Source organism: Aquamicrobium lusatiense, from assembly GCF_014201615.1.
GTDB lineage: Bacteria > Pseudomonadota > Alphaproteobacteria > Rhizobiales > Rhizobiaceae > Mesorhizobium > Mesorhizobium lusatiense.
In genome coordinates this window covers 1,344,040-1,400,283 of record NZ_JACHEU010000001.1, presented here as the reverse complement: position 1 = coordinate 1,400,283, position 56,244 = coordinate 1,344,040, and the positions used below count along the sequence as shown (strand labels likewise).

At 62.8% G+C, this 56,244-nt stretch carries 53 protein-coding genes (2 of these 53 cut by a window edge); 22 read left to right on the top strand and 31 right to left on the bottom strand.

The window, feature by feature from the left end; genetic code table 11:
- The 3 genes in view from thiD to HNR59_RS06700 are tightly spaced (at most 15 nt apart) and all read left to right on the top strand, a layout consistent with a single transcriptional unit that may run on beyond the window.
- Positions 1-180, top strand: partial view of a bifunctional hydroxymethylpyrimidine kinase/phosphomethylpyrimidine kinase gene (gene thiD, locus HNR59_RS06710; RefSeq protein WP_183827664.1) — the 3' end only. 618 nt of this gene lie to the left of the window's left edge; the window shows 180 of its 798 coding nt (coding positions 619-798); the start codon falls outside the window, past its left edge; the stop codon is at positions 178-180.
- A 1-nt stretch (position 181) separates the two neighbouring features.
- Positions 182-1,984, top strand: coding sequence for a TRAP transporter large permease subunit (locus tag HNR59_RS06705; RefSeq protein ID WP_183827661.1), 1,803 nt, complete (start codon positions 182-184; stop codon positions 1,982-1,984).
- A gap of 15 nt (positions 1,985-1,999) precedes the next feature.
- The gene (locus HNR59_RS06700) at positions 2,000-2,995 is read left to right on the top strand and encodes a TRAP transporter substrate-binding protein (RefSeq protein ID WP_183827658.1); all 996 of its coding nucleotides are present in this window, start codon (positions 2,000-2,002) and stop codon (positions 2,993-2,995) included.
- Positions 2,996-3,017: 22 nt separating this feature from the next.
- Here the strand turns inward: HNR59_RS06700 and HNR59_RS06695 are convergent, their stop codons facing one another.
- Together HNR59_RS06695 and rnk are read right to left on the bottom strand one after the other, a co-directional pair.
- The gene (locus HNR59_RS06695) at positions 3,018-3,515 is read right to left on the bottom strand and encodes a GreA/GreB family elongation factor (protein WP_183827655.1); all 498 of its coding nucleotides are present in this window, start codon (positions 3,513-3,515) and stop codon (positions 3,018-3,020) included.
- 218 nt (positions 3,516-3,733) lie between these two features.
- Positions 3,734-4,126 carry a nucleoside diphosphate kinase regulator gene (gene rnk, locus HNR59_RS06690; RefSeq protein WP_183827652.1) on the bottom strand — a complete coding sequence of 131 codons (393 nt, stop codon included), beginning with the start codon at positions 4,124-4,126 and terminating at the stop codon, positions 3,734-3,736.
- A gap of 522 nt (positions 4,127-4,648) precedes the next feature.
- Between rnk and HNR59_RS06685 the strand changes: the two genes are divergently transcribed.
- The 3 genes from HNR59_RS06685 to htpG all read left to right on the top strand — a co-directional run bounded on the left by HNR59_RS06685 (position 4,649) and on the right by htpG (position 9,070).
- A complete protein-coding gene (locus HNR59_RS06685) occupies positions 4,649-5,749 on the top strand; it encodes a carboxynorspermidine decarboxylase (protein WP_183827650.1) in 1,101 nt (366 codons plus the stop codon).
- Between the two features lie 42 nt (positions 5,750-5,791).
- On the top strand, positions 5,792-7,024 hold the full coding sequence (locus HNR59_RS06680; protein WP_183827647.1) for a saccharopine dehydrogenase family protein: 1,233 nt from the start codon (positions 5,792-5,794) through the stop codon (positions 7,022-7,024).
- Between the two features lie 156 nt (positions 7,025-7,180).
- Positions 7,181-9,070, top strand: coding sequence for a molecular chaperone HtpG (gene htpG / locus HNR59_RS06675; RefSeq protein WP_183827644.1), 1,890 nt, complete (start codon positions 7,181-7,183; stop codon positions 9,068-9,070).
- A gap of 70 nt (positions 9,071-9,140) precedes the next feature.
- On the opposite strand, the gene pcaF is transcribed toward htpG, so the two are convergent.
- From pcaF to HNR59_RS06660, 3 genes are read right to left on the bottom strand one after another with little or no spacing between them, the layout of a single operon-like run.
- Positions 9,141-10,349: a 3-oxoadipyl-CoA thiolase gene (gene pcaF, locus HNR59_RS06670; protein ID WP_183827642.1), complete on the bottom strand. Its 1,209-nt coding sequence runs from the start codon at positions 10,347-10,349 to the stop codon at positions 9,141-9,143.
- A gap of 1 nt (position 10,350) precedes the next feature.
- Positions 10,351-11,022, bottom strand: coding sequence for a 3-oxoacid CoA-transferase subunit B (locus HNR59_RS06665; protein WP_183827639.1), 672 nt, complete (start codon positions 11,020-11,022; stop codon positions 10,351-10,353).
- Positions 11,019-11,741 (bottom strand): 3-oxoacid CoA-transferase subunit A, encoded by a 723-nt coding sequence (locus HNR59_RS06660; protein WP_183827636.1) that lies wholly within the window; start codon positions 11,739-11,741, stop codon positions 11,019-11,021. The genes HNR59_RS06665 and HNR59_RS06660 overlap by 4 nt, the downstream gene beginning before the upstream one ends.
- 140 nt (positions 11,742-11,881) lie before the next feature.
- On the opposite strand from HNR59_RS06660, the gene HNR59_RS06655 reads away from it, so the two are divergent.
- The gene (locus tag HNR59_RS06655; RefSeq protein ID WP_183831403.1) at positions 11,882-12,643 is read left to right on the top strand and encodes an IclR family transcriptional regulator domain-containing protein; all 762 of its coding nucleotides are present in this window, start codon (positions 11,882-11,884) and stop codon (positions 12,641-12,643) included.
- 66 nt (positions 12,644-12,709) lie between these two features.
- On the opposite strand, the gene HNR59_RS06650 is transcribed toward HNR59_RS06655, so the two are convergent.
- Positions 12,710-14,275 (bottom strand): 4-hydroxyphenylacetate 3-hydroxylase N-terminal domain-containing protein, encoded by a 1,566-nt coding sequence (locus HNR59_RS06650; RefSeq protein WP_183827633.1) that lies wholly within the window; start codon positions 14,273-14,275, stop codon positions 12,710-12,712.
- Between the two features lie 160 nt (positions 14,276-14,435).
- Here HNR59_RS06650 and HNR59_RS06645 point away from each other — a divergent pair, with 160 nt between their 5' ends.
- From HNR59_RS06645 to HNR59_RS06630, 4 genes are all read left to right on the top strand, one after another.
- Positions 14,436-15,062 carry an FAD synthetase family protein gene (locus tag HNR59_RS06645; RefSeq protein WP_183827630.1) on the top strand — a complete coding sequence of 209 codons (627 nt, stop codon included), beginning with the start codon at positions 14,436-14,438 and terminating at the stop codon, positions 15,060-15,062.
- Positions 15,059-15,565, top strand: a complete 507-nt coding sequence (locus HNR59_RS06640) for a flavin reductase family protein (RefSeq protein ID WP_343060700.1) — start codon at positions 15,059-15,061, stop codon at positions 15,563-15,565. The genes HNR59_RS06645 and HNR59_RS06640 overlap by 4 nt, the downstream gene beginning before the upstream one ends.
- Before the next feature lie 16 nt (positions 15,566-15,581).
- A complete protein-coding gene (locus HNR59_RS06635) occupies positions 15,582-16,526 on the top strand; it encodes a LysR family transcriptional regulator (RefSeq protein WP_183827627.1) in 945 nt (314 codons plus the stop codon).
- A gap of 113 nt (positions 16,527-16,639) precedes the next feature.
- A complete protein-coding gene (locus HNR59_RS06630) occupies positions 16,640-17,788 on the top strand; it encodes a muconate/chloromuconate family cycloisomerase (protein ID WP_183827624.1) in 1,149 nt (382 codons plus the stop codon).
- Here the strand turns inward: HNR59_RS06630 and HNR59_RS06625 are convergent, their stop codons facing one another.
- Both HNR59_RS06625 and HNR59_RS06620 read right to left on the bottom strand, forming a co-directional pair.
- On the bottom strand, positions 17,789-18,676 hold the full coding sequence (locus HNR59_RS06625) for a LysR family transcriptional regulator (protein ID WP_183827621.1): 888 nt from the start codon (positions 18,674-18,676) through the stop codon (positions 17,789-17,791).
- Between the two features lie 129 nt (positions 18,677-18,805).
- Positions 18,806-19,681, bottom strand: coding sequence for a dioxygenase family protein (locus HNR59_RS06620; RefSeq protein WP_183827618.1), 876 nt, complete (start codon positions 19,679-19,681; stop codon positions 18,806-18,808).
- 256 nt (positions 19,682-19,937) lie between these two features.
- Between HNR59_RS06620 and HNR59_RS06615 the strand changes: the two genes are divergently transcribed.
- Complete coding sequence (locus tag HNR59_RS06615) at positions 19,938-20,324, top strand: hypothetical protein (protein ID WP_183827615.1); 387 nt, start codon at positions 19,938-19,940, stop codon at positions 20,322-20,324.
- Complete coding sequence (locus tag HNR59_RS06610) at positions 20,321-21,157, top strand: alpha/beta fold hydrolase (RefSeq protein ID WP_183827612.1); 837 nt, start codon at positions 20,321-20,323, stop codon at positions 21,155-21,157. Before HNR59_RS06615 ends, HNR59_RS06610 begins: the two co-directional genes overlap by 4 nt.
- 28 nt (positions 21,158-21,185) lie before the next feature.
- On the opposite strand, the gene HNR59_RS06605 is transcribed toward HNR59_RS06610, so the two are convergent.
- The 7 genes from HNR59_RS06605 to HNR59_RS06575 all read right to left on the bottom strand — a co-directional run bounded on the left by HNR59_RS06605 (position 21,186) and on the right by HNR59_RS06575 (position 28,346).
- Entirely contained in the window at positions 21,186-22,391 is a 1,206-nt protein-coding gene (locus HNR59_RS06605; RefSeq protein ID WP_183827609.1) for an NAD(P)/FAD-dependent oxidoreductase, read from the bottom strand.
- 77 nt (positions 22,392-22,468) lie between these two features.
- A complete protein-coding gene (locus HNR59_RS06600; RefSeq protein ID WP_183827606.1) occupies positions 22,469-23,488 on the bottom strand; it encodes an MFS transporter in 1,020 nt (339 codons plus the stop codon).
- A gap of 92 nt (positions 23,489-23,580) precedes the next feature.
- On the bottom strand, positions 23,581-23,895 hold the full coding sequence (locus HNR59_RS06595) for a hypothetical protein (RefSeq protein ID WP_343060698.1): 315 nt from the start codon (positions 23,893-23,895) through the stop codon (positions 23,581-23,583).
- On the bottom strand, positions 23,892-26,186 hold the full coding sequence (locus HNR59_RS06590; protein ID WP_183827602.1) for an FdhF/YdeP family oxidoreductase: 2,295 nt from the start codon (positions 26,184-26,186) through the stop codon (positions 23,892-23,894). The genes HNR59_RS06595 and HNR59_RS06590 overlap by 4 nt, the downstream gene beginning before the upstream one ends.
- 164 nt (positions 26,187-26,350) lie before the next feature.
- Complete coding sequence (locus HNR59_RS06585) at positions 26,351-26,644, bottom strand: DUF6522 family protein (RefSeq protein WP_183827598.1); 294 nt, start codon at positions 26,642-26,644, stop codon at positions 26,351-26,353.
- Positions 26,641-27,882, bottom strand: coding sequence for an NnrS family protein (locus tag HNR59_RS06580; protein ID WP_183827595.1), 1,242 nt, complete (start codon positions 27,880-27,882; stop codon positions 26,641-26,643). The genes HNR59_RS06585 and HNR59_RS06580 overlap by 4 nt, the downstream gene beginning before the upstream one ends.
- On the bottom strand, positions 27,879-28,346 hold the full coding sequence (locus HNR59_RS06575; protein ID WP_183827592.1) for a group III truncated hemoglobin: 468 nt from the start codon (positions 28,344-28,346) through the stop codon (positions 27,879-27,881). Before HNR59_RS06575 ends, HNR59_RS06580 begins: the two co-directional genes overlap by 4 nt.
- A 399-nt stretch (positions 28,347-28,745) precedes the next feature.
- On the opposite strand from HNR59_RS06575, the gene HNR59_RS06570 reads away from it, so the two are divergent.
- Positions 28,746-29,855, top strand: a complete 1,110-nt coding sequence (locus HNR59_RS06570) for a TRAP transporter substrate-binding protein (protein WP_183827589.1) — start codon at positions 28,746-28,748, stop codon at positions 29,853-29,855.
- Between the two features lie 525 nt (positions 29,856-30,380).
- Complete coding sequence (locus tag HNR59_RS06565) at positions 30,381-31,391, top strand: NAD(P)H-dependent flavin oxidoreductase (protein WP_210307224.1); 1,011 nt, start codon at positions 30,381-30,383, stop codon at positions 31,389-31,391.
- Positions 31,392-31,677: 286 nt separating this feature from the next.
- Here HNR59_RS06565 and HNR59_RS06560 read toward each other — a convergent pair whose 3' ends face one another.
- The 13 genes from HNR59_RS06560 to HNR59_RS06505 form a co-directional block, all read right to left on the bottom strand.
- Positions 31,678-32,748, bottom strand: a complete 1,071-nt coding sequence (locus HNR59_RS06560) for an acyl-CoA dehydrogenase family protein (RefSeq protein WP_183827586.1) — start codon at positions 32,746-32,748, stop codon at positions 31,678-31,680.
- A 3-nt stretch (positions 32,749-32,751) separates the two neighbouring features.
- On the bottom strand, positions 32,752-33,939 hold the full coding sequence (locus HNR59_RS06555; protein WP_183827582.1) for an acyl-CoA dehydrogenase family protein: 1,188 nt from the start codon (positions 33,937-33,939) through the stop codon (positions 32,752-32,754).
- Positions 33,940-34,068 (bottom strand): hypothetical protein, encoded by a 129-nt coding sequence (locus HNR59_RS20890; RefSeq protein ID WP_281379399.1) that lies wholly within the window; start codon positions 34,066-34,068, stop codon positions 33,940-33,942. It lies immediately after the preceding gene.
- A 3-nt stretch (positions 34,069-34,071) separates the two neighbouring features.
- Entirely contained in the window at positions 34,072-34,845 is a 774-nt protein-coding gene (locus HNR59_RS06550) for an SDR family NAD(P)-dependent oxidoreductase (RefSeq protein ID WP_183827579.1), read from the bottom strand.
- 696 nt (positions 34,846-35,541) lie between these two features.
- Complete coding sequence (locus HNR59_RS06545) at positions 35,542-36,237, bottom strand: TetR/AcrR family transcriptional regulator (protein WP_183827576.1); 696 nt, start codon at positions 36,235-36,237, stop codon at positions 35,542-35,544.
- Between the two features lie 227 nt (positions 36,238-36,464).
- Positions 36,465-36,908, bottom strand: a complete 444-nt coding sequence (locus tag HNR59_RS06540; RefSeq protein ID WP_210307223.1) for a PaaI family thioesterase — start codon at positions 36,906-36,908, stop codon at positions 36,465-36,467.
- Positions 36,901-37,569, bottom strand: coding sequence for a histidine phosphatase family protein (locus HNR59_RS06535; protein WP_183827573.1), 669 nt, complete (start codon positions 37,567-37,569; stop codon positions 36,901-36,903). Before HNR59_RS06535 ends, HNR59_RS06540 begins: the two co-directional genes overlap by 8 nt.
- A gap of 621 nt (positions 37,570-38,190) precedes the next feature.
- Positions 38,191-39,903 carry a TRAP transporter large permease gene (locus tag HNR59_RS06530; RefSeq protein WP_183827570.1) on the bottom strand — a complete coding sequence of 571 codons (1,713 nt, stop codon included), beginning with the start codon at positions 39,901-39,903 and terminating at the stop codon, positions 38,191-38,193.
- Positions 39,900-40,484, bottom strand: coding sequence for a TRAP transporter small permease subunit (locus tag HNR59_RS06525; protein WP_183827565.1), 585 nt, complete (start codon positions 40,482-40,484; stop codon positions 39,900-39,902). Before HNR59_RS06525 ends, HNR59_RS06530 begins: the two co-directional genes overlap by 4 nt.
- 175 nt (positions 40,485-40,659) lie before the next feature.
- Positions 40,660-43,695, bottom strand: a complete 3,036-nt coding sequence (locus tag HNR59_RS06520) for an aminotransferase class III-fold pyridoxal phosphate-dependent enzyme (protein ID WP_210307222.1) — start codon at positions 43,693-43,695, stop codon at positions 40,660-40,662.
- An 85-nt stretch (positions 43,696-43,780) separates the two neighbouring features.
- Positions 43,781-44,644, bottom strand: a complete 864-nt coding sequence (locus tag HNR59_RS06515; RefSeq protein WP_183827563.1) for a helix-turn-helix transcriptional regulator — start codon at positions 44,642-44,644, stop codon at positions 43,781-43,783.
- A gap of 64 nt (positions 44,645-44,708) precedes the next feature.
- Positions 44,709-45,965, bottom strand: a complete 1,257-nt coding sequence (locus tag HNR59_RS06510; RefSeq protein WP_183827561.1) for a cysteine desulfurase-like protein — start codon at positions 45,963-45,965, stop codon at positions 44,709-44,711.
- 159 nt (positions 45,966-46,124) lie between these two features.
- Positions 46,125-47,312, bottom strand: a complete 1,188-nt coding sequence (locus tag HNR59_RS06505; protein ID WP_210307221.1) for a hydantoinase/carbamoylase family amidase — start codon at positions 47,310-47,312, stop codon at positions 46,125-46,127.
- Positions 47,313-47,488: 176 nt separating this feature from the next.
- On the opposite strand from HNR59_RS06505, the gene HNR59_RS06500 reads away from it, so the two are divergent.
- The 7 genes from HNR59_RS06500 (at position 47,489) to HNR59_RS06470 (ending at position 53,404) form a co-directional block, all read left to right on the top strand.
- A complete protein-coding gene (locus HNR59_RS06500; RefSeq protein WP_183827555.1) occupies positions 47,489-48,397 on the top strand; it encodes a LysR family transcriptional regulator in 909 nt (302 codons plus the stop codon).
- A gap of 123 nt (positions 48,398-48,520) precedes the next feature.
- On the top strand, positions 48,521-49,531 hold the full coding sequence (locus HNR59_RS06495) for a dimethylarginine dimethylaminohydrolase family protein (protein WP_183827552.1): 1,011 nt from the start codon (positions 48,521-48,523) through the stop codon (positions 49,529-49,531).
- Between the two features lie 95 nt (positions 49,532-49,626).
- A complete protein-coding gene (locus HNR59_RS06490) occupies positions 49,627-50,484 on the top strand; it encodes an ABC transporter substrate-binding protein (RefSeq protein ID WP_183827550.1) in 858 nt (285 codons plus the stop codon).
- Between the two features lie 5 nt (positions 50,485-50,489).
- Entirely contained in the window at positions 50,490-51,368 is an 879-nt protein-coding gene (locus HNR59_RS06485) for an amino acid ABC transporter permease (RefSeq protein WP_210307220.1), read from the top strand.
- Positions 51,365-52,144, top strand: a complete 780-nt coding sequence (locus HNR59_RS06480; RefSeq protein ID WP_183827547.1) for an amino acid ABC transporter ATP-binding protein — start codon at positions 51,365-51,367, stop codon at positions 52,142-52,144. The genes HNR59_RS06485 and HNR59_RS06480 overlap by 4 nt, the downstream gene beginning before the upstream one ends.
- A gap of 16 nt (positions 52,145-52,160) precedes the next feature.
- Positions 52,161-53,105: an arginase family protein gene (locus tag HNR59_RS06475; protein WP_183827544.1), complete on the top strand. Its 945-nt coding sequence runs from the start codon at positions 52,161-52,163 to the stop codon at positions 53,103-53,105.
- 158 nt (positions 53,106-53,263) lie between these two features.
- Positions 53,264-53,404, top strand: a complete 141-nt coding sequence (locus tag HNR59_RS06470) for a hypothetical protein (RefSeq protein WP_183827541.1) — start codon at positions 53,264-53,266, stop codon at positions 53,402-53,404.
- On the opposite strand, the gene HNR59_RS06465 is transcribed toward HNR59_RS06470, so the two are convergent.
- The 3 genes from HNR59_RS06465 to HNR59_RS06455 all read right to left on the bottom strand — a co-directional run.
- Positions 53,401-55,374, bottom strand: coding sequence for a sigma-54 interaction domain-containing protein (locus tag HNR59_RS06465; RefSeq protein ID WP_183827537.1), 1,974 nt, complete (start codon positions 55,372-55,374; stop codon positions 53,401-53,403). The genes HNR59_RS06470 and HNR59_RS06465 overlap by 4 nt on opposite strands.
- A gap of 70 nt (positions 55,375-55,444) precedes the next feature.
- On the bottom strand, positions 55,445-56,161 hold the full coding sequence (locus HNR59_RS06460; protein ID WP_183827534.1) for an ABC transporter ATP-binding protein: 717 nt from the start codon (positions 56,159-56,161) through the stop codon (positions 55,445-55,447).
- On the bottom strand, positions 56,158-56,244 hold the 3' portion of the coding sequence (locus tag HNR59_RS06455; protein WP_183831392.1) for an ABC transporter ATP-binding protein. 729 nt of this gene lie beyond the right edge of the window; only the last 87 of its 816 coding nucleotides appear in the window; its start codon lies beyond the right edge, outside the window; its stop codon occupies positions 56,158-56,160. The genes HNR59_RS06460 and HNR59_RS06455 overlap by 4 nt, the downstream gene beginning before the upstream one ends.

The window sequence follows — 56,244 nt, the reverse complement described above, 5'->3', positions numbered from 1 at the left end:
CACGGCACCGGCTGCACGCTCTCGGCGGCAATCGCCGCCGGGCTGGCGCGCGGCCTGCCGCTTGCCGAAGCCGTCGCGCAGGCAAGGGATTACCTGCACCAAGCCCTGCAGGCCGGGGCGGGCCTCGCCATCGGCAAGGGCAGCGGCCCGGTACATCATTTCTATCGCTGGTGGAGATAGGATGACCCGCGCCGGCCATTGGGCAGCCGTTTTGCAGCGCGCGCTGGCGCGCGCCTGCGGCGTGGTGCTTGCCCTGATGCTGGCGGCGGTGACGGCAACGACCCTGCAGCGCTATCTGCTGGGTTCGGGCTTTCTCGGCATCGAGGAAGCCATGGTGTGGCTGCTGCTGCTTCTCGCCTGCCTGGGCTTTCCGATGATCGCCGATGGCGCGCTGGCGATGCGCATCGAGCTTTTCGCCCATGGCCGCAAAAGCAGATGGGCCGCCTTGCGCGAAACACTTGCGGAAGCCTTTACCCTTGCCGCCTGCGGCGTGCTGACCATTGCCGGAACGAAAGCCGCTCTGGACGTGGGCGGGCATTCCGCCCTGCTCGGGCTGGGCGAATGGATGCGCCCGGCAGCGCTGGGGCTTGCCGGTGCTGCCGGTATCGCGATGCGGATGCTGGTTCTGGCCGGCGCGCGGCGCATGGGGCTTCTGCTTGCCGCCGGCACGGTTGCGGCGCTGATGCTCGTGCCGATTGCCGCCGGGCTGTCCTCATCCCTGCTTTCGCCCAGCCTTGCAGCCCTCATGGTGATCGGCATCGGCATCCTTGTCGGCGCGCCGCTTGTCCATGCCTTCGTGCTCGCCGGCTATGCCGCGCTCGCCTTCGGCAGCATGCTGGTCGAACCGGCTCTGGCCCTGTCGTTGCTTGGCGGCATCGGCCGCTATCTGCTGCTCGCCATTCCCTTCTTCCTGCTGGCCGGCGGCTTGCTGACCATCTCGGGCGCTGCCGGCGATCTGGTGCGCTTCGCCGCCGCCATGGTCGGCAGGCGCCGCGCCGGGCTTGGCCAGACCGTGCTTCTCACCAGCGTGCTGTTCTCCGGCGTATCCGGGTCCTCCATCGCCAATGCGGCGTTCAGTTCCAAGACCTTCATGAAACCGCTGACCGCAGCCGGCTATACGCCCGAACGCGCCGGTGCGATCATCGCCTCAACCGCCGTTCTCGACAACATCATCCCGCCCTCCATCGCATTCCTGATCCTGGCCGCGGCCACCAACCTGCCGGTCGGCCCCCTGCTGACAGGGGGCCTTTTCGCCGGGCTTGCGCTGGCGGCGGCGCTGGCCGTGGCCATCCATTTCAGGGCCGTCATCGCGGTCCCCACTGCCAGCGAACCGCAAGCTTCGCGCGCGCGGCTGGCGTTGCGGGCCGTACCGGTTTTCGGGCTGGGGCTGATCGTGGTTGCCGGCATCCGTTTCGGCATTGTCAGCCCCACCGAGGCGGCGGCGCTGGCGGCCGCCTATACACTGGTGCTGGCCCTGTGCGGCCGGCACAGCCGCGCTGGCATCTTCCCTGCCCTTCAACAAGCAGGCGTCGAAACCGCCGCCATCACCATGCTGATCGGGGCCGCCACCCCGCTCGCCTTCCTGCTGGCCATAGACGGCATCGGCCCATGGGCTACCGGCCTTGCCCGGTCCTTCGGCGAAAATCCGTTCATGGTCATGATCGCCGCCAATCTCATCCTGCTCGGCGTCGGCCTCGTGCTCGACATCGGCGCCGCCATATTGCTGTTCTCGCCGATCCTGCTGCCTGTCGCTGCCGCGGTCGGAATCGATCCGGTCGCATTCGGCGTCGTTGTGGTCGTCAACCTGATGATCGGCGGGCTGACGCCGCCGGTCGGCATACTGGTGCAGGTCACAAGTGCCGCCACCGGCGTGCCGGCGACCCGCCTGTTCTCCGCCACCCGGCCCTATCTCGCCGCGCTGCTCCTGGCGCTGCTGTGCATCAGCATGGGCATCGCCGCCCACGCCGCTTTCCTTAGCCCCTGATCAAGGACCAGAACCATGCAAACCAATCGCCGCACCTTCCTTACCGGACTTGCCGCAATGCCGCTTGCCATGCCGACGCTGAGGCGTTCCCACGCCGCAACGCCCGTCGTCGCCGCCTCGCTGCTGGGCGACGACAAACCCGAAACGCTGGTGTGGAGGCACATAGCCGAGACGGTGGAGCGCGAATTGCCGGGGCGCTTCGCCTTCAACATCGTGCCGAACGCAGCACTCGGCGGCGAGAAGGAGGTTGCGGAAGGCATCCGCCTCGGCTCCATTCAGGCCAGCCTGTCGACGCTCTCCAACTTGTCTACATGGGTGCCGGAAACGCAGCTTTTCGACCTGCCGTTCCTCTTCCGCGATGCCGCTCATCTCGAAGCCGCGCTGGAGGGCGCGTGTGGAGATGACCTTGGCGAGAGGCTGGAAAAGGAAGGCATCGTCGCGCCCGCCTTCATCAATTACGGCGCACGCCATCTGCTGGCGCGCGAGCCCCTGCTGTCACCGGAAGATGTGAAGGGCAAGCGCATCCGGGTCATCCAGAGCCCGCTGCATGCGCAATTGTGGGAAAGTTTCGGCGCGCATCCGATCGCGCTGCCGATCACCGAAACCTACAACGCGCTGTCCACGGGCCATGTCGACGCCATGGACCTGACCTTGTCCGCCTATGCCGGCTTTCGCCTTTACGAGGTCGTGCCGCAGGTCACGCTGACCGGCCACATTCACGCGGCGGGCGCCGTGATCTTCTCCGGCCGCTTCTGGTCGGGACAGGACGAAGAAACCCGCTCCGTCCTGCAAAAGGCCGCCGTCGAGGGCGCGCGCCATTTCAACACGCTGATGGCGGCCGACGAAAAGGCGTCGGTGAAGGTTGCCGAAGACGGCGGAGCCGTCCTTCATGACGTCACCGACCAGGCTGCGTGGGAAGCTCCGGCACGGGCGGTGTGGGAAAGCTTCGCCGAACGCGTCGGCGGCATGGAGCGCATCGAGGCCGTGGCCGCCGGACAGTGCAGCGCCTGACCCGCGGGGCCCAGCTTATTTGTCAGGCAGCGCTCGGGCCGGGATCGTCATCCGGATCGAAGGCGACAGGCGTGGCCATGCTCCGGGGCCGGAAGGCCACCACCTTCCTGACGGAGCCGGCCGCCCGCGCCTGCGCCTCCGGCTGCGACAGGATCTCGCGAACCTGAACCAGTTCGACACCGCCGTTTTCGGCCGGAACCCGGAGCGCCGAGCCGACTGAAAGACCAAGCAGCGCGAGACCGTGCAGCGTGCGGATGGAAAGAACACCCGCTCCTTCCTCTGCCTCGCCTGCAACGATTTCGCGTGGACCACGGGTTGTCTGATCAACCACATAGACCAGCCGTGTGCCGATCGTCACCACGTTCGACGGGATATCGTCGCGGAAATAGATGGTGCTTTCGCGCACCTTGCGTTCAAGCAGCGACATGAACGCATCATAGGGGCCGTTGTGCCGTTCCAGAATCGCCTGGAGGGTCGTGTGGTCCCCTGTTGTGAGTTGGAAATGAGGCTCCGTCACCATGGCAAATCTCCCGCAGGAACGGGTAAGCCGTTCCGACGCCAGTCCGTTATGGCTTTATGGATCATTCCCCTGATGCGAGCCGTCGCATCAGGGGTCAGAGGCCTGCGATCAGGCACCCCGCGTGATGGAAAAATCTGTGTGGAGCGCCGGCAACAAGGCTGCCGCGAACAATCATTTCGGGCTGATCAGGCAGGACAGCGCGCGCCGGCACATCCGCCTCACGAAGCTTCGACGACGTCTTCCACCGAGGTGATGGTGAGGCGATGCGTGCGGCCGTCATTGGCGGTCCAGTCGATGGACTGACCGACCTTGAGGCCCAGCAGCGCCGTGCCGATCGGCGTGAGGATCGAGACCTTGCCCTGTGCGATATCGGCATCGGCCGGATAAACCAGCGTGACGCGGCGCTTGTTGCCGTCATCTGATTCGTAATCGACGGTCGCGCCCATCTGCACGGTGTTTTGCAGCGCATTGCCCGAGGCGGCCACCTTGGCGCGCTCCAGCTCGTTGAGCAGGGCGTCGGCCATTTCCGGCTTCCTCTCAAGAAGGCCGTTGGCAAGGGTGGTCAGCCGATCGTGGTCGGCCTTGCTGATGATGATGCTCGGTTTGCGCATGGCGTTTTCTGCTTCGCTCTGCCGCCCGCACGGGCGGTGTGTTGAGCCCGAAGGTGTCGCCTCAGGGCCTTCCGGTTGAAGGTTCTGGTGCTGTCCTGCACCGCTGGATTTCAAAGATGGAATGCCCCCGGACTCGGGGGGACGGCCCGAGCCGGGTCAGCATCCCATCAAGGGATGACACCGAAACATGATATGGGCCCACGAAATACTCATGCTTAATAGCTTGGATCATATTGGCGTTTTGTCAAGCAGGGCCGTGTCGTGAAGATGTCACTTGAACTTAAGGGGGGGGTCCATTAACTTCCGCGGCATGAAGACGACCCTGAGACCCAGACTGGAGCCCGCGAGGTAAGCGGGCGCATTGCCCGGACGCTGATGATCAAGCGTCGCCGGGTCGTCATTTTCCTTTCAAACGAATCTGAAACAATCCGCCTGGAGCCGCGGACAAGGTTTCAAAAAGCGTTTCCCCGAAATCCGAAGTTTGAAATCTCCTTATCCGGGAGAATTTCGCGAGCAGGCCGAATGACCCTTCAGACCCCCTACTACCTGATCGACAAGGCAAATCTTCTCCGCAACATGGAAAAGATCGCCTATGTGCGCGAAAAATCTGGGGCAAAAGCCCTGCTGGCGCTGAAATGCTTCGCCACCTGGTCGGTGTTCGACTTCATGCGCCAGTACATGGACGGCACGACTTCCTCCTCGCTCTACGAAGTACGGCTTGGCCGCGAGAAATTCGGCGGCGAAACGCATGCATATTCCGTAGCCTATGCCGATTACGAGATCGACGATGTCGTCTCCCACGCCGACAAAATCATCTTCAACACCATCGGCCAGCTTGAGCGGTTCGGGGATCGCGCCGGCAACATTGCGCGCGGCCTGCGGCTCAATCCCGGCATTTCGTCATCCTCCTTCGATCTCGCCGATCCGGCCCGCCCGTTCAGCCGGCTGGGCGAATGGGATGCGGCGGAGGTCGAGAAGGTCATAGACCGTATCAGCGGCTTCATGATCCACAACAATTGCGAGAATTCGGACTTTTCCCTGTTCGACAAGATGCTGTCGCAGATCGAGGAGAACTTCGGGTCGCTGCTCGCAAAGGCCGAATGGGTGAGCCTCGGCGGCGGCATTCATTTCACCGGCGACAACTATCCGCTCGACGCCTTCTGCGAACGCCTCCGGGCATTTTCCGAACGCTTCGGGGTGCAGGTCTATCTGGAGCCGGGCGAGGCCGCTATCACCAGAAGCACCACGCTGGAGGTGAGCGTTCTCGACACGCTGTTCAACGGCAAGCAGCTCGCCATCGTGGATTCGTCGATCGAAGCGCATATGCTCGACCTGCTGATCTATCGTGAGACCGCCAAGGTGGCGCCGAATGAAGGTCCGCACCGCTATATGGTCTGCGGCAAATCGTGCCTTGCCGGCGATATATTCGGCGAGTTCGATTTCCCGACAGATCTGAAGCCCGGCGACCGTATCTCCATTCAGGATGCGGCCGGCTACACCATGGTCAAGAAAAACTGGTTCAACGGCGTCAACATGCCGGCAATCGCGATCCGTGAACTGGACGGATCGGTCAGGACCGTCCGCGAATTCGGATTCGCGGATTACGAGCAGAGCCTCTCATAAGGCCTGCACTTTCCCTCCAGCGATAAGGAAACATCCCCCGGAATGAATAAAAACGTGCTCATCATCGGCGCCGGCGGCGTGGCGCAGGTCGTGGCGCATAAGTGCGCGCAGAACAACGATGTGCTCGGCGATCTGCATATCGCCTCGCGCACTCTTGCGAAGTGCCAGTCCATCGTGGACTCCGTCCGGGAAAAGAAGGCCATGAAGGCCGAAGGCGTGTTCGAGGCGCACCAGCTCGACGCTTTCGATGTCGAGGCGACCAAGGCCCTTATCAAAAAGACCGACGCGAAGATCGTCATCAATGTCGGCTCCGCCTTCCTCAACATGTCGGTCATGTCTGCCTGCATCGACACGGGTGCTGCCTATATCGACACCGCCATCCACGAAGATCCGGCCAAGGTGTGCGAGACGCCACCATGGTACGCGAACTACGAGTGGAAGCGTCGCGAGGAGGCCGAGAAGGCCGGCGTAACAGTCATTCTCGGCGCCGGCTTCGATCCGGGGGTGGTCAACGCCTATGCAAAGCTTGCCTATGACGACTATTTCGACCGCATCGATTCGATCGACATCATCGACATCAACGCCGGCAGCCATGGCCGCTGGTTCGCGACCAATTTCGACCCCGAGATCAACTTCCGCGAGTTCACCGGCCGCGTGTGGTCCTGGCAGGACAGCAAGTGGACCGAGAACAAGATGTTCGAGATCGGCAAGGAATGGGACCTGCCCGTCGTCGGCACGCAGAAGGCCTATATGACCGGCCATGACGAAGTGCATTCGATCTCGCAGATCCTGAAGGTGCCGAATGTGCGCTTCTGGATGGGCTTCGGCGATCACTACATCAACGTCTTCACCGTGCTGAACAATCTGGGCCTGCTATCCGAGAAGCCGGTGAAAACGGCGGAAGGGCTCGAAGTGGTGCCGCTCAAAGTGGTCAAGGCGGTGCTGCCTGATCCAGGCTCGCTGGCTCCCGACTACACCGGCAAGACCTGCATCGGCGATCTGGTGAAGGGCGTGAAGGACGGCAAGGAACGCGAAGTCTTCATCTACAACGTCGCCGACCATAAGGAAGCCTACGAGGAAGTCGGTGCGCAGGGCATTTCCTACACCGCCGGTGTTCCGGCAGTTGCAGCCGCACTTCTGGTCGCCTCCGGCGAATGGGACGTGAAGAAGATGGCGAATGTGGAGGAACTGCCGCCGCGCCCGTTCCTCAATCTTCTGGGCAAGATCGGCCTGCCGACCCGCGTGAAGGAAGGCGACGACGACCGCGCCCTGTAAGAACAGCTCGACATATGAGGGGAAGGCGGGCGAATCCATTTTCGCCCGCCTTTTTCATGGAAAGCAGGTCATCGCTTTCAAGGCTTGAAAATGCGTTCCCGTGCCGCCATCTGGGAGCCGGATAATTCAGAGCGGATAATTCAGGGGCAATCCGACATGACGACGACCACACCCGATATGGAAACCAAAAGCTTCGAGGCCGATGTCGCCCGGCTGCTGCACATGATGGTGCACTCGGTCTATTCCGAGCGCGAGGTGTTCCTGCGCGAACTGATCTCCAACGCCGCCGACGCCTGCGAGAAGTTGCGCTATGAGTCCATCGCACGGCCCGAGCTGCTGGGCGACGATCCCAGGCCGCGCATCACCATTGTTGCGGATGCCGACAAAAGGCGCCTCAGCATCGAGGACAACGGCATCGGCATGAATGGCGCGGAGATGACCGAGGCTCTGGGCACCATCGCCCGCTCGGGCACCCGCGCCTTCATGGAACGGCTGGAGGCGGCTAAGGGCGGCGAGAAGGCCGAGCTGGTCGGCCAGTTCGGCGTGGGCTTCTACTCCGCCTTCATGGTGGCCGAGAAAGTCGAGGTCGTATCGCGTCCGGCCGGATCGGACGAGGCATGGCGCTGGGCCTCCGATGGCAAGGGCGCTTACTCGGTAGGCCCGGCATCGCTTGAAGACGCCCCGCAGCGCGGCACCCGCGTCATCCTGCACCTGATGGAAGACGCAGTCACCTTTACCGAGGCCTATCGTTTGGAACAGCTCGTGCGTTCGCATTCCGGCCACGTGCCGGTGCCTGTCTCGCTGGTGGAGAAGCCGGACGCGGAGCCGCGCGAAATCGCCGACGGCACAGCGCTTTGGGTAAAGTCGAAGAACGACATCAGCACGGAAGAATACACCGATTTCTACCGCAGCGTTGCCGGCCAGTATGACGAGCCCGCCGCCACGATCCATTTCCGCGCCGAGGGGCGTCAGGAATACAATGTGCTGGCCTTCATTCCGGGCTCGCGTCCCTTCGACCTGTTCGATCCGGACCGCAGCGGCCACATGAAGCTCTATGTGCGGCGCGTCTTCATCACCGATGACGCCGAACTGGTGCCGCGCTATCTGCGCTTCGTGCGGGGCATCGTCGATTCCGCCGATCTGCCGCTCAACATCTCGCGCGAGATGATCCAGAAAAACCCGCTTCTGGCTGCTATTCGCAAGGGTGTGACCAATCGCGTTCTCAACGATCTCGCCAAAATGGCCGAGAACGATGCCGAGGCTTATGGCAAGATCTGGGAGAATTTCGGCGCGGTCATCAAGGAAGGGCTCTACGAGGACTTCGAGCGCCGCGAGCAGATCCTGAAGCTGGTGCGCTTCACCTCGACCGCATCGGGCGACGAGACCCGCAATCTGGCCGATTATGTCGCGGCCATGAAGGAAGGCCAGAAGGCCATCTACTTCATGACCGGCGACGACCGCGCCCGCCTCGAAGGCTCCCCGCAGCTCGAAGGTTTCACGGCACGCGGCATCGAGGTGCTGCTGCTGACCGATCCGATCGACGCCTTCTGGACCGCCAACGCACCGGATTTCGACGGCAAGCCATTCAAATCGGTCACGCAGGGCGGTGCCGATCTGGCGGAGATTCCGCTGACCGAAGCGGAAGCGAAGGACAAGCCGGAAACGCCCGCCGAAGTCGATGGTTTCCTCGCTTTCGTGAAGGAAACGCTGGGTGATGACGTGTCGGATGTGCGCGCCTCCGAGCGCCTGACGGAGAGCGCCGTCTGCCTCGTCGCGCCGGAGAATGCGCTCGACCGGCAATTCGAGCGGCTGCTCAGCGCGGCGGGCCGTCTGGACAAAGCCTCGAAGCCGATCCTTGAGGTCAATCCGCGCCATCCGCGCATTGCGGCACTTGCGAAACTCGGCGAAGCCGAGCCGGATTTCCGCAGCGACGTGGCGCATCTGCTCTATGACGAGGCCCGCGTTCTGGACGGGGACCGCCCGCTTGACGCCAAAGCGTTTTCGCAGCGCCTCGCCCGGCTGATCGACCGTGGGCTCGGCGCTTAAAAAGCTTTCTTAAATACAAAACGGCGGGGAAAATCCCCGCCGTTTTCATTTCAGCAAGTGTGCAACCGCCTCACATGGCCTCGACGGCGATGGCGATGCCCTGTCCGACGCCGATGCACATGGTGGCGAGCGCCAGCCTGCCGCCGCGTAGCTTCAGTTCAAGTGCCGCGGTGCCGGTGATGCGCGCGCCCGACATGCCAAGCGGATGGCCAAGCGCAATCGCCCCGCCATTCGGGTTCACCTGAGCGGCATCGTCGGCGATGCCCAGTTCGCGCAGAACCGCAAGGCCCTGTGCGGCAAAGGCCTCGTTGAGCTCGATCACATCGAAGGCAGAGGGTGCGAGGCCAAGCCGTGCGCACAGCTTCTGCGTGGCCGGTGCCGGGCCAATGCCCATGATGCGCGGCGCAACGCCGGCGCTCGCCCCGCCCAGCACACGGGCGATAGGGGTCAGGCCATATTTCCTCGCCGCCGCTTCCGAGGCGATGATGAGGGCGGCAGCACCGTCATTGACGCCCGACGCATTGCCGGCGGTCACCGTGCCGCCTTCCTTTTTGAATGGCGTCGCCAGCCTGGCCAGCGTGTCCACCGTGGTGCCGGCGCGCGGATGCTCGTCCTTCGAGACCACCACCGCATCGCCCTTGCGCTGCGGGATCGTCACCGGCACGATTTCCTGCGCGAGGCGTCCGTTCTCCTGTGCAGCAACCGCCTTGTCCTGACTGCCCACGGCAAAGGCGTCCTGATCGGCGCGGCTGATGCCGAAATCGGCGGCCACGTTCTCGGCCGTCTCCGGCATGGAATCCACGCCATACTGCTTCTTCATCAGCGGGTTGATGAAGCGCCAGCCGATGGTGGTGTCGTGGATTTCCGCGGAACGCGAAAACGCCGTCTCGGCCTTGGGCATGACGAAGGGCGCGCGGCTCATCGATTCCACGCCGCCGGCGATCATCAGTTCGGCCTCGCCGGCCCTGATGGCGCGGGCGGCACTCATCACCGCATCCATGCCCGAGCCGCACAGGCGGTTGATGGTGGCGCCGGGCACCACATCCGGCAGGCCTGCCAGCAGAAGCGCCATGCGCGCCACGTTGCGATTGTCCTCGCCGGCCTGATTGGCGCAGCCATAGAGCACGTCATCGACCGCTTCCCAGTCGACGGAGGCATTGCGCTCCATCAGCGCCTTCAGCGGCACGGCACCAAGATCGTCGGCGCGCACCGACGACAGCGAACCGCCAAAACGCCCGATCGGCGTGCGGATATAGTCGCAGATATAGGCTTCAGGCATGTCAGAGCTCCGGAACAGAAAGATCGGCAATGGTCCCCTCGACGACCAGTCCGGCTCCTGTGAGCCCCTGCAGTTCGTCAAGACTGATGGCTGCCAGCTTTTCGCGCACAACGAAGCGCTGTGCAACGATGTCGATGACGGCAAGGCTGGTGTAGACGCGCGTCACGCAGCCGACGCCGGTGAGCGGCAGGCCGCAGGATTTGACCAGTTTCGGGCGTCCGTCCTTTGTGACGTGATCGGTGATGACGGCCACGCGCTTCGCGCCATGCACGAGGTCCATGGCCCCGCCGACAGCCGGCACGCCCTTCGGCCCGGTGCTCCAGTTGGCGAGGTCGCCGGTCTCGGCAACTTCGTAAGCACCGAGGATCGCGACATCGAGATGGCCGCCGCGCACCATGGCGAAGCTGTCGGCATGGTGGAAGAAGGACGCGCCGGGGTTCAGCGTCACCGCCTTCTTGCCGGCATTGATGAGATCCCAGTCCTCCTCGCCTTCCGGCGGAGACCTGCCGAAATTGAGGATGCCGTTTTCGGTGTGGAAGATCGCCTGTTTGCCGGGCGGCTGGAACTTGGCGACCATTTCGGGAAAGCCGATGCCGAGATTGACATAGGCCCCGTCCTCAATGTCCTGCGCCGCGCGCCAGGCGATCTGGGCGTTGGTGAGCTTGGTGGTCATGCGTATTCCACTCCCGCGCGGATCAGCGCTTCTTCCTGAGCCGCATCCCGAACCTCGACGACACGGTCGACGAAAATGCCGGGCGTCACCACATGTTCGGGCTCGATCTGGCCGGCAGCGACGATCTTCGATGCCTGAACGATTGTGGTGGCGGCCGCCATCGCCATCAGCGGCGAGAAGTTGCGCGCCGCCTTGCGGTAGGTGAGATTGCCGTGCGGATCGGCCAGTTCGGCCTTGATCAACGCCACGTCGGCCTTCAGCCAACGCTCCTGCACATAGTTGCGTCCCTCGAACTCGGCGACGGGCTTGCCCTTGGCAAGGTCGGTTCCGTAGGTGGTGGGCGTGTAGAAGGCGGGAATGCCCGCGCCGCCAGCGCGGATGCGCTCGGCCAGCGTGCCCTGCGGCACCAGCTCCAGCCCGATCTCGCCGGCAAGATATTTTTCCGTGAAGGCGCGCGGATCGGACGAACGCGGGAACGAGCACACCATCTTGGCCACCATGCCCTCGTCGATCATTGCGGCGATGCCGATGCGGCCATTGCCGGCATTGTTGTTAATCACCGTCAGGTCCTTCGGGCTGCCGGTGGCGCGGAACCGGTCGATGAGCGCGTGGATCAGCTCGATGGGCGCGCCGGCGCCACCGAAACCGCCGATCATCACGGCCATGCCATCCTCGATGCCGGCGATCGCTTCTGGAAGGCCGGCGACTGTCTTGTCCATATCAGAATCCTTTCCGGACGGGCGAAATGGGGCCCGGTCCTGCGGGCAGAAGACTAGGCAGGCCCGACCTCTTCCGGCAATGGCATTTGTGCGATATGGTGTATTTGTTGACTTATCGCACAAAGATCGAAAGGCGCCACATGACCATTCAGGAGCGCGACATCATGGGCGGGCTGGCCAAGGGGCTGGCGGTGATCGAGACCTTCACAGCCGAACGCCCGCGCCAGTCGATCGCGGAAGTGTCGGCCGCCTCGGGCCTCGACCGGGCGACGGCGCGGCGCTGCCTGCTCACGCTCGCCCACCAGGGCTATGCCGATTACGATGGCAAGTTCTTCACGCTGACCCCGCGCGTGCTGCGGCTTGGCACCGCCTGCCTCGCCACCATGCCCCTGCCCCAGCTTGTCCAGCCATTGCTCGATGCGCTTTCCCAACAGCTCGGCGAAAGCTCCTCCGTGTCGATCCTCGACGGCACCGACATCGTCTATGTGGCACGGGCCGCGCAGAAGGAGGTGATGTCGATTGCCCTGATGCCGGGCTCGCGCCTGCCCGCCTATTGCACCTCGATGGGGCGGGTGCTGCTTGCCGCCCTGCCCGGCGATCAGGCGCGCGCGCTGCTTTCGGCATTGCCCTTGCCGGCCCGCACCCCGCACACGCTGACCGACCCTGAAGCGATACTGAGCGAACTGGGCCGCGTGAAAAATCAGGGTTACGCGCTGATCGATCAGGAGGTGGAAATGGGGCTGCGCTCCATAGCCGTTCCGCTGTTCAATGCGCGGGGCATCACGGTCGCGGCCGTCAATGTCGGCGTCCCGGCCACGCAGGTGGGCGCGGAAGAACTGGTCCCCTTGTATCTCGAGGCGCTGCGCGAGCTTCAGTCGAACCTGCGCGCCGTTCTCAGATGACGACAAAAGCCCGCCACCGGAAATCCGGCGGCGGGCGCTTTCACCTGCAAGTAATGCGAAGCGGGACTATTTTCCGGCCAGCGTGTGCAGCGCGTTGACGTCGTTCGGGTTGATGAGGTCCTTCGCCACCCAGCCCTTGAGGTCGTATTCGGCCATGCAGCGGCGGGCCATGTCCTGCAGCATTTCAAGCTCGCCGCTGGCCTGCGCGGTCAGCAGCGTCTCGATGCGCAGATTGTCCTGATTGCCGGCATAATTGCGCTCGTAGAGTTCGTGACGTCCGCCGAACTCCGAGCCGATGGCGTCCCACAAAAGCTTGAGCAGCTTCACACGGTCGATAGCGGCATAACCGTTAGAGCCGCGCACGAAGCGGTCGAGATAGGGGCGGATTGCCGGGCTGTCGAAATCGGCCGCCGAAGACGGCAGGTAGATCAGGCCGGATGCGACGTTCTGCTCGATCAGTTCCTTGATTTTCGGATAGGCCATGGCCGCCAGCACACGGTAGGCAAGGCCGTAATTCATGTTCGGCAAATTGTAGCCGTCCGTGCCCTGCCACGGGATCGGCGATTTCACCATCGCATCGGCAAGGCCGTGGAAGGTGTTGCGCCAGGCCAAAGCCTCGCCCACCGCGGCCTGAACCCCGCGGAAGGTGGACGACCCGGTGGCCTCGACCGCCATGGAGAACAGGCCGGCGATGAAGTCGAGCTTCACCGCGAAGCGCGAGATACCGTGCAGCGTGAAGCGCGGCACGAAGCCGGAGGCGGGGAAGAAGGCATTCACCTTCTCGGTGTCGCCATAGATGAAGATGTTCTCCCACGGCACCAGCACCTTGTCGAAGACGAGGATGGAATCGTTCTCGTCGAGGCGCGACGACAGCGGATAGTCGAAGGGGCTGCCCATCACCGCCGCCTGCGCCTCATAAGACTGGCGGGCGATGAGCTTGACGCCTTCGGCATCCATGGGGACGGTGAAGATCAGGGCGAACTTCTTGTCCTTGATCGGAATGCCGTAATGGGCGATGAAATTGTAGTGCGTAAGCGCCGAGCCGGTGGCCACCACCTTGGCGCCCGACACGACCACGCCGGCATCGGTTTCGCGCTCCACATGCATGAACACGTCCGCCACTTCCTCGATCGGGCGGTCGCGGTCGATCGGCGGGTTGACGATGGCATGGTTCCAGTAATCCAGCTTCTGCTGGGTGCGGCTGTACCAGCTGCGGGCATTGGCGGCGTAATCACCATAGAAGGCGGAATTTGCGCCCAGCGTGCCGAGGAAGCTTGCCTTGTAATCCGGCGAACGGCCCATCCAGCCGAAAGCCGGCTGCTGCAGGTCCATGATGGCGTTCTTCGACTTCACCAGATCTTCCGAGGTTTTCGAGCCGAGGAAGAAGGGGTGAGTGAGCTTGCCCGACCCATTATCGCAGGTCACGCCGATATCGGCCTTGTTGGCGTGGAAGCGGTCATACCAGCGCGCCACCATGCGCGCCGAATTGCGAAATGCCGGATGCGTCGTCACATCCCTGACGCGCTCGCCATAGATGTAGATCTCGCGGCCGTCGCGGATGCTTTCGAGGAATTCGGTGCCCGTATAGGCGTCTGTCTGGCCGGCGGTGATGTCAGGATTGATCTGGTCCAAGGTTTCCTCCCGTGCTGGATCGGGACGAACTCTCTCATCACCCTCGCGCTTCCATAAGGTATCGTGCCTTACCTGCACGGGCATTGCCGCAAGCCGCCTCCTTCGCCAGCCTGCAACCATTCGGCGATCATGCCGCCAGCGTCGGGAAGGAGGAGTCCGGATGCCAGCACCGCCATCGCGCACCCCGGTTTCAGCACGCCGCGCCCCAGATGCGTGCCCTACGGGCGCATCCATTGCCATCGGCGCCTTCGATGGCGTCCATCTCGGTCATCAGGCGGTAATCGGCGCCATGCTGCGCCGGGCGCGCGCACAGGGGATGGCCGCGCTTGTCCAGACCTTCGATCCGCTGCCAAAAGTGGCGTTCGGACGCGGCCGGCCGATCTGCTCGCTCTCCGAACGTGTGGCACGCCTTTATGCACTCGGCGTCGACCGGGTGCATGTGGCGGACTTCACGCCGGACTATGCCGCGCGCCCGGCCGAAGCCTTCCTCGACGATCTGAGCGAAATGGGTGTGCGGGAAGTCTATGTCGGCGAGGATTTCCGCTTCGGTCGCGGCCGCACCGGCGATCTCGCACTGCTCGCCACCCGCTTCACGGTGACGACCGCCGAGAGCGTCACCTGCCCGCTGGGCGAGCGCATTTCCTCCACCCGCATCCGCGGCCTGCGCGCCAGCGGCCAGCCCGGCGCGGCCCGCGCCCTGCTCGGCCTTCTCCCCGGCGCCTTCGCTCTTGTGCAGGAAGCTGCGGCTCAAAATCTTTCTCCCCTCGATCTGGAGATGTTGTCGTGACCACACTGGCCCCAGCACCCGACGCCCCCGTTCTGGACGCACGCGAATTCCGCAATGCCTGCGGCGGGTTCAGCACCGGCGTGACGGTGATCTCCACCCGCTGCGGCGAAGGCGACCATGCCATGACCGCCAACGCCTTCATGTCGATCTCGCTCGATCCGCCGCTGATCGCCATTTCGCTGGCCGATACGGCGCGCATGTTGCCGAGGCTGCGCGCCGCAGGCGCCTTCGCCGTCAGCGTGCTACGCGAAGGCATGGAGGATATCGCCTGGCATTTCGCCGGCAAGCCGCGCATCGAAGGTGCCGCCCCGTTCTCGGAACTCGGCGGACTGCCCGTCATCAATGAGGCGGCCACGGTGTTCGTTGCCGATGTCCACAGCGAGATGACGGCGGGCGACCATGTCATCGTCGTCGGACATGTGCATTCCATGCGCAGCGATCCGCAGGCGCGCCCGCTGCTTTTCCACGGCGGGCGGTTTGCCTGCCTGCCGGAGGTGGCATGACGATGCCGGGGACCAGATGAGCGCCGAAGACGGTGCCAACACGGCGCAGCCCTTCGACATCAGGCGGCTGCGCTACTTCCTCGCCGTGGCGCGGGAACTGCATTTCGGCCGCGCGGCCGACCGGCTCGGCATCGCCCAGCCGCCGCTGTCGCGCATGATCGCGCAGCTCGAACGCGATCTCGACGTGCAGCTCTTCGACCGCAGCCGCAGTCAGATCGGGCTCACACAGGCGGGCGAACTGCTGAAGACGCGGGCAAGCTACATTACCGAGGAAATCGAGCGTGCCGTGCGCGATGTGCGCCTTGTCGGCAAGGGCGGCTCGGGCGTCTTGCGCGTCTCCTTCGTCGGCTCGGCCACCCACGGCCCCTTCCCCACCCTGATCAAGCGCTTTCGTTGCGCCTTCCCGGAAGTGGACCTGCGGCTCAGCGCCATGAACAATGCCGAGTCCCACGAACAGCTCATCACCCGCGCCATCGACGTGGCCGTGGTACGGCCCAGCCTCGATGACGCCACCCTGCGCCAGCAGCTTTTCGTCGAGGAGCCGCTGGTGGCGGCCCTTCACGAGAATGCCGCCAAGGAGCTTGGCGGCTCGATCCGCCTCGCGGCGCTGAAGGACCAGCCCTTCGTGCTGTTTCCGCGCAAGCCGCGCCCCTGTTTCGCCGACATGGTGCTCGGCCTATGCAGCGAGGCCGGCTTCCAGCCGCCGCATATCGTGTGGGCGCCGGATTACCAGACCGCCATCAGCCTCGTGGCCGTTGGCGAGGGCATCTCCATCGTGCCGGCCTGTTGCGAGGCCGCGCATCGGCCCGGCGTCAGCTTCTGCCATCTCAGCGACGCGCAGGCCCGCACCCGCCTGTCGATCTGCGCCCGCACCGACAACCAGAGCCCGCAGGTGTTCAAGTTCCTCGACTTCGCACGCTCCTTCGCGCGCTCCCTCGCCAGCGGGCAGGCAGCGGCATGAGGCATCTGGCATGAGGCGGGCGCGGTATCGCGTCAGACCTGCCGAGTATTGGACAATCCATCGTGTCGCCCCGAAACTCGCGGCATGTATTGCACTGAAGAACTGGACGTGACGTGACCACCATTGATCATATCGAAAGCATCATTATCGACGTGCCGACCGTGCGCGGTCATGTCCTGTCGATGACGACGATGATGACCCAGTCGGTCGTTCTCGTGCATGTCCGCTTTTCGGATGGATCGGAAGGCTGGGGCGAAGGCGCTTCGATCGGCGGCCTCTCCTACGGTCCCGAAAGCGTGGAAAGCATCAAGCTTGCCGTCGACAGCTACATCGCGCCGATGCTGCTCGGAAAGGACGCCGACCGCATCGCGGCGGCTTCCGGGTTGATGGCGCGCGCGGTGAAGGGCAACCATGCGGCCCGCGCGGCGGTGGAAACGGCGTTGTGGGACGGGCTTGCGCGCCGGCTCGGCACATCGGTGGCGCAGCTTTTCGGCGGCCGCATCCATGAGCGGCTGCCGGTGGCGTGGACGCTTGCCTCCGGCAACAGCGATACCGACATCGCCGAGGCCGAACAGATGCTTTCCGAACGCCGGCATCGCGATTTCAAGCTCAAGATCGGCGAGCGCAAGGTGAAGGACGACCTCGCCCATGTCGCCTCCATCGCTCGCGCCGTCGGCGACCGCGGCACCATCCGCGTCGACGTCAATCAGGCGTGGAGCCTGACCGAGGCCCGCTACGGCGTAAAAGGATTGCAGGAAATCGGCTGCGTGCTGGTCGAACAGCCGGTGCCGCGCGAACGCCTCGACGGTCTGCGCGCCCTCACACAGGGCTACGAGATCGCCATCATGGCCGATGAGGTGCTGCAGGGCCCGGCGGATGCCATGCGCGTCGCCTGCGAGCGCGCCGCCGATGTGTTCGCTGTCAAGGTGTGCCAGTCCGGCGGGCTGCTGCCGGCCGCCGAGGTCATCGCCATTGCGCGCGCCGCCGGCATCGGCCTCTATGGCGGCACCATGCTGGAAAGCGGGCTCGGAACCGCCGCTGCCGTGCAGCTCTTCTCCACCGTGCCGGAGCTGGCATGGGGCACGGAGCTGTTCGGCCCGCTGCTTCTGACCGAGGAAATCCTCGCTGAGCCGCTGGATTATCGCGACTTCTCCGTCGCGGTCCCCACGGGTCCCGGCATCGGAACCATGCCCGATCCGGACAAGGTGAAATTCTATCGCCGCGACCGCAGCGACAGCCTGCGCGCCGTCGGAGCGCCCTGATCAGACCAGCTTGCGCGCTACTTTCTGCGCCAGCGTCACGAAATTGTGGACGTGGATGCCCTGCTCGTCGATGCGGTGATTGACGGAAATGCCGGTGCGAACCTTCAGCCCCGCAATCTCGTGATAGCGCACGCCATGACGCTGCGCGGTGCCAACCGAGGCCGGCACCAGCGCCACCCCCTCACCCACCGAAACCAGCGCGATCGCCGTCTGGAAATCCATGGTGAAAACCCGGCGTGAAATGTCGGCGCCTACGCTTTCGCAGGCCTCGATCACCACATCGGCAAACGAGGGGCGCGGATATTCCGGATAGAGAATGTAAGAGACGCCCCCAAGCTCCGGCAGCGAAACCGGGCCCGGCGTGGTGATCAGCGCATCGGGCGCGGCCAGCACCAGCGGCTCGTCTATAAGCTTGCGGGTGACGATCTCGCTGTCGTTCAGCGCCGGGCGCGCGATGGCGATGTCGATGTCGCGCCTGATCAGCGAGCGCTGGAGCTGGGCGTTGTTCATCGGCGCCAGCGACAGGTTCACCTCCGGCCATGAGGCGCGGAACGACTTCAGGATCGTCGGCAGCATGCCGTAGGTTGCCGAGCCGACGAAGCCGATGCGCAGGCGCCCTTCCGCGCCCTGTCCGATGCGCCGGATCTCCAGCCTGATGTCGCCAAGCTCCGCCAGCAGGGCCGAGCCGCGTTCATAGAAGCGCTCGCCGGCCTGCGTCAGCGAAATGGCGTTGCGGCCACGGTTGATGAGCTGTGCCCCGAGATCGGCCTCGATCTGCTGGATCTGTCGCGACAGCGGCGGCTGCGCCATGCCCAGCCGTTCGGCGGCACGGCCGAAATGCAGCTCCTCGGCAAGGGCGATGAAATACTCGATCTGCTTCAGGTTCATGTGTCCGCTCCCTGCCCTCCAAGCTGACGAAATGCCGTGTTGATGGCAAGCCGCGCGTCGGGGCCGGTCCCAACGCAAAATGCCGCGCCCTTCTTGGGCGCGGCATTCATAGGCTTGGGAAGATGAAGCTTATTCGGCTGCCAACCTCTGCTCTTCGGCGTGCGGCCGCAGCGTGAAGTCGAAGCGGACGTAGAGGTCGGTGTCATCGCCCGGCCGACCCTTCTCGAACTTCGCGACAAGGCTATTCTTGACCGCGAACACGGAGTCTTCGTCCAGCCACGGGCTGTCGGCGTCGAAGACCTGGCTGACCAGCGTGCGATAGCCATCCTTGGCGAGGATGAAGTGGAGGTGCCCCGGCCGGTTGGGGTGATGGCCCATGTAGCGGATGAGCTCGCCGGCGGTTTCGTTGTCCGGGATCGGGTAGGGCACGGGACGCACGGCGCGCAGAACGAAATGACCATCTTCATCGGTCTCGAAGCGGCCGCGCAGATTGTATTCGGGCTGGTCCGGGTCGTGGTTCTCGTAAAGGCCGTTCGGCGCATCTTCCCAGATGTCGAGAGTCACGCCCGCAAGCGGCTTGCCTTCCGTGTCGGTGACATAGCCTTCGACGAGAACGGTTTCCTCATCGTCGAAATGCTTCTGCACGGTCGACGCGCCCTTGGGCAGCACCGGCGGGTTTTCGCGATAGAACGGCCCGAGCACGGTGGATTCGCTCTCGCTGCCATCGATCGGGTTCGACAGCATGTCGACCAGAACCTCGACGCCCAGAATGTCGCCGAGCAGGATGAACTCCTGACGCTTGTCGTCGCACACCTGACCGGCCCGGGCGAGGTAGTCGCAGGCCTGAAGGAACTCGTGATGCTGAAGCTTCACATCGCGGCAGAAGCCATGCAGATGCTTTAGAAGCGACGTCATGATCTCGCGCTGGCGCGGCGAGATTTCGCCATGCCTGCCAAGCGAGTCGATGACGGCGTCGGTGACTGTGTCGATGGTTACGTTGCGCATGCCTATCCTCCCGGGTCTGCGATGACGGGCCCTGCCTGCCCGCTGTACCGTCTCAACTATTCACGCCTCCCCCGGCGCCGCCAATGCACCGCCCGGTATCGCCCGATACCCCTTCCTTCCCTGCCCTCCGGTGCCTGCCGCGCGCCGGTATCGGGACATACCCCGACCGGCATTGCCTTGGAGGGGCCACTGCTCTTGATGGAATGATGCCGCATTGCTCCGGGCAGGTCGATGCGACTCGGAGGACAAACACATCATGCTTGAAACCCTGTTGACGATGCAGAAGCGCCACAACGCCTCGCCGCATATTCTGCGCCTCGGACGGCTGTTTTGCGAAACCGTACTGATCGAGGTCGAAGACCAGTCGTTCTATCTGCAATTCCGCGACGGGCAACTCATATCGGTCACGCCCGGTCCTTCCGCAAAGACACCGTGGCGTTTTGCGCTGCGTACCGACAGGCAGGCGCTCGAAGCCTTCTGGGAGCCTCTGCCCGCACCCGGTTTTCATGACATATTCGGGCTGGTGAAGATCGGCCGCGGCCGTATCGACGGCGACATACTGGCGCTGGTGAAAAACCTGCGCTTCTTCAAGGAATTCATGGCGCTCGGCCGCCCTGCAGCGAATGGGGAGCAGCCGGCATGAGTTTCGAGCCAGTCACTGGACGCTATGTAAACGTCACCGTCGCCGGGCGCGCGCAGCGCATCTATGTCGAGATGGCCGGCGAAGGCCGTCCGGTCCTGTGCCTCCACACGGCGGGTGCCGACACGCGCCAGTGGCGGCATGTCCTCAACGATGCGGAGCTTGCCGCCGGGCACAGCTTCTTCGCCTTCGACATGCCGTGGCACGGCAAATCCCTGCCGCCGCACGGCTTCGAGACCGAGGAATATCTGCTCACCACAGAAACCTATATCGAGACGGTTCTGGCGGTTGCGGATGCGCTTTCGCTGGAGAAACCCATTCTCGCCGGCTGCTCTATGGGCGGGCGCATCGCGCTCCAGATCGCTGCACTGCATCCCGAACGCTTTTCGGGCTTCATCGCCATCGAAGCCTCGGATTTCCAGCCGGCCTGGTACGACATCGACTGGTTCCACCGGCCCGACGCCCATGGCGGGGAGATGGGGGCAGCTCTCGTCTCGACCAACATTTCACCCCACGCGCCGGCGGCGGACCGCTGGGCGACGCTGTGGATGTTCATGCAATCCGGCCCCGGCGTGTTCCGTGGCGATCTCTCCTTCTACACGAAGGATGACAGCCTGATCGGGCGGCTGGCCATGATCGACACCAGCCGAACACCGGTGCATCTGCTGGTGGGCGCCTATGACCTGACCTGTACGCCCGACGATGCGAAACGCACCGCCAATGCCATTCCCGGCGCGACGCTGACGGTCATGCCCGAGCTTGGACATTTCCCGATGTCGGAGCACACGCAGGCGTTCCGGCCCTATTTCATGGATGCACTGAAGCGGATCGGCTGAGCGGCGGCCCGCTTCACCGCCTTTCGCTTCACAGGGCAAAAATATCCGCATCGGTATCCTCAGCCCCGGCGAGGCTGGTGCGGATCAGTTCGGCGCCGATGCGGGAGAAGGTGATACCGTTGCCGCCATAACCCATCAGGGCAAACAGGCGCGGCTTGCCGGGAACCGGGCCGATCAGCGGCAGGCCGGTCGAAGTGTTGCCGAAGCTGCCCGCCCATGCGAATTCCGGCGTCGGATCGAGGTCGGGAAGCAGCTTTCCAAGCTTTCGGGAAATGCGCTGCGTCTTCTCCTTCAAAAGCGCGTCGCGCTTGTCCTCATCCTCGAATTCCGCATCCTCGCCACCGCAAATGACGCGCCCGTCATGGGTGGTGCGCATGTAGAGATAGGGATCGGAAGCCTCCCAGATCAGCGCTTCGCCCGGCCACAATTTCGACTTCGGCTGGCGTCTGGTGGCGATCGCCCAGGTGGAAATGATCTGGTGACGGTCATCGCTGACGACGTCCATCAGCTCATAGCCGGTGGCCAGCACCACATGCTGTGCGGAGATTTCATGGCCCGAGCGCGTCGTGACCTTCACGCCATCACGCCTGTGCACGATCTTCACCGCTTCCTCCGGCGCATGAAGGCGCGCGCCGCGCCGTTGCGCGGCCAGAAGCAGGCCGCCGGTCAGCTTGACCGGATCGAGCGCAAGATTGCCCTGCGACAGGATCGCGCCCGCACGGTCGATGCCAAATCCGGACCGGAGTTGTGAAGCCGTTAGATAGCGCGCCGAAAGCCCGGCGGCGGCACGCATTTCCGCTTCCTCGCGCAAGGCAGAGCCGGTCAGCACGTTGCCGGCGAGGTAGAGCGTGGGACGCGGCACCATGTGGCAATCGATGCCAAGCTCGGCAATGCGCTCGCGCAGATTGCCGACAGCCAGCCGCGCGCGCCGCCATGCCCGCAGCGCCTTGTCGGCGCCGATCTTTTCCTTCAGCTCACCCAGTGGCGTGTCGACCTCATACTGGATCAGCGCCGTCGTTGCCGGCGTCGATCCGAGCGAGGCGCCGCGCCTGTCGATCATCACCACATCATGACCGGCCTCGGTCAGCAGGTCGGCCACCATGGCGGCCGAAATGCCCATGCCGACGATCAGCACGTCGGTCGAGACGTCCCCGGTCAGTTTCGACTCGGCCGGTCTGCGGCTGCGGTAGGACATCCACACGGGGGTGCCGCTTCTGAGGTCGAGCTTGCGCATGAGCCGTCTTCCAATGCTGTGGTGACAAATGGAATTCGGGCGCGGGTTCCCTCGGGAAACCCGCGCCCGTCGCCCAATCAGGCGAAGTGATAGCGGTCGCGGCTGCGCATGCCGAACAGGCCTGCGAAGGATGCAACGGCAGCGCCCACAAGCGAGGCCAGGAAGCCCCACAGGGCCGCACTGGAGGCGGCAGAGGCGGCGGCATCGGCCTGACGGCGGGCCTCAGCTTCCACCTCGTCAAGACGCTGGCGGGCGTTGGCCAGCGTCTGCTCGGCCTGATCGATGCGGGCCGTGATGGCATCGCGGGCCTTGGTGTAGGTTTCGACGGCCTTGTCGGCAGCCTGTTCGGCTTCCTCACGGGTCATGCCGTTGTTGACCAGCCCGGTCACGACATCGTCACGGTTGATGTCACCGGCAACGGAATCAACCCGCGCCTTCAGCTTCTTGCCGAGATCTTCGGCTATACGACCGAAGTCGCCCGGATTGAAGGCAAGCTCGCGGCCGGCGCTAGTCACGTCATCGCGCGCACCCTGAAGGACCGGTTCGAGGTTTTCCGGCTGCAGGGCCTCGATCTGCGTGTTGCGAAGCTGGCTGCGCAGGTCGCGGCGGGTCTGATCGAGATCGAACTCGCCGATCAGCTTGTCATCGACTGCGCCGGCAAGGGCGGACGCTGCGCCACCGGCGGCATTGCCCGCGGCACCGGCCACGCTGCCAGCCGCCGAAGCAACCGAGCCAACGGCCGAAGCCGTGGTGCGCGCGGCACCCGAGATCGCCATGACGCTGAGTACGATCGCCACCAGCATGGCAACAGCCCATGTCAGGAAGCCATGGGTGAACCCCGCATTCCCGGCCAGCCGCCCGGCGACAAAACCGCCGGCCGCAAGGCTGATCAGAACGGCCACCGCCGAGGAAAAGCCGACAGCCATGCCCACGCCTTCAAGAGGATTGCGCGCCTGCGCATCTACCATGCCGAGCCCGAGCGACGTGGTCAGCATGGAAAGCAGGATGGATACAGCCAGCACGGTGACCGCACCGGCAATGATCGCCCCCCACGAAGCCACGCGCGCGTGTTCGTGGGTCGTCGTTACTTCTATCATGTCTGAACTCCACCAGATGTTGCCTTGAGCTGGCTGAACAACCATCGCGTGGAAAAGTTCCGTTACGGAGGGTTTACGTTGCGGAAAACCGCTCAGTCATGCGGTGTGTCGAGCGCCGCAAGCAGGCGCGCAGCGCCGGCGCCGGGCTCGTAGAAGGTTCGCATCGTACGGGAATCGCGCTTCGTGACGCTGAGCAGTTCACCGGTTTCTTCGAGCGCCGTGATCTCGCGCAGCACCAGCGCATGCTCAATGTCGAGCAGACGCGAAAAGCTGCGGCTGTCGCGGGCTATGCCGAGATGATGTGCGGCCAGAAGCCCCGCCTGCAGGGGGCTGAGGCGCGATTCCAGCCGCATCAGCCGTTCGGTGGTATCGACGAAGGCTTCGGCGTCCGGCTCCGTGCGCGTCACGCCGCCTCTGGAGGACGGAACGTCACCATGACGGATTTCGAGGTCGGCGTATCGCTTTCCTCGCCGGCGCTGCCCAGCGGCACCAGAACGTTGAGCTCGGGATAGTAGCCGGCGATGCTGCCGCGCGGAATGTCGTAGGGCACGAAGCGGAAGCTCGGCGCCACGCGCTCGATGCCGTCGTCATGCACGCCGACCACGTCGACCCGGTCGCCCGCCTCCGCACCCATCTCACTCAGATCCTGCGGGTTGATGAAGATCACCTGGCGCTCGCCATAGACGCCGCGATAGCGGTCGTCGAGCCCGTAAACGGTGGTGTTGTATTGGTCGTGCGAGCGGAATGTCTGCAAGGCGAAGCGATTGTTTTCACGCCGCGCCCGCTGATGCACGGTCTCCAGCGGCAGCGGCCCGGCGGAGAAGGTGGCCTTGCCGGCCGGCGTGTTCCATTCCCGATGGGCGGCACTGTTGCGCAGATGGAAGCCGCGCGGCTTGCGCAGGCGCTTGTTGTAGTCCTCGAAGCCCGGAATGGTGGCGGCGATATGGTCGCGGATGCGGTCATAGTCCTCAGCCAGCGCCATCCAGTCCACCTTGGCGGAACCGACGGTGGCGGCTGCAATGCCGGCGATGATCGCCACTTCGGAGCGCAGATGGCGCGAAGCGGGGCGGTTGATGCCGCCCGAGCCATGCACCATGCTCATGGAATCCTCGACGCTGACGAGCTGGGACTGTCCCTGCGCGTTGAGGTCCATCTCGGTGCGGCCGAGGCAGGGCAGGATGAAGCTGACCTCGCCCGGCATGAGATGCGAATGGTTGGGCTTGGTGGCGATGTGGACGGTGAGCTTCTGCTTCGCCAGTGCCTTAGAAACCAGCGCGCTGTCCGGCGTTGCGCGGGCGAAGTTGCCGCCGAGGCCGATGAAGGCCTGCGCCGAGCCGTCGAGCATGGCGCCGATGGCCGCCAGCACATTGTGCCCGTCCTTGCGCGGGGCGGTGAAGCCGAATTCCTTTTCCAGCGCATCGAGGAAGGCCGCCGGCGGCTTCTCGTTGATGCCGACGGTACGGTCGCCCTGCACGTTGGAATGGCCGCGCACCGGGCACAGGCCCGCTCCCGGCCGGCCGACATTGCCGCGCAGGAACATGAAATTGGAAATCTCGCGGATGGTGGCAACCGAGTGCAAATGCTGGGTCACGCCCATGGCCCAGGTGCAGATGACCCGATCGGCGCTCATGTAGACGTCCGCCGCCCGCTCGATCTCGGCGCGCGTCAGGCCGGACTGATCCTCGATCTCGTCCCAGCCGGTGGCCTCGACCGCGCGGCGATAATCCCCGAAGCCCGCGCAATGCTGGGCAAGGAAGGCATGGTCGAGAATGGAAGGCCGACCGGCCGCCACGGCCGCATCCTCGGCTGCCAGAACCACCTTGGCCATGCCGCGCACGGCAGCCATGTCGCCGCCCAGCGCGGGCTGGAAATAGTGACTGGCAATGTCGGTGGAGCCGCCCCGGATCATCTCGATCTTGTCCTGCGGATCGGAGAACCGCTCCAGACCGCGCTCGCGGATCGGGTTGAAGACGACGATGCGCGCGCCGCGCATGGCCGCGCGCCGCAGATCGCCCAGCATGCGCGGGTGGTTGGTGCCGGGGTTCTGGCCGATGACGAAGATGGCGTCGGCCTCCTCGAAATCCTCAAGCAGAACCGTGCCCTTGCCGACGCCGATCGACTGCCTGAGGCCAACGCCGCTCGCCTCGTGGCACATGTTCGAGCAATCGGGGAAATTGTTCGTGCCATACATGCGCACGAAGAGCTGATAGAGATAGGCCGCCTCGTTGCTGGCCCGGCCGGAGGTGTAGAATTCGGCGCGGTCGGGATTGTCCAGCCCGCGCAGGATGGTGCCGATCTCGGCGAAAGCCTGTTCCCAGTCGATCGGCAGGTAGCGGTCGCTGGCCGCGTCGTAGCGCATGGGATGGGTGAGCCTGCCGTTGAGCTCCAGCTCATAGTCCGTCAGCGCGCGCAGCTCCGTCACCGTATGGGCGGCGAAGAATTCCGGCGTGGCACGCTTTTCCGTCGCCTCCCAGGCGACAGCCTTGACGCCGTTCTCGCAGAATTCGAACGATGATCCGTGCTCCGGATCGCCCCACGCACAGCCGGGGCAGTCGAAGCCGTCCGGCTGGTTGGCCTTGAGCATGGTGCGCGCGCCGGTCAGCGGCGAGCCGCTGGCCAGCAGCTTCTTGCCGCAGCTTTTCAGAGCACCCCAGCCGCCGGCGGCAGCCGATTTCTTGCCGATGAATGTCGTAACCATGCCTTATAGATCGTGCATCCGGACGATGCGTCAAGGCGGCTGACCTAATGGTACGATAGGAGTTTTCTATTGAAAATAGGCAGGAGAAACAACCAGCTACAGCAAAAACGATGTTTTTGGCGGCATGATGCGAACGCGCGTCAGCCGCCTGATTGCGCTTACGCTCACGCCGGCCTTCCACTGCGCAGGGGTACGAATTCGAGGTGCTCGTCGGAAATCGCGCCATCCGGGCCGACGATGGCCTGCCATCTTCGATTGCCGCAGCGCACGGTGAGCCGCCATTTGCCTTCGTCTTCGCCCTCGCCGCGCTCGACTGTGCTGGCCACCATGCCGCGCCGCATGAAATCGCGCAGGGTTTCGGCCGGCCAGCCGAAATGTTTCGCCAGCAGATCGGCATCGAGGGTAAATGCGCCGGCTGCGTCTCGCGCCACGAGAGGATGTCGGACAAAGGCGGTCATGCAGGTCTTCCCGGCGGTTGCGAGGGCTGCCTGGGTTTCAGTTTCGGCTGCAGCAACATGCCTCCATAGCGCAGGCAAAAGCCGAAAAAAGCAAGTGCCCACAAGCCGGCCGACAGGTGCAGAAGACCGATCTCGTCCGGCATGAAAGCGGCAATGATGCGCGCCAGCGCGGCAAGGACGATCGCCGCATAGATCAGTCGGGTCGGCACATCCGCCCTGAGGTCACGTCCGGTATGACCGAGCGTCGCGCGGGTCATCACGGCCAGCGTCATGGTGCCGATGGCGCCGACGCCAAAGGCATGAAGCGCCGCAGCGGACGGGACGCCGGCCACGTCGAGCGCGAACAGGCCGGCCATCAGCAGCCCCGCCGGCACGAACAGATAGCCGACATGCAGAATCAGCACCAACGGGTCGCGCAGGGCGCGGTCGCCTGCCCAGCGGGCCAGACGCGCAAGGTTGAGCATAGTGGCCAGACACAGAAGGAGGCCCGGCACCATACCCTCGGAAGCAACAGTCCAGACAAGCAGGGCAATCGCGCTCACCAGCAGCGTGATCTTGTCGAAGCGGTTGAAGGGAACCGGCAGCCGGCCCGGATTCTCACGCACCATCCAGTTGCGGGTGAAACTCGGAATGATGCGTCCCCCGATGATGACGATCAGCATCACGGCAGCGCCGATCGCCAATCTGCGCGCATAATCGCTGGAGCCGCCAAGGCCCGCCTCAACGTGGAACAGCACGTTGGCCAGCAGGAACACGGTGACGGGAACCAGCACCATGAGGTTGCGCCAGTTGCGACCGGCGACGATCTCCTTCGCCGCGGATGCGGCAATGGCGACGAGGAACGCGCAGTCGATGATCGCAGCGGCGATCCAGCCGATCTCGGCGGAGAAGAAGACGGCAAAGCGGCCTGCCAGCCACAGGAGCACCAGCGCCAGCAGCGGCGCGCCCCGCACCGGCAGGCGGCCGGTCCAGTTGGGGATGGCCGTCAGCAGAAAACCTGTGATGATGGCCGCCAGATAGCCGAACATGGTTTCGTGAACATGCCAGTCCACCGGCGTGAAGGTGCTGGAGGTCTCGATGGTGCCGCTGAAGATCGGCAGCCAAGCCAGAACAACCAGACCCGCATAAAGCGCACCGAGCAGGAAGAACGGCCGGAACCCGTAGGAAAGCAGGGCGGGCCACTCGCCTCGGCGACTCTCTCCTACGCCGAGTGGCAGATGCTTCGCGCGGGCCGTCATGACAGTGTGTCCTCAAGGATGGGTCGGATTTTCAGCGAATCCTCCCCATGGTGGAAAGCAATGGCCAGCCGGAAGGAATGCGCGACGCGCATGGCCCTGTCCATGAACAGCGCCGCCACCTCCGGCGGGCACAGCTTGCTAACGGTCGCCCTGAACAGGGTGAGCCAGCGCCGGAAATGCTCTTCGCCCAGCCCCGGCAAGCGCAGATGCGGGGCCAGCGGGCGGCCATCGTAGCGGCCGGTACGCAACAGGGTTGCCGACCAGAAGTCACACATCTTGTCCAGATGATGCGGCCACTCCTCCGCCGCGATTGCGCCCATGAAAATCGGCCCCAGCAATTCGTCCCCGCGGATTTCATCGTAGAATCCGTGAACGACCGCGACGATCATCTTCTCGTCCAGAACCTCGGGCAGCGGCTTGCCATCCACGACGATGGTGCGTTGCGGGGCGGGGCGTCCCTTCATACCGAATTCTCCATGGCCGCTCCTGCGGCTTCACCTGCGGCATCGGCGCCGGTAAGGTTTTCGCACCCGCAAGGCCTGCGGGTGCCCGCACCCGGTCATCCGTCTCACCGCTTTTCTATTAATGGCGCCTGAAGTGGCCGAATACAACAAGTGCAAAGCGTGTGGGACTTTGTGTCTCGCCGGTCATGAGCTTGCTGGAACTTCAGCACAGCAGCCTGTCGGCCATTTCATACTATAGTCGAAGGTCTCATCCTGATCGATCGCCCGACAGCCCTTGGCGCTGGACTCGATATTGACCGCGTGTAATGTCTTGCCGAAAGCTGGCCTGGCAAATCAAATACTTCCTTTCGGAGGTATTCGTTGCAGGCTGGTGCAGCATCAGGAAAGGGAGGAGAATTTATGGATCGCCGTTCATTCATCAGGAAGGCCGGCACGACCGGCGTGGGAGCCGTTGCCGCCGGCGCGGCACTTGCCACCCCGGCTATCGCCCAGAGCAACCCGAAGATCACGTGGCGGCTCGCCTCCTCCTTCCCGAAATCGCTGGAAACCGTCTATGGCGGCGGCGAGGTGATGGCGAAGATGCTGTCGGAAGCGACCGACGGCAATTTCCAGATCCAGGTCTTCGCCGCCGGCGAACTGGTGCCCGGCCTGCAGGCGGCAGACGCTGCCAGCACCGGCACCGTCGAGGTGGCGCACACGGTCGGCTACTATTACTGGGGCAAGGACCCGGCATGGGCGCTCGGTTCCGACGTGCCTTTCTCGCTCAACGCCCGCGGCCGCAATGCCTGGCACTATCATGGCGGCGGCATCGAGCTTTATAATGAATTCCTCGCCAAGCAGAACCTTTTCGGCCTGCCCGGCGGCAATACCGGCACCCAGATGGGCGGCTGGTTCCGCAAGGAAATCAACACGCTCGACGATCTCAAGGGCCTCAAGATGCGCATCGCCGGCTTCGCCGGAGCGGTTGTGGAAAAGCTCGGCGTCGTGCCGCAGCAGCTTGCCGGCGGCGACGTCTACCCTTCGCTCGAAAAAGGCACCATCGATGCCGCCGAATGGGTCGGTCCCTACGATGACGAGAAGCTCGGCTTCCACAAGGTCGCGCCGTACTACTACTATGCCGGCTGGTGGGAAGGTGGCCCGACCGTCCACTTCATGTTCAACAAGGACAAATACGAGGAACTGCCGGCGGCCTACAAGGCGATGCTGCACACCGCCTGCCGCGCGGCCGATGCCGACATGTTGCAGAGATATGATTACCTGAACCCGAAGGCGCTGCGCTCACTGGTCGCCAATGGCGCGCAGCTTCGCCCCTTCAATCAGGAAATCCTTTCGGCCTGCTTCGACGCCGCTAACGAGATTTACACGGAGATGAGCGCCAAGAACGAGGAATTCAGGAAAATCTGGGACTCGATGGCCGCGTTCCGCAAGGATCACTATTTGTGGGCGCAGGTGGCTGAATACAATTTCGACACCTTCATGATGGTGCAGCAGCGCGCCAACAAGCTCTGACGGCAACAAACGCAAACACGAAAAACCCGGAGCCCCGCTCCGGGTTTTTTTGTCTGGCCTCGTGACGCGCCCACAGGCCGAACTGAGAAGTTGGCCAGCCGCGCCGTGCGGCACCGGCAAACGGGTTTGGCCTGCCGCAGAACCGCTCCGCCTCGCCAACCCGTGATCAGAGCGCGTGACCAGCATAGGTTCTCGCTCCGCATAAACCGGGAGGGAGCAATCACTCCGTTCGGGATGCCGGGCGTGTTGTTTTTCTATACAGACAACGGTGATCCATTCGCGGTCATGGGCCTGTGGCCTGCCTTCCTGTGGATGAGGAATTCAGGTTGCTGGACGGGCCCGTCCACATGGCTGCACCATTATGAAACGGAGAAGGAAGTTGTTGCACTTTCAGGCAGGCAGCGACAAAAGCGTATAAGTGCATTCAGTGCTTTATCCGGCAGGACCGGCAAGGCCGGCTGGCGCGATGCTCCTGATCCTCGCCCGTCTGAAATTATCCTGCCACGGCTATGAGGAGTCGGCCGCATGACATCGTTTGAAAACCGCTTCACCCGCATGTTCGGAATCGAACACCCCATCGTTCAGGGGGGCATGCAGTGGGTGGGACGGGCCGAACTTGTTTCCGCCGTTGCCAATGCCGGCGCTCTGGGTTTCATCACGGCCCTCACCCAGCCAACACCAGAAGCGCTGGCACAGGAGATCCGCCGCTGCCGCGACATGACGGATCGTCCTTTTGGCGTCAATCTGACGACACTGCCCACCATCAACCCACCGCCTTATGCAGAGTACCGGGATGCATTGATCTCAGAAAGGATCAGGATCGTCGAAACCGCAGGGAACCGGCCGACCGAGCATCTTGAATCCTTCCGTGCAGCCGGGGTGAAAGTCATCCATAAATGCACATCGGTCAGACATGCGCTTTCAGCTGAGCGCCTTGGCGTTGACGCGATCTCGATTGATGGTTTCGAATGCGCCGGCCATCCGGGCGAAGACGACATTCCCGGCCTGATCCTCATACCCGCCGCAACGCGCAAATTGTCGATCCCGGTTATCGCATCGGGCGGCTTCGCGGACGGCCGGGGGCTCGTCGCGGCGCTGGCGCTGGGTGCCGAAGGCATCAACATGGGCACACGTTTCCTTTGCACGCAGGAGGCCCCCGTTCATGAGGCCGTAAAGGCCCGGATTGTGGAAGCTGACGAACGCGCCACCGACCTGATCTTCCGGACCTTGCGCAACACATCGCGCGTACAGCGCAATGCTGTGAGCACGGAAGTTGTTGAAAAGGAAAAGCAGGGCGCAAGCTTTGAGCAGATCCGGGATCTGGTGTCGGGTCAGCGCGGCAGGAAAGTCTACGAGACCGGAGATCTCGACTATGGCATCTGGTCCGTCGGCATGGTGCAGGGCCTGATTCACGACGTGCCGACGGTCAGAGAGCTTGTCGAGCGTATCATGTCGGAAGCGAGGCAGATCGTGGCAAACAGGCTGCCCGGGCTGCTCGCGACATCTGCACACCCGGTTACAGCCGCCGCTGAATAGCCTTTCAGCCAACGAAAACGGACCGTCGCTCAGCGGTCCGTTTTTTGGTTCAGGTCAAAGGCAGATCAGGTCGGGTGCACCCATTTTTTGGAACGGTATCTCGCCCGCGCGATCACCCGCATGGTGCGTGCAGTGGCCGACTTGTCAGGAACACGCATCCACAAGCTGGTGTTCAGGAAGCGCCGAACCTTCTGCCTTCCTCGCCTCCCCCATAGGCGTCAGCTGCAATGCGCGAGATATTCCGGCGGTGTGGCGTCCGGAATTTGCCTCATCAGGAAAGCTCTACTCACGCAGCGTATGACTGCATGACCTCCTCAAGGCAATCATCCGTGTCGCCCAACTGATGATCGATCATGACAAGACGTTTGGAGTAATGCGAACCGGCATATTCCCAAGTCATGCCGATGCCGCCACTCATCTGGATCGTCTCCTCCGCAACCAGACGCGCAGCCCGGCCGATGAGGTTCTTTGCCATGGCCGCCTTCAGGTCTCCGTCAGGTCCATCCAGAGCATCGGCAGCCGCAATCGTGATCGAACGAGCCTGTTCGATTTCGGTCAGCAGATCGACGGTTCGGTGCTGAAGGGCCTGGAAGCTTCCGATGGCAACGCCGAATTGACGGCGGGTTTTGAGGTAGTCCAGAAGAAGCTCATAGGCAAACTGCATCGCACCAACCGCTTCCGCACACAAGGCCAGCCGCCCGGCTCTGATCACGCTGTTCAGCAGCGCCCCGGCGTCCCTTGCGAGCAACACGGCCGGAGTTCCGTCCAGCAGAACCTCGGCCGCGCCGCCGCCGTCAATCATACCGTAAGGCGTGATGCCAGCTGCACGGGGATCGATCTCGAAGACGGCCGGCTTGCCATCCAGCAGTGCGGCAATGAGGATCCTATCCGCAACCTGCGCGCCATATACCGCGGTCTTGCGACCGGAAAGACTGAAACCGGCCCCGTTTGCGCGCGCACAGGTGGCCATGCCGGCAAGGTCGTAGGGGGCATCAATTTCGGAAATGCCTACAGCATAGCGGATGGAACCATCGACGAGGCCGGTCTGATCCTTACCCACCGCCTCCAAAGCACGGCTGGCAAGAAGGGTCGGCAGAAAAGGTTCGGGACACAGGGCGCGGCCCAGCGCTTCGAACACGACGGAGATATCGAAACCCGTCCCGCCAAAGCCGCCCTGCTCTTCCGGAACCAGAGCCCCCGGAATACCCAGCCCGGCCAACTCCGACCACCGCCCCGCATCGGTGTAAGGCGCGGTATAAGCGACGCGGTTGCGCGTTTCCCAATCATACCGATCGGCAAGGAAGCGGCTGAGCGTTTCAGACAGCATCTGCCGGTCTTCAGTCATATCGAAATTCATGGCCTACAATCCCAGCATCGCTTTGGTCAGGATATTTCGCTGGATCTCGTTCGATCCACCGAAGATCGATGTCTTGCGGTTGTTGAAATAGGTGGCGGCGTTGGCCTCCGAGTTCAGCGGACCGAACATGAGATTTGCTTCGGTTATCGTTCCCGGAAATGGAGCGGCCACCGGCCCGAGCGCGCGGCGGGCCAGATCACGCAGTTCCTGATTGACCTGCGTTCCCTTGATCTTGAGGATGGAAGTTTCCGGTCCGGGATGGCCCTGTTTCTGCGCCTGATACAGCATGCGCAGATTCGTGATCTTCATTGCTTCCAGATCGATTTCCACGCGGGCGATGCGCGCTGCGAACAGCGGGTCCTCTATAAGAGGTTTGCCTTTGCGGATCATCCTGCGTGCAAGTGATTTCACCTCCTCCAGCGCCTGCATCGAGATGCCGACGCCCGCGATATTCGTGCGCTCGTGGCTCAGGAGGAATTTGGCGATAGTCCAGCCCTTGTTTTCCTCCCCGACAAGATTGGAGACGGGCACACGCACATTGTCGAGAAAGACTTCGTTGACCTCATAGCCACCCTCGATCAGACGAATGGGCCGCACCTCAAGCCCCTGCGAGGGGATGTCCATCATGAGAAAGCTGATGCCCTCCTGGGGCTTGCCTTCCTTTTTTGTCCGCACGAGGCAGAAGATTTTGTTGGCGTGCTGCCCAAGGGTCGTCCATGTCTTCTGTCCGTTGACGACATAGTGGTCGCCATCGCGTTCGGCGCGCGTTTTCAAACTCGCAAGATCCGAACCCGCGCCGGGTTCCGAATAGCCTTGCGCCCACCAGTCTTCGCCTGAAAGAATCCGTGGCAGGATGCTGTCCTTCTGTTCCCGCGTGCCGAAGTTCTGGATCACGGGCCCCAGCATGCTCGGGCCAAAGGGCACGATGCGCGGTGCGCAGGCTCGGTTGCATTCCACATCGAAGAGATAGCGTTCCACCGGCGTCCAGCCGGGTCCGCCATATTCTTTCGGCCACGTCGTTCCCAGCCACCCCTTGCGGCCGAGGATTTCATGCCACTCCTGCAGGACAGTGCGCGGCAATTCAGCGCCTGAACGGACGGCCGCGCAAATATGCTCGGGCAGGCTGGCGTTCAGAAAGTCCCGGACTTCCTGCTGAAAGGCCAGTTCCTGTTGCGTAAACCTCAAGTCCATTCAGCTGTCCTTTCCTGCGCGTTGCAGCAAGTCAAAGAAGTCCGCACTCAGGGATTTTGCCAGCGCAAGCGCGCGGCCGATGCCGCCCACCGCGCCTGTACCCACCGCAATCCTGCCGGCGATCTCCATGAATCAGGCCCACATGTTGGTGCCGCCGCACAGCGTCAGCGCCTGCCCCGTCATGAAGCTGCTTTCATCCGATGCAAGGAAAACCGCGACGCCCGCGAAATCCTCCGGCTCGCCAAAGCGGCGAAGCGGAACCTGTGTGCGCGCCCGCTCCCCGGCTTCCGGCGAATCCCAAAGCGCACGGGCGAAATCGGTTTTCACCACACCGGGGCAGATCGCATTGGCCCGAATGCCCTGCGGCCCATACTCCAGCGCAAGATTGCGGACGAGGCCGATCAGCGTCAGCTTCGACATGCCATAAACACCGAGCATCGATGAGGGCTTCAAAGCCCCCACGCTCGCGGTAAAGATCAGCGAACCGCGCTTCTTCTCAGCCATGTCCGGAACGACCATCCGCGTCAGCCACAGATTGGCCTGCACGTTGGTCCTCATGATCTTCTCATAGGCTTCGTCGGGTATTTCCGAGATCGGCCCGTAATGCGGGTTCACACCCGCATTGCCGATGAGAATATCGACTTTTCCGGCGACATCATGCGTTCTGGCAACCAATGCCTTCAGTTCGTCCTCGCGGCCCGCGTTGGCCGCTACTCCATAGGCCCGTCTGGCTCCGCAATGATCGTTGATTTCATCGGCGGCGAGATCAAGCTGGTCCTGCTTTCGGGAAGAAATCACGACCGTTGCGCCCTGTCTGGCAAGGCCGAGCGCCATCTGCTTGCCCATGCCCCGCGATGCGCCCGTCAACAGCGCCACGCGTCCCGTGAGATCGAATAATCCGGTCATGCTCATGGTCCCTCAAAAATGCCGCTGCTGCGCTGCCGGGCAACGGCGGCCTGTCGTGAATTCGAAGCCTCAAAGGCGGCACGCTCCGCGCGTGAGGCAACAGCGTGATGCTCTTCATCCGGGCCGTCGGCGAGACGCAGCCGGACTTTTTTGCCATCTCGCCCCCACCCCGGTGAGACGCTTCTCCGAAGGCAAAAACGAAAACCTGACATTTGTCAGGCTATACCGGCACAAAGGCAGCTGACAAGTGTCATTTTTGGCTTTCGCCTGCTTCGTCGACCGTTGACGACAATGCTGCAATGCGATCAGCGGGTTGCGCAGGGACAACTGAAAGCGCTGAAGAATTGTCAGTCTCATGCCGATCCATCCATGATCACGGAGCGTCCGGGAAGAGGAATGGAAGTGAGACCTGCTCCACGATTGCCGCATGTTGACCGCACGCTAGCGACCCATGGCTGGCCAATCCTCATGGCGCCCAACGGCTTCCGCCGAACGTTCATCGTTCAGGATGTCGGGAATGTGTGAGTGCAGGGTATCGCCAGCATGCCAGCCCCGCCTGTCAGGCTATGGCGGGCGCGCAAAACGCGCCATTCAGGAAGGCGCGGTGATTACAAAACGTTATGGACAGGAGAAGCTGACTGTCGCTTTCTGACCGGATGCGGACCGCGCCTGTTCCCCTCGGGGGTTATCCGGGCGTCACCTGCTCGCCAAATCCGGCTCGACCGGACTTTCGAGAATGCTCACGATCATTGCCGCGGCTCCGCGTGAAACGAGCTGCACGAGAAGCTCGGAGCCGGCTCCCCTCGGATAGAGCCAATCCCGCATCGGCGCGAAAGCGGAAAGAAAGACCGTCAGATTTGCCGCCACCTGCGCCCTTATGTCATCAGCCGCCAGGCCAGCCCGTGCCGCCAGCAGCGCCCCGCTTTCCTCCAGCAGCTTTTCCTCGCGATCGCGCATGGCCGCGCGATCCTCCTTGCGCATATCCGGCACTGAACGATAGATCAGCAGCGTTCCCTTGCGCTTCTTGTCCCATGTCTCGCGAAAATATTCGGCAAGTACATCTTCGAGACTACGGCCTTCTTCCCTCAGCAGGTCAGGCAGCATCGGAACGTCGGTTCTGAACCAGAGCTGGTTCAGAAGCCTGCGCAAGGCATCATTTTTGTTCGCAACATAATCGTAGATGCTGGCATGATTGACGCCCGAGCGCCCGCAAATGTCACGAATGGTGGTGGAAGCGAAACCCTTCTCAAGGAACAGATCAAGGGCTGCCTCGCAAATCTGCTCGCGGCGACGGCGCACCAGATCTTCATTGCGCACGACATCGACAGACGCCTCTGCCAGAACATTGCCCTTCCCACCTTCCGGATCGTCAGGCGGCGCATCTCGGGTCATCTGCAACTCCAGGGCATACGGGATCCGGCATCATTACCGCGCGTTTTGCAGCACCTCAACCCGACGGCCATCCTGCCCCGGCAGAACCCCGCGCGCAAACAGGAAACTGACAAAAGTCAGGACTTTCTCAACCGGGTGAACGGCTCGCCTTGCGGACAAATGTTTTCTTTCGCTTCAGTCTCCGGAGGCGGTTCCGTCAATTGCTATGGCGTCCAGCCGCTTGCCTGCTAGTCGCCAACGCCAGTGTAGCGAAAAACTCCTGTGCCGCTGGCGATCAGTGCTCCGGTGGCATCCGTGATCCGGCCTTCTGCGAAAAAGGTCGACTTCCCGCCCCCTGTCCGCCGCCCTTCCGCAATCAGAACATCGCCCGAGGGACGGGAAACGAAATGCGTCGTCAGCGACAGGGTCATGGCCTTGCGCCGAACCGCAGGATCGCCTGTGTAGCTGCCGCTGTAGCCCATGACCGTATCAAGGAGCACCGCATAAACGCCGCCGTGGGGAATGCCATAACGATTGTTCAGATAGTCCTGCAGAGGCAGTTCGAACACCGCCCGGTCGGCAGACCAGGCCTTCATCACAAAACCCATATGGCGCTGAAAAGGATAGGCTGGCTCTGTCAGCAGCACATCTTCGTCGCCGGAGACCACATCGGGTTGCGTCATTTCATGCATAGGTCATCAGCCTTTCATCTGCCTGGCTTCGCAGATAGGGAACTTCGTTGAAGGCGTGCAGAAACATGCCGTTCGCGGACCCGACCAGCGTCGAGACCGCACAATTGCGCATCTGTAGCTGCAGGGAGATCATCTGCGGTGCGGGCGCATCAAGGACGCTGACGATTATCCGGCTGATTGCGCCGCCACTGCTGACGGCCAGCACACGCCCCTTTTCCGCTATCATTTCATCGCGAGCACGCAGCACCCGCGAGGAAAAGTCGCGCCAGCTTTCAGGAGGATTGTCTATCTCGTCCCTCTGCCAGGCAAGCACGACGTCCCGAAGCGCACGGAAGTAACGGCGGCGATCACCCCGCACATCTGCCGGCAAATCTTCAGAACCGTAGCGCGCGGCAATAAGCTCGCCCGCGTTGAACTCGTTCAGCCCCTCATGAACGATGGCGCTGGAGGGATCGAGGCAAAATCCGGCCGCAAGGCCTTCCAGTGTTTCGCGATGACGACGCTGAGCACCAATATAGATCTTGTCTGGCAGCGCAGTTGCGCGTTCAGCAAGACTTTGCCCGAGCGCAAACGCCTGCTGATGACCAAGCTCTGACAGGACGTCATAGTCGGATTTGCCGAACGAAGCCTGCGCGTGTCGGACCAGCATGATCTCTGGCATGGATTGATCTTCTTTCCCCGAGCTACGTCAGGATTGGCAAGCGATCGTCGTCAAATTCCGCAGCCACCGCCCCCCTTTCCTGACAAATGTAAGGAAGGATTAGCTCCAAATCGGAGAGCAGACAACGGAATTGACATTTCATAAGTGTCATCGATCGACAAACTTTGTCATATCATATTGATAATAATCTATATTTCCAAAACATACCTCGCTGAACGCAGCAAAATCCGGTCGCTTTCCGATCATCGACGCACGCTTTTTTTGAGTGCCTGCCCTCCCTGACATCACCGGAAAGCGAGGACGCCAAATATCGGCCTCCAGCTGCGAGGTCTTCACCTCAAAGGGAGCACCTGTCTTACCGTGCGCCCGAACACACCGGCTGACATTCAAATGGGGAGCAAAGGTCCGAATTGAAAAGTCCTGACAGGCGCAGAAGCACGAAACCGCGCCTCTCAGGAACCGCGAAAAGATGAAAGCGAATGCTTTTGCCACCACAGTGGCATCCGAACCCGGTGCCCGTCAGCAGTCGACGCTCCCCGGCTCCGGATCATCATCCGCAGGACAAGGGTTCACGACCTCACAAATTCAACCCGGCCCGGAAACCGCGGCGCTTTACCTCGCTCAATTGAAGCTTGGTGGCTGGGAAAGGTCGGGAGCCGCGGGTGCAGGTGCTGAAGGTGCACCAGGCGGGGACAGGCCAAACCCATCGCCGCCGAGCGTCGGCAGGTCCGGCATCCGTATCTCGATGGTGCTGGGATCGACCACCTTGCCCTTGTAGTGCATGACCATAGCGGGAACAGCGATGGTAAGCCCGACCATGAAGATCTGGATGCCGACGAACGGCACCGCCCCCCAATAGATCTGCCCCGATGTTACCGGCGCGATCTTCTGGCGCGTGATCTTGTCGATGTAGGACGAGCGCGGCGCGACGGAGCGCAGGAAGAACAGCGCAAAGCCGAAAGGCGGGTGCATGAAGCTGGTCTGCATGTTGACGCCGAGGATGACGCCGAACCAGATCAGGTCGATGCCCAGGCTTTCTGCAGCGGGAGCCAGCAGAGGCACGATGATGAAGGCCAGCTCGAAGAAATCGAGGAAGAAGGCCAGAAAGAACACCAGAAGGCTGACCACGATGAGGAAGCCGAGCTCGCCGCCCGGCAGCGAGGTGAGCAGATGCTCGACCCACACATGCCCGTTCACGCCATAGAAGGTGAGCGAGAAGACGCGGGCGCCGATGAGGATGAACAGCACGAAGGATGACAGCCGCGTGGTCGCGGTGAGCGCCTGCCTGACCAGATCGAGCGAGAGCCTGCCCTTGACGGCCGCCATGACCAGAGCACCAACCGCGCCCATCGCCCCGCCTTCGGTCGGCGTCGCTATACCGAGGAAGATGGTGCCGAGCACCAGGAAGATGAGAGCCAGTGGCGGGATCAGCACGATCACCACCTGCTGCGCCAGCCGCGACATCAGGTTGATGTTGAGCCCCTTGTCGGCGATGGCCACGAGATAGATCACGACGACGCCGACCGTGCCGCCCAGTATGTCGGCATTGGCGCCATGCGTGGGTTCCAGATAGTGATAGGCTGCCCAGCCGATCGCACCGGCAAACAGCAGGGCGGCAAACAGCGAGGTCGCGCCATGGCCGAGGGTGCGCGCTTCGGGCGGCAGTGCCGGCATGGAATTCGGCCGCACGAACGACATCACCAGAACGTAGAGCATGTAGAGGCCCGTCAGCACCAGACCGGGAATGAGCGCGCCCTTGTACATGTCGCCAACGGAGCGGCCGAGCTGGTCGGCCAGCACGATCAGCACCAGCGAAGGCGGGATGATCTGGGCCAGCGTGCCGGACGCCGCGATCACGCCGGAGGCAAGCCGGCGATCATAGCCGTAGCGCAGCATGATCGGCAGCGAGATCAGGCCCATGGCAATGACCGATGCGGCCACCACGCCGGTGGTCGCCGCCAGCAGCGCGCCGACCAGAATGACGGCGTAGGCCAGACCGCCCCGGATCGGCCCGAAGAGCTGGCCAATCGTGTCGAGCAGGTCCTCGGCCATGCCGGAACGTTCCAGCACGATGCCCATGAAGGTGAAGAACGGTATGGCCAGAAGCGTCTCATTGGCCATGACGCCGCCATAGAAGCGGTCCGGCAGGGCCGTGAGCAATGGCCAGGACAGGTTGATCGACCCTCCCGACAGTGGCGCCAGCTCGACGCCGATGAAGAAGAACAGCAGTCCGTTCGCGGCGAGAGCAAAGGCGACGGGATAGCCGAACAGCAAGAACACGATCAGCGACAGGAACATGATCGGCGCCATGTTCTGGGCAATGAATTCGATCATGAGCGAACCTCGTCAGCCAGTGCTTTGGCGTCGAGCTCGGCCTGTTCATGTGCGGATATGAAGGGGTTGGGATCTTCCATCCGGCCGCGCATGACGGCGATCTTCTTGATGATCTCCGATATCCCCTGGAACGTCAGCAGGACGAAACCTGCCAGAAGCAGCGCCTTGGCAGGCCAGATGATGAGCCCGCTGGCGTTGGTCGACATCTCGCCGCTGCGCACCGACCGCAGCGTGTAAGGCACAAGATAATAGACCATCAGCAGGCAGAACGGCATCAGGAAGAACAGATGGCCGATCAGGTCGATCCAGTGTTGCACGCGGCGCGACCACAGGCCGTAGACGATGTCGATGCGGATATGCTCGTTCTGCTTGAGCGTGTAGGCGGCGGCCAGAAGGAAGACCGCGCCGAACAGATACCATTGCAGCTCAAGCCAGGCGTTCGAAGACATGTTGAACGTCTTGCGCACCACGGCATTGACGGAACTGACGAGAATGGAGGCGAGGATCAGCCAGGAGACCCATTTGCCGATGAATTCGTTGACGCGGTCGATAGCCCGGGACAGAGCGAGAAGCCCTTCCATGCAGTCCTCCCTGATGCGCACGCGCGTTGTCTCCCCCGGATACTGAGCGCGGCCTGAGGCAGAAACCTATGACTTGCACGGCAGTAACGGTCAACAGCAGGCACGCAAGGGTCTTCGCGTTACTCACCGGAACACGCAACGTCATGCGACGAAAGTCGCATGACGTTGCCGATTTTCAGGGCCTTGTGGCGCGCAGAACCGCCCCCGCCTCCCTCAGGCACAGATCCAGCCTGTCGAGCAGCATGTCGATGTCGTCCGCTCCGATGGTCAGCGGCGGCCGGATCTTGAGAATGTTGTCGGCCGGACCTTCGCGGCCGACAAGGATGCGCATGTCGCGCAGGCGGTTCATCACATAGTAAGCGAGGTCGGTGCCGGGCGCACGACGCTCCCGGTCGGTGACCAGATCGAGGCCGGTGAACAGGCCGATGCCGCGCACGTCGCCGACGATCTCGTGCCGCCCGCCCAGCTCCCGCATGCCGGAAAGCAGGCGATTCCCCATCAGCCGTGCATTCTCCTGCAAGCCTTCGTCCTCGACGATGTCGAGCACTTCGGACGCGATGCGGCACGACAGGTTGGAACCGCCGAATGTGGAGAAATATTCCGGCCCTTCGGCAAAGCGGGCGGCGATCTCGCGCGTGGTGATCACCGCCCCCACCGGATGGCCGTTGCCCAGCGGCTTGCCGAGAACCACGATGTCTGGCCGCACCTTCTGCTGCTCGAAACCGAAATAATAGTCGCCCAGACGGCCAAGCCCGGTCTGCACCTCGTCGGCGATGCAGATGCCGCCCGCTGCCCGGATGCGCCGATAAATTTCCGCCAGATAGCCTTCAGGCGGAATGATCTGGCCGCCGACGCTGGGAAAGGTTTCGGCTATGAAACCAGCCAGCCTGCCGCCGTTGCGGCCGATTTCGGCCAGCGCCTCGTCCACCTGCGCGGCATAGCGTGCGGCCCGGTCCGGATCATCGCGGCGGAAACGGCCGCGATAGTCATCCGCCACATCGACAAGGCGCACCCATGGCCGCCTGCCGTGCATGCCCGGCTTGTTGAACTTGTAGGCGGAAATGTCGATCGCGCCGGTGGTGTTGCCGTGATAGCCATGGTCGGGCGTCACCATGTCGTAGCCGCCGCTGGCGGCGCGGGCCAGCCGCAGCGCCAGCTCATTGGCCTCCGAGCCGGAATTCACGAAAAAGCAGATCTCCAGTTCCTTCGGCAGCCGTGCCGTCAGGCGCTCGGCCAGCGCCGTCTGGGCGGGATGCAGATAACGGGTGTTGGAGTTCATGCGCGCAAGCTGGTCGCAGGCCACAGCGCGGATGCGCGGATGCGCGTGGCCGACATGCGGCACATTGTTGTAGGCGTCGAGATAGGGCCTGCCCCACTGGTCGAAAAGGTGGTGACGCCAGCCGCGCAGCAGCGTGACCGGCTGGCGATAGCTCAGCTTCAGATTGCTGCCGAACCGTGCCTTGCGCTCGGCCAGAAGCGCATCCGTGTCGATCACCGTGCAGGCCACGCGGTCGTCGGGCAGGTTCAGCAGGGCGGCCGGGTTCGGGCAGATCGCCTGCCACAGCGTCCAGTCGTCCGGATCGGCCACGCCCGGCCAGTCATGGCCCATGCCGTCCAGCGTCAGCGCAAGCTGGAAGTGCAGATGGGGCTCCCAGCCGCCATTGCCCTCCGGCGCGCCGAGCGCGGCGAAGGCAGCCCCGGCCGCAATCTCGTCACCAACCCTGAGGCTTTCGCATATGGCAGGATCGAGATGGCCATAGAGCGCATAAAAGATGTCGCCCTCGTCCGTGCGGTGTTCGAGGATGGCAACCCCGCCATAATCGAGCGGGCTGGCGCGATATTCCACCATCGCCACCCTGCCGGCCAGCGGCGCATGCACGGCCTGTCCGGCCGGTGCGAAAATATCGACCGCCATATGGATGGTGCGCCGGTTCGACGCCTTCCATGGCCCCTTGCGGAAGGCATGGTCGGTGTAGATCAGGCGCGGTTCGGCGTAGCGGCCAAGGCGGATGCGATCATCCGCATGGCCGGTCAGGCAGCGCGCTTCATCGGGGCGGAGGCTGAACGGGTTTTCCGGAACAATGACGTCCTCGACGGAAAGGCTCGCAACCTCCGCCTCATCGAGGCCTGTTCCCATGACCGGCGCGAAGCTGCCGCGTCGTGCATCGAGCCACGCCATGACCCGTTCGCTGCCTTCCGTCACCGGCAGGCCGCATGCGGCGCGCAATCGCGCTCCCATCAGGGAACCGTCAATCGCAGCATTTTCCAGCAACCGCCACGCCGGAGCCTGTGAAATCGTGACATAAGGATCGTCCGGCTTGCTGGCCGATTCGATAGCCGAGTTGACGACGCTGACGGCCAGCCGCATGCGCAGCAGCGGCCAGATCAGGTCGATCTCGCCGGCGGCAAGCGGCACAACGCCATGATAACCGGTGACAAGGGCTGCAAGCGCCTCTTCCGGCTTTTCGTGATCGAGGATGGCGTAGGCACCGGCAATGGCGAGCCCGCAGACACGAGGTGCCACGGTCATGTCGCCGAAATCAATCAGCCCGCTGATCTTCGACGGCTCCGTCAGGCCCGGTTCGATGAGGATGTTGTAATCGTTGAGATCGTTGTGCAGGGGCTGCACGGGCAGCGCCGCGAGCCGGGGAAACACGCGCTCGTAATCGGCCAGAATGGCCTCCACCAGCGCCCGGCGCGGACCGTCGCCCAGCACATCCGGATGGGACGCGATCCATCCGGCTTTCATCAGATCCCACTTCGCCGCTTCCTGCGCGGGCCCAAGCGCGAACCCCGCAAGCGCGCGGTCCAGCCGCGCCGTCATTTTACCGAGTTGCGACAGCAGAATTGGGCTTTGCGGCCCCAGTTCGCCCATGGCGATGCCGGGCAGCGCGCGCTGCACCCAGACCAGCCTCGGCTGTCCCCGCTCATCCTCCACCATCTGCCAGAGCCGGCCATCCGGGAACGGCAGAATCTGCGGCAAGGGCAGACCGGGATCGGCGGTACGGGCAAATGCGATGGCCGCGCACTGGCGCTCCACCAATGACGCATCCGCCTGCGGGCGCATCGCCTTCACGATAATGTCGCCATCAGCGGTGGGGCCACGAAAATTGAGATCGTGCTCTCCGCCGAGCCGTCTCAACGGCCCCGTAAGCGCGAACTGCCCCGTCGCGCCGGGAAGCCACTCCTGCCCCATAGCCTGATCGTTCATAAGCCGTCTCCTGAACCTGCTGACCGGGTGGTATCAAAGCCTCATACCTGCTTGTTATCCACCCAAAGGAGGAAGCGCAGGATAGCTACATTCGATCTCCCGCCAGCACATCCTTCTCCTGAAGCGAGCGGATGAACAGCGAGAACAGCTCCTGCTGCGTGGCAAGGCCGAGCTTGGCATAGAGGTTCTGGCGGTGGGTCTTCACCGTGGTGATGGAAATGCCGAGGTTGCGGGCGATGGAGTCGCCCGAATGGCCCTTGAGGATCATGTGGGCCACCTCGCATTCACGCGGGCTGAGCGTGCCCTTGCCGAAGTCTACGAGCAGATGATCGAGCGGCGAGATGCGACGCTCATTCCGGGCCGGGCGCGGGCGATGCCGCCAGATGGCGCGAAAGACGGAACCGACAAGCGGCTCCACGGCACTGAGGACTGCACAGTCCTGATCGCTGAAGCCACCCCGGCTGGCGAGCCGGTACAGGCTGATCTCTCCCAGTTCGGCCTCGGGAAGCTCAATGGCGATCACCACTTCCTCCCGGCCCGCAGGCCAGCCCCAGGTGCGGTAGCCAAGCTCCTCGTCGGAATATTGGCGCACCTTGAAGCGGCTGTAGTGGTCGGAAGAGAAATAGTTGTCAGGGGCCAGATCGCGCAGGCGGTACACGCCCGCCTTCAACCCGGCCAGATAGGCATTGTAGACCGGGTTGAGGATATAGGTTCCGTCGAGATAGAGGTCCATCGCCCGTCTGGTGGTGGGATCGTCGAACGTGTCTCCGATATGATCGGGCGGCCCCTCGCGCCGGTAGGCGACCGACATCACGAACTCGAACGGCACGATGCTTCTGATGGCTTCGAACAGGAGCTGCGGGGCGTCGGCACGGTCGCAACGGTCGAGCGCCCGCGCGAGGCGGGCGCTGAATACGGCTACTGCGCCGCTGTCACTGTGCAAATCCAACCGATCCAATTCCCTGCCCGGATCGCCATCAGGCGATTGCTGGGCAGGCTAGCACGTCGGCCTTCTACGCAACAAGCTCGGCAATGGCGGCCAGCGTGCGCTCCACCTCGTCGAGCGTATTGTAATGGGCGAGCCCCAGCCGCACGACGCCTTCATTCTCGGCCAGCCCCAGGAGCCGCGACGGTTCGAGCGCATAATTGTGCCCCGACCATGCCCAGATGCCCTTCCCCGCCAGTCCCTCAGCGATCGTGTGGGTGGACAGGCTTGCATGGGTGAAGGACACGGTGGGCACGCGGTGCTTCAGGGCCGCCGGATCGGTGATACCCTGCACGGTTACGCCCGGCAGCGCCACCAGCCCTTCGATGAGCCTGCGGGTGAGACCATCTTCATAGGCGGCAAAGCTGCGATAGGCGCCAAGCAGCTTTTCCCGGCGCGACCCGGCATGACCCGTGGCCTCGCCAAGCCATTCGACATAGGAAACGGTGGCGGCAAGGCCGGCAAGCAGTTCCGTCTGCGGCGTGCCGGCCTCGTAACGCTCCGGCAGGTCGTCGCTGGCGCAGCGCACCTTGTAAGGCTCGAGCTTGGCCAGAAGCTCTTCCCGGCCCCACAGCACGCCAAGATGCGGCCCGAAGAACTTGTAGGACGAGCAGACAAGGAAATCGCAGCCCAGCGCATGCACGTCAGGCAGGCGGTGCGGCACAAGCTGCACGGCATCGACATAGACCAGCGCGCCAGCCTTCTTCGCCACTGCGGTGAGAGCCGCCACATCGTTGACCGAGCCGGTCATGTTGCTGGAGAAGTTGAGTGCCAGAAGCCGTGTACGCTCGCTCAGAAGTGGTTCCAGATCGGCCGGCTCGATACGCCAGCTCTGGCGGTTGAACGGCAGCCATTTCACCGTCAGGCCAAGATCGCGGGCCAGCAGCAGCCACGGTGACACGTTGCCCTCATGATCCATCTGCGTGAGGATGATTTCGTCGCCCGGCCTGAACAGCCGGCCGATCGAGCGCGACAGATGAAGCGTCAGGGCCGTCATGCTCTGGGCGATGACGATCTCGCGATGCGAGGTCGCTCCCAGCATGTCGGCCATCGCCTCATGCGCGGCCTGCCAGATCGCTTCGGCCCGCTTCGAGCCCTCGAAGAAACCGCCGAGATTGTGGGTGGCGCCGGCCATGGCCGCGGCGACCGCGTCGATCACCTGCTGCGGAACGAGGGTGCCTGCGGGATTGTCGAAATAGACCGGCGGATTGTCCAGCTTCGATATGGCCGGAAAGCAGCTGCGCACCTGGTCTATGGGAAAAGCAGGAAGTGTGTGAACGGTCATGGCTCGCCTCGGTATGGAAGAAAGAGCGCAGCTCGCGCTGCGGTCTTTCTGTCTACTTCAGCGCACGGTGATCTGACATCATACCGAAGGGGGAGGCGTGCCATGCGATCCGGCATCTCCGCATCAGGCAGGCGTTGGCCGCGGGGCCTTCTTTGCCGGTCAAATCCGCTCACCCAGTCTGGCGACAGCCATGGCCAGCACCTCACCACCCAGCGCCAGATCGTCTCTGTCGGTGTCTTCGGAGAAATTGTGGCTGATGCCACCCCTTGAAGGCACGAACAGCATGGCCATTGGCATCACATTCGACACACAGGCTGAATCGTGCAGGGCGCCGGAAGGCATCCGGCGCCATTTCCCCGGCGCAAGTTGCGCCGCCGCCGCTGCCAAAGCTTCCACCAATGCCGCATCCGACCGGGTCGGCGCGATCAGATCACAGCCGAAACGCTCCCATTCGAGACCGAGATCTGAAGCAGCCTCGCCTGCGGCGGCATAGATGATCTCCGTCATGCGGTCGAGCCGGGCAGTGTCCGCATCGCGCCACTGGATCGTGAAATCCACCCGGCCCGGAACAATCGAATTGGCGTTGGGGTGAAGGTCCACATGCCCGACCGTCCAGACGGTGGCCGGGGCGGCCACCTCGGCCAGTCTCTCATTGATCAGGGAAACAAAGCGGTTCAGACCCTGAAAGGCATCGCGGCGCAGATGCATCGGCGTCGTCCCGGCATGGTTCTGCTCGCCGAGGAAACTCATCTTCTCGGTTCGGATGCCGACGATGTTCTCCACGACGCCGATGCGCTCGCCGGTTGTATCCAGTATCGGCCCCTGCTCGATGTGGATTTCGAGGAATGCCGAAAAACGGTCGGGAGAGACTTCGCGGGAAGCCGGAAGGCCCTCCCGCTCCAGCCGGGCCTGCCCGAGGCGCAGCCCGGTCACGTCACGGCTTTCATCGGCTTCGTCCTGCGACATCAGCCCTGCCCAGACACGGCTTCCGGCAAGGCTGGAAAAACGCCCTTCTTCATCCTGAAACGAAACGCAGGCCACGGGAGGACCGCCCCGTTCCAGGCTTGCCCGTGCGATTTCGAGCCCGACAATCACCCCGTAAGCGCCATCCAGCCAGCCGCCTTCGGGCTGGGTATCGGAATGCGAGCCGACCAGAATGCATTTATCCTCGCCGGGCGGCAGGCCGAAGACATTGCCGATGGCATCGACGCAAACCGCCAGCCCCGCCGCTTCCATGCGCTCGACCAGCCAGGCCCTCGCCAAACGATCGGTTTCGGAATAGGCCGGGCGCACCACGCCGGTTTCCACCGCGCCGATGCCGCGCAGCGCGTCCAGATCCGCAAGCATGCGCCGAGTGTCTATCGTAAAGCCGGCCATTGTCGATTTCATCCTCCTGAGGGAGGCAGCGGCAATCTCCCCCGGAACACCGCATGCCTGCAGCGGTGAGCCTAGGGGCTGCGATGTTGCGAAGAAAGGTTCAAGATGATTAGTTCACTTGCTGTTTCGCGCAAGTGAGAGTTCGCATGGCCCGCTTCCTGACTTCCAGCTACGATGTACGCCACCTGCGTACCTTTCTCGCCGTCGTCGAGCATGGCGGCCTGTCTTCGGCAGCGTATCGTCTTGGTGTGAGCCTCTCCAGCGTGAGCCGCGACCTCAGCGCGTTTGAAACGCGTCTTGGCCTTGAATTGTGCAGGCGCGGCCGATCCGGTTTTTCGCTCACGCCGCAGGGCGAGGACGTTTATCAGGCCGCAGTCGGCCTGCGGTCGTCACTACAATCTTTCGAGGAGACAGTGGAAAATACCCGCCAGTCTCTGGGCGGCACGTTGATGCTTGGCACGATCGACAGCGTGATCACCAATCCGAACGCCGGCATAGTGGCGGCGCTCGCCCGAATGCACCGCATGTTCCCGGACATGCAGGTCAGCGTCAGCATGCATACGGTTTCCATCATCGACATGTATGTGAGGGACAGCAAGCTCGATGTCGGCATTACCGGCCAGCCCGAGGATCTGGAGCAACTGGTTTACGAGCCTGCATTCATTGAGAGTCATCAGCTCTATATCGCGCGCCATTCCCCCTATTTTGATCTGGCCTTCCATATGGATGAGCGGCCGCAGAGCCAGATGCAGCAGCGCATCCCCTACATTGCGCGGGAATATCGCACCGATATCTTCAAGGCTTTCGAGCGTGAATATCCTTTTCAGGTGGTCGCTCGCGGCAGCACTCTGGAAGCCATTCTGGCCTCCGTTCTGGCCGGTGTGGGATGCGCACTGCTTCCTTCTCACCTTGTACAGAGCACGGGTGATATCCAGTTAGTCGAAATAAAGACACGTCACACGCCTATCGATGTGCAGTTCCATTTCGCCTACCGTCGCGATGCAGCCAAACGCCGGGCGATCCGGGCCATGCTCGACTGCTTCCGCAAACGATAGCCGCCTCAATTCCGGCGCCTGCCCATAACTTGCACTTTCTGCAAGTTCGATTGCGTCCTTTGGACTTTCGGAAATCCTCATTTCAGTGAACGCTTACGCACCTTGCAATGTGTGGAGGAATGCATGGTTGCTTCGGCGTCGGCGACGGTGGATTCACCGCAGGACCAGATTTATGTGGAGTCCGAATGGGCAGCACTCCGGGAGTGCGTCTATGGATCACCCGAAACCTGGGTTCTTCCCGTTTTCCTCAGCGATGTGAAGCTCCGTGCGCAGGGCGAATTCGGCGAGTTCTGGGCGAACAACCAGGGCCGTGACGTCAAAGATGCTTGGCCGGAGCTGTTTGCCGAATTCAGCAGCCAGATCAAAGGCGCGATCAGCCTGCTGGAAAGTCATGGCGTCAAGGTTCATGTCGCTGGCGAGATAAGCGCCGAAAACCGCAAATATCCACGCGGACAGGACCATGGCGTTTCCACACCATGGATGCGCGATCCGTTCGTAACCATTGGCAACAACGTTATTGAACTGGCGCCGCGCAGTTTCTTCCACCGCCGCCAGCGCTTTGCCATCCGCGAAATTCTCGCCGCAACCATGGACCGCGGCGCGCGCTATTTCTCCCAGCCTGACGGCGGAGCAGACGATTACAATGAAGGCCCCGGCTGGGGATATCTGGAAGGCGGCGACGTCTTCGTGCTGGGCAAGGATGTCCTGGTCGGCAATTCGGGCGGCTGCAGCAATCCGGAAGGCGCGCGCTGGCTGCAACATATGCTCGGTCCCGAATACCGGGTCCAGACGGTGAAGATCGATCCGATGTTCCCGCATCTCGACTGCGTGCTGATGACGCCGCGCGAAGGCGTTGCAGTCGCGTGCATGGAGGCGCTGCCTGAAGGTCTGCCGGCTTTCATGAAGGACTGGGATGTCTTTTCCGTTCCGAAGAGCCTCGCCAAGGGACACATGGGCTGCAACAATCTCGTGCTTGACGACCGTACCGTCGTGGTTCCCTCGGAAGAGGCTCTCAACCCGGTGGCGGAAGCGCTTTCTGCCCGTCAATTTGAGGTCATTCGCATTCCCTATCGCGTGCCCTGCATGGCCGGCGGCTCTTTCCGCTGCGCCCATCAGCCGCTTATCCGCATCTAAAAAGCAAAAGAGGAAACAACCGCGCCGTTGCAGGCGGCACGGTTGAACCCCAGACAGAAACGGGTTCCCATAGCCCACAGCCGGAGGAAAAACTTATGCGGAAACTAGCATCTCTGCTTCCCGTCATGGCGCTGATGTCATGCGTGGCATTTGCATCGCCCAGCCTTGCCGCCCCTGACGAAAGGCTTCCTGACGCCATAAAGACATCGGGTGTTCTGGTGCTGGGAACGACATCCAGCATTGGCCTGCCATGGACCGGGATCAAGGAAGGCACCAGCGACGTTTATGTCGGTGTCGAACCGGACCTCGCCGCCGAGATCGCCAAGCGTCTGGGTTTGAAGCTTGAAGTCAACAATCTCGGCTTCGATTCCCTCATCCCCAGCCTTGAAGCCAACCGCATCAACATCATCATGTCCGACATGCTGGACACGCCGGTCCGCCAGAAGAAGGTCGACTTCGTCGACCACATCATGGGTGGCTCCGCAATGTTGCAGAAGGCCAACTCTGAACAGAAAATCGCTTCTCTCGATGACGTATGCGGCCTGAAGGCTTCGGCGCTGCGCGGCTCCATGGAATCGCTTTCGATTTCCGCACAGTCGGAAAAATGCGTCGCAGATGGCAAGCCAGCCATCGACGTCCAGCTCTTCCCCGACACCAATGCGCAGATTACGGCACTGACCAGCAGTCGCACCGACGTGGCGATGAGCGACCTCATCTATGTTGGCATGCTGGCCAACAAGCAGCCCGAACAGTTCAGGATGGTTGGCGAGCCGTTCAACTTCGGCCCGTGCGGCATTGCCGTGCCGAAAGGCTCGCCGCTCGGTCCGTTGATCGCCGAGACGCTTGATACAATGATCGCCGACGGCACCTATGCGGAGATCATGGAACGCAACGGCTTTATCCAGCAGTCTCATGTCACCAAGGCCGTCATCAACGGCGGCGCCAGCCAGTAATGGTGATGACCAACAAACAGGCTGGAGTGCCATCCGTGCTTACGGACGAGCAACTCGCATCGGCGCGGCTTTTGCCGCGCCGACAGTCATGGACCTGGGTGGCGGCGGTGGCCGTCATCCTCGTGCTTGCAAATGCGCTCTATTCGATCCTCACCAATCCGGGTTTCGGATGGCCCGTCGTCGCCGAATATTTCTTCTCGCCACAGGTTATGGCAGGCCTCGTCACCACACTGATGCTCACGGCGATTTCCATGACGCTGTCGCTCGTGCTCGGGATCATCGTTGCGGTTTCCGCAGCCAGCAGCAATCCGGTCCTGTCATCGGTCGCGAAAGGCTACATCTGGATATTCCGCGCCATTCCGCTGCTGGTCCAGATCATCTTCTGGTACAATCTGGCGGCCCTCTATCCCAGGCTGGGCCTTGGCCTTCCCTTCATGCCATCGTTCGTTGAGGTCGACACCAACAGCGTGATAACCGCCATCAGCGCGGCCATCATCGCCATGTCCCTTAACGAAGGCGCCTACATGGCCGAAATCGTGCGCTCGGGTCTCAACTCGGTGGATTCAGGTCAGCGTGAGGCGTCCCGTGCGCTTGGCATGTCGTCATGGGACTCCTTCCGGCGCATCGTGATGCCGCAAGCCATGCGCGTCATCATTCCACCCACCGGAAACGAGACGCTGTCCATGCTGAAATATACCTCGCTGGTGAGCGTCATTGCCCTGCCTGACCTGCTCTATTCGACACAGCTCATCTCCTCCCGCAACTTCGAAGTCATCCCGATGCTTCTCGTCGCCAGCCTGTGGTATCTGATCGTCAGCACGATCCTGATGATCATACAGTCCGGTATTGAGCGGCATTTCGCGAGATCGGTGGTGCGTCCATGAGCGGCTCCGCAGTGAACCCGATCCGCGCACGCGGTATCCGGAAATCGTTCGGCGCACTGGAGGTGCTGAAAGGTGTCGACCTAGATCTGGCCAAGGGTGAAGTGCTGTGCATCCTTGGACCATCCGGGTCGGGCAAAAGCACCCTGCTTCGCTGCATCAACCATCTGGAACGGCCCGACGGCGGCATGATTGAGTTCAACGGCGTGCCCGTGGGCTATCGTCGCTCTGGTGATGCCTTTCATGAACTGCCCGAGCGCGAGATACAGAAGCAACGCGCAGCCATGGGCATGGTGTTCCAGCGCTTCAACCTGTTTCCGCACCTGACGGCACGCCAGAACATCATGGAAGCGCCTAGGCGGGTTCTTCGCCTCTCAGCGGCTGAAGCCTCGCAGCGCGCCGAGCGGCTCATGAAGCAGGTCGGTCTTGCAGAAAAGATCGACACCTATCCCGGCGCCCTTTCCGGCGGCCAGCAGCAGCGGGTTGCCATTGCGCGGGCGCTGGCGATGGAACCTTCCGTCATGCTGTTCGACGAGCCGACATCCGCACTCGACCCCGAACTGGTGGGCGAGGTTCTCGACGTCATGCGCTCGCTTGCCGATTCACATGCGATGTCGATGATCGTTGTGACCCACGAGATCGGCTTTGCCCGCAGCGTTGCGGACCGCGTCATGTTCATGGACGGCGGCGTCGTGGTGGAACAAGGCAAGCCACAGGATGTGCTGGTCAATCCCGAGCACGAGCGAACCCGCACCTTCCTGCGCAGAATTCTAGAGTAACATTCGGATTACAGTCATGCTCTCCCCTTCCCTTCCCACATTTCTGGGCTCTGAAAACAGTTCCGATCCGGCCGGCGTCAGGACACCATACGCCTTCCTCGGCATACCTTACGGCCCCTCATACGAGGCCTGGGAACTGTCGGCTGCCGCCGGCAGCGCCGACAAGGTTCGCGCTGCCGCGGTGGATCACGCCTACACGCGATTTCTCACGCACTGGAATTTCGACATCGGCGAACCGCAGTTCGAGGATGGCAAACCGAACCTGACCGACCTCGGCAACATTGCTGCAAATGTGAGGGATCCCGAATCCATCGTCGCGGATGCGGCAGCAATTCTCGGTCCGCTGGTAAAGGCCGGTGTCGTGCCGGTCGTGATTGGCGGCATGGATTCGGTACCTCCCATGCTTGTTGCCCCCTTCGACGGGCAGGAGGAGATCAACATTCTCCAGATCGATGCCCATATCGATTTTCGTGACGAGATAAACGGCCGGCGCGACGGTTTTTCCAGCCCCATGCGGCGCATCCGGGACTATGCCTGCGTCCATGATCTGGTCCATGTCGGAGCCCGCTCCATCGGCAGTGCCCGCCGTGAAGAAGTGGAGGCGGCGCTCAGCGCCGGCAACAGGATTGTGACCGCCTGGGATGTCCATCAGGATGGAGCAAAAGCAGTCGCCGACTCTCTCGATCTTTCCAGACGATGGGTCGTTTCGCTGGATTGCGATGGCATGGACCCGTCGGTGGCCCCCGGCGTGGGCGCAATCGAGCCCGGCGGACTGACATTCATACAGACGGCAATTCTTCTCAACCATCTCGCCCGGAACAACCGGTTGGCTGGCATCGTGTTTACGGAATACCAGCCCGCAAAAGATGTGGGCGGCGCAACCGCACATGTCATCACGAGGCTGATACTGGGCATTATCGGGCTGCAGCGGCAGCCACAGGCGATCCAGCTGCAATCATAGCGGCAGAGACACCGGATCGCGGTGACGCGCGCGTCAAGCTGCTGGAGAACCCACTCGCTCCTGCCGAAGCCTTTGCGGATGCTGCCGCAACGGCTTCTGACAAGGATACGGCTGACCGCAATGGTCCGCCGTCGATGGGAAGCGGGAATTTCGCGGACATGCTTGCCTGCGTTCCGGGCGCGTTCCTGCGCCTCCACCATTGCAATCCGGAAACGCTGCCCGGCCCGGAAACTCGCCTCGATCTGACACTCAAGCCCCCGGCGCTGCGATTTTCGCACGACTTCTCGGGCAGCCGCTAAAACTGGCTGCCGGTGCGTTCCAGCCTGATGCCGTGACGCTTGATCATGCGATAGAGCCGGGGCTTGGTGGTGCCAAGCAGTTCTGCGGCCCGGGTTACGTTGTAGCGCGCCAGTGCAAGAGCGTTTCGCACGGCGTCATGCTCAAGCTCGGCAAGCGTGAGCACCGGATCAGATCTGGCCGGGTTGCCGGCGGGCGCCGAACCATGGCCGCGCTCTTCGCCCGCGAGTTCGACATCGCTGTCGATGAGAGCATCGTCGGAGAAATTCACCATGCGTTCCACGACATTCTGAAGCTCACGCACATTGCCGGGCCAGGAATAGGCTTCCAGCCGATCGAGAACCCTTTCGGCAAAGCCTTTTGCAGGCTTCTTCAGCAGGTGGGCGTAGTGATGCAGATAATGCTGCAGCAAAAGCCGGATATCGCCTTCCCGATCCCGGAGAGCCGGAACGGTGATTTCGATCACGTTGAGGCGATAGAACAGGTCCTCACGAAACAGCCGGGCCGCAACAAGGTCGCGAATGTTCTGGTTCAGGGCCGCGACGACCCTGACATCCACCGGCAGAGGGTCCGACGCACCGAGACGCGTCACCTCACGCTCCTGCAAAACACGCAGAAGCTTTGCCTGCACGTCCATCGGCATTTCTGAAATCTCATCCAGAAAAATCGTGCCGCCCGAGGCGATCTCGAATTTGCCCGGCCTGCCGGATTTGTGCGCGCCGGTGAAGCTTCCGGGCATGTAGCCGAAAAGCTCGGCCTCGATGAGGTCACGCGGCAGCGCCGCACAGTTAACGGCGACGAAAGGTCCGCCGGAACGTGCGCTCGCCAGATGAATGCCCTGCGCGAACAGTTCCTTGCCGGTTCCGCTCTCGCCATTGATGAGCACATTCGATGAGCCGACCGCCGCCTTGCGTGCCGTCGCCACCGCGTGCAGCAAGGCGGGTGAGCGTCCGATGATGCTGTCGAAGGAGTAATGGGCCTGGTTGCCGCCAAATTTCTGGGTGACCCTGGCAACGCTGCCGAACTCCCGGAACGTGTTGACCACAGAAAGAACGCGTCCGGCCCCGTCCTTGATCGGTACGGCCGTATCGACCAGATGCAGGTTCGCGAACTCGTTTCTGATGCGAACCTCTTCGTCGGAATAGCCGATGCCGCTTTCAAAAATCGGCGCGATGACCGGTTCAAAGCCCAGAACATCGGCAAGCCGGCGGCCGATCGACTGCTCCGGATCGACCTTCAGGATGCGGCAGGCCGGCAGGTTCATATATTCGATGACGCCTGCCCGGTTCACGACCATGGTGCCGTCCTTCATCGCGTTGGCTATGGCCTTCTGTTCGGCGAACAGCCGCTCAAGATTGGTGTTGGAAATGTCGACCTGAAGCATCAGCTCAAGCATCATCGCCGAAATCGCGATCACCGAACGGGCATCGCCGGGATTGCCGTCCGCCTGCATGAGCAGCCCCAGCCCGCCCAGCGGTTCTCCGTTCTGCGCCAGCAGGGGATGGGCGAAGATGACGATGTCGTGCAGGGCCTCTACCGTATGATCCGACGTTCCGGTCCGGGCCGGGGCACGGTCCCGCAGGCAAAGATCGAGCGCGTTCGAGCCTGCATGGTCCTCAAGGAACGACATGGCGCTGCGCCATCCCGAGCCGGCCAGCCGCCGGGTAATCACCTCGCCGCCGTCGAAGGCTGCGAGCGTGCCGGCGGCATCGATCAGCACACAGATGCATTCGTCGGGGTTTCCGGCCAGAGACCGCAACTGAGGCCCGATTTTCCTGATCGACTGGACAAGCGCCTCCGACATGGCAGGCGCGGCGTTGTCCGCAGGCCGGCTGAACCCTCGCGACTGCGATATGTTCTTGCTGCGCAGCCTTTTCCAGGAGCGCCCGATCTCGCGGGAAACACAGCCGTCCGGCAGTTCCGTCAGCTCGCCTGACAGAAACCTCGCCTGTAGTTCCAGTATCTCGGGCATTTCCGGCATTTTCCTGAATTCGGCACGATATATTACGGACGATAGAGTTTGTGCCGCCATTGTTCGGGGGTCAACCGCCGCCCTCCAGATATGCCGCCCTCACGGCCGGATCCGAGAGCAGGGCCTGCGATGTGCCCGAAAGATGAATGGTGCCCGTGACCATGACGTAACCCCGGCTGGAAATCCTGAGAGCATGGAAGGCGTCCTGCTCGGCGAGCAGGATCGATGTGCCCAGATTGCGGTTGATCTCGACCAGCGTCCGAAAGATCGTCTTTGCGATCTGCGGAGCCAGTCCGAGCGAAGGCTCGTCCAGCAGCAAAAGCCTTGGCTCCGACATCAGCGCGCGCCCGATGGCCAGCATCTGCTGTTCGCCGCCCGAAAGGGTTCCTCCCATCTGTGCCCTGCGCTCCGCAAGTCTGGGAAACAGATCGAACACCTTGTCGAGATTGGACCGCTGCGCGGCCTTGCTGGTGAGCCACCCGCCCATCAGCAGGTTTTCGGTCACGCTCATATGCGGAAAAATGCGTCGCCCCTCAGGCGATATCGCTATATTGCGCCGGGCGATGTCATGGCTTTCCAGCCCGGCAATGTTTTCACCGGCAAACGAGATGGTGCCGGCGCCGGGCTTCGGTCTGCCGCAGATGGTGGACATCAGCGTGGTCTTGCCCGCGCCGTTGGCGCCGATCAGCGCCACGATCTCCCCTTGAGCCACATCGAGCGATACGCCCTTCAGGGCTTCGATGGCGCCGTAAAAGGCCTGAACATTTCTCACAGAAAGCAGGGTCATGCCTCAATCTCCCGGCCTGTGGTGTCGTCCCCGATAAGGTCGTCGAGATCGTCGTCCTGTTCGGCGCCGAGATAGGCGCGGAT

Excerpts from the sequence above, each read along its gene's own strand:
- HNR59_RS06550 (WP_183827579.1), bottom strand. The coding sequence starts at position 34,845 with ATGACCGGATTATTCGATCTCACGGGACGCGTGGCGCTGTTGACGGGC.
- HNR59_RS06480 (WP_183827547.1), top strand. The coding sequence starts at position 51,365 with ATGAGCGGCTCCGCAGTGAACCCGATCCGCGCACGCGGTATCCGGAAA.
- HNR59_RS06580 (WP_183827595.1), bottom strand. The coding sequence starts at position 27,882 with ATGACGGCCCGCGCGAAGCATCTGCCACTCGGCGTAGGAGAGAGTCGC.
- HNR59_RS06565 (WP_210307224.1), top strand. The coding sequence starts at position 30,381 with ATGACATCGTTTGAAAACCGCTTCACCCGCATGTTCGGAATCGAACAC.
- rnk (WP_183827652.1), bottom strand. The coding sequence starts at position 4,126 with ATGCGCAAACCGAGCATCATCATCAGCAAGGCCGACCACGATCGGCTG.
- HNR59_RS06660 (WP_183827636.1), bottom strand. The coding sequence starts at position 11,741 with ATGGACAAGACAGTCGCCGGCCTTCCAGAAGCGATCGCCGGCATCGAG.
- HNR59_RS06465 (WP_183827537.1), bottom strand. The coding sequence starts at position 55,374 with ATGCCCGAGATACTGGAACTACAGGCGAGGTTTCTGTCAGGCGAGCTG.
- HNR59_RS06530 (WP_183827570.1), bottom strand. The coding sequence starts at position 39,903 with ATGATCGAATTCATTGCCCAGAACATGGCGCCGATCATGTTCCTGTCG.
- HNR59_RS20890 (WP_281379399.1), bottom strand. The coding sequence starts at position 34,068 with ATGGAGATCGCCGGCAGGATTGCGGTGGGTACAGGCGCGGTGGGCGGC.
- HNR59_RS06585 (WP_183827598.1), bottom strand. The coding sequence starts at position 26,644 with ATGACCGCCTTTGTCCGACATCCTCTCGTGGCGCGAGACGCAGCCGGC.
- HNR59_RS06680 (WP_183827647.1), top strand. The coding sequence starts at position 5,792 with ATGAATAAAAACGTGCTCATCATCGGCGCCGGCGGCGTGGCGCAGGTC.
- HNR59_RS06535 (WP_183827573.1), bottom strand. The coding sequence starts at position 37,569 with ATGCCAGAGATCATGCTGGTCCGACACGCGCAGGCTTCGTTCGGCAAA.
- HNR59_RS06520 (WP_210307222.1), bottom strand. The coding sequence starts at position 43,695 with ATGAACGATCAGGCTATGGGGCAGGAGTGGCTTCCCGGCGCGACGGGG.
- HNR59_RS06485 (WP_210307220.1), top strand. The coding sequence starts at position 50,490 with ATGACCAACAAACAGGCTGGAGTGCCATCCGTGCTTACGGACGAGCAA.
- HNR59_RS06685 (WP_183827650.1), top strand. The coding sequence starts at position 4,649 with ATGACCCTTCAGACCCCCTACTACCTGATCGACAAGGCAAATCTTCTC.
- HNR59_RS06500 (WP_183827555.1), top strand. The coding sequence starts at position 47,489 with ATGGCCCGCTTCCTGACTTCCAGCTACGATGTACGCCACCTGCGTACC.
- HNR59_RS06575 (WP_183827592.1), bottom strand. The coding sequence starts at position 28,346 with ATGAAGGGACGCCCCGCCCCGCAACGCACCATCGTCGTGGATGGCAAG.
- HNR59_RS06695 (WP_183827655.1), bottom strand. The coding sequence starts at position 3,515 with ATGGTGACGGAGCCTCATTTCCAACTCACAACAGGGGACCACACGACC.
- HNR59_RS06490 (WP_183827550.1), top strand. The coding sequence starts at position 49,627 with ATGCGGAAACTAGCATCTCTGCTTCCCGTCATGGCGCTGATGTCATGC.
- HNR59_RS06545 (WP_183827576.1), bottom strand. The coding sequence starts at position 36,237 with ATGACCCGAGATGCGCCGCCTGACGATCCGGAAGGTGGGAAGGGCAAT.
- HNR59_RS06555 (WP_183827582.1), bottom strand. The coding sequence starts at position 33,939 with ATGGACTTGAGGTTTACGCAACAGGAACTGGCCTTTCAGCAGGAAGTC.
- HNR59_RS06655 (WP_183831403.1), top strand. The coding sequence starts at position 11,882 with ATGACCATTCAGGAGCGCGACATCATGGGCGGGCTGGCCAAGGGGCTG.
- HNR59_RS06510 (WP_183827561.1), bottom strand. The coding sequence starts at position 45,965 with ATGACCGTTCACACACTTCCTGCTTTTCCCATAGACCAGGTGCGCAGC.
- HNR59_RS06645 (WP_183827630.1), top strand. The coding sequence starts at position 14,436 with ATGCCAGCACCGCCATCGCGCACCCCGGTTTCAGCACGCCGCGCCCCA.
- HNR59_RS06705 (WP_183827661.1), top strand. The coding sequence starts at position 182 with ATGACCCGCGCCGGCCATTGGGCAGCCGTTTTGCAGCGCGCGCTGGCG.
- HNR59_RS06615 (WP_183827615.1), top strand. The coding sequence starts at position 19,938 with ATGCTTGAAACCCTGTTGACGATGCAGAAGCGCCACAACGCCTCGCCG.
- HNR59_RS06525 (WP_183827565.1), bottom strand. The coding sequence starts at position 40,484 with ATGGAAGGGCTTCTCGCTCTGTCCCGGGCTATCGACCGCGTCAACGAA.
- HNR59_RS06610 (WP_183827612.1), top strand. The coding sequence starts at position 20,321 with ATGAGTTTCGAGCCAGTCACTGGACGCTATGTAAACGTCACCGTCGCC.
- HNR59_RS06625 (WP_183827621.1), bottom strand. The coding sequence starts at position 18,676 with ATGAACCTGAAGCAGATCGAGTATTTCATCGCCCTTGCCGAGGAGCTG.
- HNR59_RS06605 (WP_183827609.1), bottom strand. The coding sequence starts at position 22,391 with ATGCGCAAGCTCGACCTCAGAAGCGGCACCCCCGTGTGGATGTCCTAC.
- HNR59_RS06560 (WP_183827586.1), bottom strand. The coding sequence starts at position 32,748 with ATGAATTTCGATATGACTGAAGACCGGCAGATGCTGTCTGAAACGCTC.
- HNR59_RS06600 (WP_183827606.1), bottom strand. The coding sequence starts at position 23,488 with ATGATAGAAGTAACGACGACCCACGAACACGCGCGCGTGGCTTCGTGG.
- HNR59_RS06635 (WP_183827627.1), top strand. The coding sequence starts at position 15,582 with ATGAGCGCCGAAGACGGTGCCAACACGGCGCAGCCCTTCGACATCAGG.
- HNR59_RS06590 (WP_183827602.1), bottom strand. The coding sequence starts at position 26,186 with ATGGTTACGACATTCATCGGCAAGAAATCGGCTGCCGCCGGCGGCTGG.
- HNR59_RS06470 (WP_183827541.1), top strand. The coding sequence starts at position 53,264 with ATGCTTGCCTGCGTTCCGGGCGCGTTCCTGCGCCTCCACCATTGCAAT.
- HNR59_RS06620 (WP_183827618.1), bottom strand. The coding sequence starts at position 19,681 with ATGCGCAACGTAACCATCGACACAGTCACCGACGCCGTCATCGACTCG.
- HNR59_RS06665 (WP_183827639.1), bottom strand. The coding sequence starts at position 11,022 with ATGACCACCAAGCTCACCAACGCCCAGATCGCCTGGCGCGCGGCGCAG.
- htpG (WP_183827644.1), top strand. The coding sequence starts at position 7,181 with ATGACGACGACCACACCCGATATGGAAACCAAAAGCTTCGAGGCCGAT.
- HNR59_RS06570 (WP_183827589.1), top strand. The coding sequence starts at position 28,746 with ATGGATCGCCGTTCATTCATCAGGAAGGCCGGCACGACCGGCGTGGGA.
- HNR59_RS06495 (WP_183827552.1), top strand. The coding sequence starts at position 48,521 with ATGGTTGCTTCGGCGTCGGCGACGGTGGATTCACCGCAGGACCAGATT.
- HNR59_RS06540 (WP_210307223.1), bottom strand. The coding sequence starts at position 36,908 with ATGCATGAAATGACGCAACCCGATGTGGTCTCCGGCGACGAAGATGTG.
- pcaF (WP_183827642.1), bottom strand. The coding sequence starts at position 10,349 with ATGCCTGAAGCCTATATCTGCGACTATATCCGCACGCCGATCGGGCGT.
- HNR59_RS06460 (WP_183827534.1), bottom strand. The coding sequence starts at position 56,161 with ATGACCCTGCTTTCTGTGAGAAATGTTCAGGCCTTTTACGGCGCCATC.
- HNR59_RS06700 (WP_183827658.1), top strand. The coding sequence starts at position 2,000 with ATGCAAACCAATCGCCGCACCTTCCTTACCGGACTTGCCGCAATGCCG.
- HNR59_RS06475 (WP_183827544.1), top strand. The coding sequence starts at position 52,161 with ATGCTCTCCCCTTCCCTTCCCACATTTCTGGGCTCTGAAAACAGTTCC.
- HNR59_RS06505 (WP_210307221.1), bottom strand. The coding sequence starts at position 47,312 with ATGCTTGCGGATCTGGACGCGCTGCGCGGCATCGGCGCGGTGGAAACC.